This window comes from Bartonella sp. AP19HLJMH (assembly GCF_042196245.1).
Taxonomy (GTDB): domain Bacteria; phylum Pseudomonadota; class Alphaproteobacteria; order Rhizobiales; family Rhizobiaceae; genus Bartonella.
Genome location: NZ_JBHIPX010000010.1, coordinates 1,883 through 59,553, shown reverse-complemented (window position 1 = coordinate 59,553; position 57,671 = coordinate 1,883). Strand labels below are relative to the sequence as shown.

Annotated in this window: 37 protein-coding genes, 1 rRNA gene and 2 pseudogenes (1 of these 40 cut by a window edge); 11 read left to right on the top strand and 29 right to left on the bottom strand. The window is 37.7% G+C overall.

Translation table 11 applies throughout. The features are described from left to right. The 20 genes and pseudogenes from ACFINR_RS06090 to ACFINR_RS05995 form a co-directional block, all read right to left on the bottom strand. Positions 1 to 1,690, bottom strand: the 5' portion of a protein-coding gene (locus tag ACFINR_RS06090) for a BID domain-containing T4SS effector (protein WP_375653255.1). It extends 275 nt beyond the left edge of the window; only the first 1,690 of its 1,965 coding nucleotides appear in the window; its start codon is at positions 1,688 to 1,690; its stop codon lies beyond the left edge, outside the window. A gap of 304 nt (positions 1,691 to 1,994) precedes the next feature. Beyond that, entirely contained in the window at positions 1,995 to 3,281 is a 1,287-nt protein-coding gene (locus ACFINR_RS06085) for a BID domain-containing T4SS effector (protein ID WP_375653249.1), read from the bottom strand. 354 nt (positions 3,282 to 3,635) lie between these two features. After that, positions 3,636 to 4,472: a BID domain-containing T4SS effector gene (locus ACFINR_RS06080; protein WP_375653243.1), complete on the bottom strand. Its 837-nt coding sequence runs from the start codon at positions 4,470 to 4,472 to the stop codon at positions 3,636 to 3,638. A 341-nt stretch (positions 4,473 to 4,813) separates the two neighbouring features. Beyond that, on the bottom strand, positions 4,814 to 6,001 hold the full coding sequence (locus tag ACFINR_RS06075; protein WP_375653238.1) for a BID domain-containing T4SS effector: 1,188 nt from the start codon (positions 5,999 to 6,001) through the stop codon (positions 4,814 to 4,816). 310 nt (positions 6,002 to 6,311) lie between these two features. Next, a complete protein-coding gene (locus tag ACFINR_RS06070; protein WP_375653231.1) occupies positions 6,312 to 7,910 on the bottom strand; it encodes a BID domain-containing T4SS effector in 1,599 nt (532 codons plus the stop codon). Between the two features lie 1,194 nt (positions 7,911 to 9,104). Continuing rightward, a pseudogene (locus tag ACFINR_RS06065) lies at positions 9,105 to 9,287 on the bottom strand (type IV secretory system conjugative DNA transfer family protein); the annotation flags it as partial. Positions 9,288 to 9,535: 248 nt separating this feature from the next. After that, positions 9,536 to 11,164, bottom strand: a complete 1,629-nt coding sequence (locus ACFINR_RS06060) for a BID domain-containing T4SS effector (protein ID WP_375621529.1) — start codon at positions 11,162 to 11,164, stop codon at positions 9,536 to 9,538. Between the two features lie 516 nt (positions 11,165 to 11,680). Then, positions 11,681 to 13,597, bottom strand: a complete 1,917-nt coding sequence (gene traG / locus ACFINR_RS06055; RefSeq protein WP_375632461.1) for a Ti-type conjugative transfer system protein TraG — start codon at positions 13,595 to 13,597, stop codon at positions 11,681 to 11,683. Between the two features lie 156 nt (positions 13,598 to 13,753). Then, complete coding sequence (locus tag ACFINR_RS06050) at positions 13,754 to 15,388, bottom strand: BID domain-containing T4SS effector (protein ID WP_375653226.1); 1,635 nt, start codon at positions 15,386 to 15,388, stop codon at positions 13,754 to 13,756. Positions 15,389 to 15,398: 10 nt separating this feature from the next. Further along, entirely contained in the window at positions 15,399 to 15,614 is a 216-nt protein-coding gene (locus ACFINR_RS06045; protein ID WP_375653220.1) for an antitoxin VbhA family protein, read from the bottom strand. Positions 15,615 to 15,679: 65 nt separating this feature from the next. Further along, positions 15,680 to 16,750 (bottom strand): P-type DNA transfer ATPase VirB11, encoded by a 1,071-nt coding sequence (virB11, locus tag ACFINR_RS06040; RefSeq protein ID WP_375653214.1) that lies wholly within the window; start codon positions 16,748 to 16,750, stop codon positions 15,680 to 15,682. Beyond that, positions 16,747 to 17,907, bottom strand: a complete 1,161-nt coding sequence (gene virB10, locus ACFINR_RS06035) for a type IV secretion system protein VirB10 (protein WP_375632458.1) — start codon at positions 17,905 to 17,907, stop codon at positions 16,747 to 16,749. The genes virB11 and virB10 overlap by 4 nt, the downstream gene beginning before the upstream one ends. Next, entirely contained in the window at positions 17,900 to 18,766 is an 867-nt protein-coding gene (gene virB9 / locus ACFINR_RS06030) for a P-type conjugative transfer protein VirB9 (RefSeq protein WP_375612192.1), read from the bottom strand. Before virB9 ends, virB10 begins: the two co-directional genes overlap by 8 nt. Next, positions 18,763 to 19,467 carry a virB8 family protein gene (locus ACFINR_RS06025; RefSeq protein ID WP_375610599.1) on the bottom strand — a complete coding sequence of 235 codons (705 nt, stop codon included), beginning with the start codon at positions 19,465 to 19,467 and terminating at the stop codon, positions 18,763 to 18,765. Before ACFINR_RS06025 ends, virB9 begins: the two co-directional genes overlap by 4 nt. Next, entirely contained in the window at positions 19,421 to 19,723 is a 303-nt protein-coding gene (locus ACFINR_RS06020) for a type IV secretion system protein VirB7 (protein WP_375610598.1), read from the bottom strand. Before ACFINR_RS06020 ends, ACFINR_RS06025 begins: the two co-directional genes overlap by 47 nt. Before the next feature lie 210 nt (positions 19,724 to 19,933). Next, complete coding sequence (locus ACFINR_RS06015) at positions 19,934 to 20,920, bottom strand: type IV secretion system protein (protein ID WP_375610597.1); 987 nt, start codon at positions 20,918 to 20,920, stop codon at positions 19,934 to 19,936. Beyond that, positions 20,907 to 21,392 (bottom strand): type IV secretion system protein VirB5, encoded by a 486-nt coding sequence (locus tag ACFINR_RS06010; RefSeq protein WP_375653209.1) that lies wholly within the window; start codon positions 21,390 to 21,392, stop codon positions 20,907 to 20,909. The genes ACFINR_RS06015 and ACFINR_RS06010 overlap by 14 nt, the downstream gene beginning before the upstream one ends. After that, positions 21,389 to 23,743, bottom strand: coding sequence for a VirB4 family type IV secretion/conjugal transfer ATPase (locus ACFINR_RS06005; protein WP_375653204.1), 2,355 nt, complete (start codon positions 23,741 to 23,743; stop codon positions 21,389 to 21,391). The genes ACFINR_RS06010 and ACFINR_RS06005 overlap by 4 nt, the downstream gene beginning before the upstream one ends. 22 nt (positions 23,744 to 23,765) lie before the next feature. Then, entirely contained in the window at positions 23,766 to 24,074 is a 309-nt protein-coding gene (locus ACFINR_RS06000) for a type IV secretion system protein VirB3 (RefSeq protein WP_212112790.1), read from the bottom strand. Next, a complete protein-coding gene (locus ACFINR_RS05995) occupies positions 24,075 to 24,398 on the bottom strand; it encodes a TrbC/VirB2 family protein (RefSeq protein ID WP_375653309.1) in 324 nt (107 codons plus the stop codon). Between the two features lie 398 nt (positions 24,399 to 24,796). Between ACFINR_RS05995 and ACFINR_RS05990 the strand changes: the two genes are divergently transcribed. After that, positions 24,797 to 25,522, top strand: coding sequence for a thermonuclease family protein (locus tag ACFINR_RS05990; RefSeq protein WP_375653200.1), 726 nt, complete (start codon positions 24,797 to 24,799; stop codon positions 25,520 to 25,522). Between the two features lie 1,149 nt (positions 25,523 to 26,671). After that, a pseudogene (locus tag ACFINR_RS05985) lies at positions 26,672 to 26,800 on the top strand (hypothetical protein); the annotation flags it as partial. 1,014 nt (positions 26,801 to 27,814) lie between these two features. Here the strand turns inward: ACFINR_RS05985 and ACFINR_RS05980 are convergent. Then, positions 27,815 to 28,174: a helix-turn-helix domain-containing protein gene (locus tag ACFINR_RS05980; RefSeq protein ID WP_375613566.1), complete on the bottom strand. Its 360-nt coding sequence runs from the start codon at positions 28,172 to 28,174 to the stop codon at positions 27,815 to 27,817. Between the two features lie 1,194 nt (positions 28,175 to 29,368). Between ACFINR_RS05980 and ACFINR_RS05975 the strand changes: the two genes are divergently transcribed. After that, positions 29,369 to 30,214, top strand: a complete 846-nt coding sequence (locus tag ACFINR_RS05975; RefSeq protein WP_375612197.1) for a TIGR01459 family HAD-type hydrolase — start codon at positions 29,369 to 29,371, stop codon at positions 30,212 to 30,214. After that, a complete protein-coding gene (locus ACFINR_RS05970; RefSeq protein ID WP_375653193.1) occupies positions 30,214 to 31,215 on the top strand; it encodes a bifunctional riboflavin kinase/FAD synthetase in 1,002 nt (333 codons plus the stop codon). The genes ACFINR_RS05975 and ACFINR_RS05970 overlap by 1 nt, the downstream gene beginning before the upstream one ends. A gap of 2,111 nt (positions 31,216 to 33,326) precedes the next feature. Here ACFINR_RS05970 and ACFINR_RS05965 read toward each other — a convergent pair. After that, positions 33,327 to 33,656 carry a TIGR01244 family sulfur transferase gene (locus ACFINR_RS05965; RefSeq protein WP_375613563.1) on the bottom strand — a complete coding sequence of 110 codons (330 nt, stop codon included), beginning with the start codon at positions 33,654 to 33,656 and terminating at the stop codon, positions 33,327 to 33,329. Positions 33,657 to 34,655: 999 nt separating this feature from the next. Here ACFINR_RS05965 and parA point away from each other — a divergent pair. The 6 genes from parA (at position 34,656) to ACFINR_RS05935 (ending at position 38,473) form a co-directional block, all read left to right on the top strand. Beyond that, on the top strand, positions 34,656 to 35,285 hold the full coding sequence (gene parA, locus ACFINR_RS05960; protein ID WP_375653186.1) for a ParA family partition ATPase: 630 nt from the start codon (positions 34,656 to 34,658) through the stop codon (positions 35,283 to 35,285). After that, positions 35,282 to 35,512 (top strand): plasmid partition protein ParG, encoded by a 231-nt coding sequence (locus ACFINR_RS05955; protein ID WP_273790969.1) that lies wholly within the window; start codon positions 35,282 to 35,284, stop codon positions 35,510 to 35,512. The genes parA and ACFINR_RS05955 overlap by 4 nt, the downstream gene beginning before the upstream one ends. Before the next feature lie 1,186 nt (positions 35,513 to 36,698). Next, complete coding sequence (locus ACFINR_RS05950; protein ID WP_375653181.1) at positions 36,699 to 36,965, top strand: EexN family lipoprotein; 267 nt, start codon at positions 36,699 to 36,701, stop codon at positions 36,963 to 36,965. Between the two features lie 3 nt (positions 36,966 to 36,968). Continuing rightward, the gene (locus ACFINR_RS05945; protein ID WP_375621543.1) at positions 36,969 to 37,181 is read left to right on the top strand and encodes an EexN family lipoprotein; all 213 of its coding nucleotides are present in this window, start codon (positions 36,969 to 36,971) and stop codon (positions 37,179 to 37,181) included. A gap of 44 nt (positions 37,182 to 37,225) precedes the next feature. Continuing rightward, positions 37,226 to 37,444: an EexN family lipoprotein gene (locus tag ACFINR_RS05940; protein WP_375632444.1), complete on the top strand. Its 219-nt coding sequence runs from the start codon at positions 37,226 to 37,228 to the stop codon at positions 37,442 to 37,444. An 882-nt stretch (positions 37,445 to 38,326) separates the two neighbouring features. Next, positions 38,327 to 38,473, top strand: a complete 147-nt coding sequence (locus tag ACFINR_RS05935) for a hypothetical protein (protein WP_375653175.1) — start codon at positions 38,327 to 38,329, stop codon at positions 38,471 to 38,473. 2,362 nt (positions 38,474 to 40,835) lie between these two features. On the opposite strand, the gene ACFINR_RS05930 is transcribed toward ACFINR_RS05935, so the two are convergent. Further along, a complete protein-coding gene (locus ACFINR_RS05930; protein WP_375653168.1) occupies positions 40,836 to 41,252 on the bottom strand; it encodes a hypothetical protein in 417 nt (138 codons plus the stop codon). Positions 41,253 to 41,294: 42 nt separating this feature from the next. On the opposite strand from ACFINR_RS05930, the gene ACFINR_RS05925 reads away from it, so the two are divergent. Further along, entirely contained in the window at positions 41,295 to 41,699 is a 405-nt protein-coding gene (locus ACFINR_RS05925; RefSeq protein ID WP_273790974.1) for a flagellar protein FlgN, read from the top strand. 405 nt (positions 41,700 to 42,104) lie between these two features. On the opposite strand, the gene rrf is transcribed toward ACFINR_RS05925, so the two are convergent. The 6 genes from rrf to ACFINR_RS05895 form a co-directional block, all read right to left on the bottom strand. Next, positions 42,105 to 42,219, bottom strand: a 5S ribosomal RNA gene (rrf, locus tag ACFINR_RS05920). A gap of 1,350 nt (positions 42,220 to 43,569) precedes the next feature. Then, a complete protein-coding gene (locus ACFINR_RS05915) occupies positions 43,570 to 46,710 on the bottom strand; it encodes an autotransporter outer membrane beta-barrel domain-containing protein (RefSeq protein ID WP_375653161.1) in 3,141 nt (1,046 codons plus the stop codon). Positions 46,711 to 46,845: 135 nt separating this feature from the next. Further along, positions 46,846 to 48,819: an autotransporter outer membrane beta-barrel domain-containing protein gene (locus ACFINR_RS05910; RefSeq protein ID WP_375653153.1), complete on the bottom strand. Its 1,974-nt coding sequence runs from the start codon at positions 48,817 to 48,819 to the stop codon at positions 46,846 to 46,848. A 140-nt stretch (positions 48,820 to 48,959) separates the two neighbouring features. Further along, positions 48,960 to 51,308, bottom strand: a complete 2,349-nt coding sequence (locus ACFINR_RS05905; RefSeq protein WP_375653147.1) for an autotransporter outer membrane beta-barrel domain-containing protein — start codon at positions 51,306 to 51,308, stop codon at positions 48,960 to 48,962. A 631-nt stretch (positions 51,309 to 51,939) separates the two neighbouring features. Then, positions 51,940 to 54,462 carry an autotransporter outer membrane beta-barrel domain-containing protein gene (locus tag ACFINR_RS05900; protein WP_375653141.1) on the bottom strand — a complete coding sequence of 841 codons (2,523 nt, stop codon included), beginning with the start codon at positions 54,460 to 54,462 and terminating at the stop codon, positions 51,940 to 51,942. Positions 54,463 to 55,657: 1,195 nt separating this feature from the next. After that, positions 55,658 to 57,671, bottom strand: a 2,014-nt coding sequence (locus ACFINR_RS05895) for an autotransporter outer membrane beta-barrel domain-containing protein (RefSeq protein WP_375653135.1), incomplete at its 5' end; no start/stop codon positions are given.

The following is a 57,671-nucleotide window of genomic DNA, read 5'->3' as shown; positions in this document are numbered from 1 at the left end:
GAGTAGGAAGATGTTCTTCAGCGGCTTTGCGTGCTCCATTTTTTATGCCAAGGACTTGCTTACCAGCAAGTGGAGCAACAGATGCAGAATCCTTTTCAATTTGAAATACAAGCTCTTCTCCCATCTCTGGAATTTTGTGCATATCTTCTATTCTATATTGCAAAATAAATGGATCCTTATAAACAATTTGGCACCAATATTGGATCTCTCTTTGACCATATTGAACCGATGGATCTTTTTGAACTCTGCGGGCAATTTCCTCATTTGAGAGAGGCTTTATTTTCTTTTCTGAATTGAGCGGATTTTGTAAATGTTGATTTGTTAGCTCTTCCTCTTGTGTTTGTCGCTGATGTTGTTGTTCCGTGTGAGAACCTTGTAAAATATTTTCACTTTTTGTATATTTTGAAGTATACACATAACCGTTAATGGCAGCACATAGGGTGGGAAGAGTTTCTTCAGCTTTTCTGCGCGCATGGTTTTTTATGCCAAGAACTTTTCTACCAGCAAGCTTAGAAATAGACTTAGGCCGTTCTGTAACATCCCATAAGAGCTGTTCTCCCATATCGGGGTTTTCTTTGATTGCTTCTATTCTTTCATTTAAAATAAGTCGGTCGCCATAAACCTTTTCGCTCAAAAATCGTATTTCTTCTTGATATGCTACGAGCAATAGCTCTCTTTCCATTGTATTAATAGATGGTTTTTGTTCGTGAGACGGTTTTGGTTGTTCAATTGCTGTGTGTGTAGAGGAAGTTTTTGGGACGACAGTATCGCTTTGTTTTCTGTTTTCCATACGGTGCGTTTTTCTTGAAGGCGGGACGGCATATGTTCCACTGTCTTGTGATGATGAACTGCTTTGCTGCCTGACTTTCATATGTGATGATGTTTTGGGTCTAACACTTGGTTCGTGTGTTTCAGGATTTTGAATTTTTGTGCCGTTTTGTGCTCTTTCTCTCATGCGTGGGGGAAGGGGCGGAGCCACTTTTGTCTGTAGAGAAGGGGATTCTTGAGCAGTTGGTTTGTTTTGTTCTCTATCTTTTGCACGCGGTGGTCTTTGTGGGGCCATTTTTATGCGCGTGGAGGGGCTTTCTTGGGTTTCATGCTTTTGGATTTTTGCGTCGGCTTGTGTTTTTTCTCTCATACGTGGGGGCGGGGGCGGAGCCATTTTTTTTTGCGGGGAAGGGGACTCTTGAACTGTTGGTCTATGTTGTTGCCTCTCTTTTGCACGCGGAGGTTTTTGTGGAGCTGCTTTTGTGTGCGTGGAGGAGCTTTCTTGGTTTTTTGAGTTGGAGATTGTTGTGCCGGTTTGTGTTTTTTCTCTCATGCGTGGAGGAAGGGGCGGAGCCACTTTTGTCTGTAGGGAGGGGGACTCTTGAACTGTTTGTTTATGTTGTTGTCTCTCTTTTACACGCGGAGGTTTTGGTGGAGCTGCTTTTTTTTGTGGGGGAGGCGTCTCTTGGTTTTTGGCGTTAGGAAGCATTGTGCTGGTTTGAGTGTTTGCTCTCATGCGGGGGGGGGGCGGTGGCGCAACCTTTGGGTGGGGGGATAAATTTTCTGGGCGTTTTTCTACAGTTGCTTTTGGCAAACTTTGAGAAACTTGGGAAGGAGGGGTTCTGGTGGGGGATTGTTCAGCCGGTTGTTGAAATTTTTCCATCATTTCGGTGATAAAAGGGGAGGGATTTCTTTTTTTCATGCATGTTCCTTTCAAACTCTTCCAATATTGTTTTTAAATACTATTTAAAAATGTACGTTGGTTTTTATTCTGTTTTATGCTTTTTCATTTGCTTTTATGAGAGAGGATATGAAACTGAATGGTTTTGCATGATTTGACTCTCTTGGCTCAGATCATAATCATTCTCTAAAGATTGTTTTCTCCAGTGTTTGGGTTAAGGGACGGAAAAATAAATTGTGTTTCAATTTTCTCTCTTTCTTGGCGCAAACACCTCTTTCCTGTGTTGCGCCAAGACGTTAGATTCAACGTGAAAACTTATGTCTGTTTAGCTGGCAAAAGCCATCGCTTTTGGGGCGGCAGTTTTGCGAGGACGAATATCTGTTTCTCTTTGTTGCGTAGAGGGTGTTGCTCCTTCATGCGTTACTATTGAAGGCTCAGGGCGTTGAGCAGACTGTGAGACGCTTTGTTGTTGATGCAAATTTTGCGTTCTGTCAGAAGATGCTTCATTGTGTTCTTGTTTTGTCTGCTGAGTTTTTGAAAGGCTCTCTCTTACTTGTGTTACAGCTGTTGCATAATTGTCAACGGCGTCAATGAGGTGAGAAAGACCCGCTTCAGCATGTCTGCGTGCTTTATTTTTAAAGCCACAAAAGTTACGACCAATGTATTTGTTAAAAGACTGAGGATTTCCGGCAAGTTGCTGTGCCAGCTGTTCTATTGTTTCAGGGTTTTGGAAAAGCTCTTCTGTTTGTGATTGCAAAATGTTTGCGTTCCCAAAAACAACAGTGCACCAATATTTGATTTGGGCATGGTGTCTTCTGACTTTTGAATGTTGGTGAATTTTGGTAGAAATTTCTGTCTCTGAAAGCGTTTCTTTTTCGCGATGATCTGGTTTTTGCAGAAGTTTAGCGACGGCTTCCTTCCCCATTAAGCGTTCATAGTTTTTGAGTTCTTGCTCTGGAGATTGTAAGAGGCTCTCTCTTGCCTGTTTTACGGCTTCTGTATAACAATCAACGGTGACACTGAGAGCGGAATAACTCTCTTCCGCTTGTCTACGTGCTCGACTTTTGAAGCCCAGCGCGCTGGTACCGGAAAGTTTAGCGATACTTTCAGGATGGGCTGCCATGCGCCATGAGAGCTCCTCTCCTGCAGCGGGATCTCTTTGAATTTCCTGCATTTTTTCTTGCAAAATGTTTGGGTTACCATAGGCACTTGCGGATAAATGTTGGATTTCTTCTTGATAGGTTCGAACCAATGAATGGTGTGGAAGCAATATAATGATCTCTTCCTCTGAGAGAACTCTTGTTGCCCTTTGTAATGCTGCTTGTGAAGGAATTGTTGCGTGTGTCGTTTCAGCTTCTTGCGGTCTTTTGGTAGAGCCGCCTCTTGTTAACGAAGCTGTTCGATTTGTTGATGCATATACAGTTTCTTCGCTTAAAAGAGATTGTCTTTCCTCATCTTCTTCCGGTATGGATGACAGTCTTTTGCTTTTTGAAGGCGTTTCTTTAGGAAGGGGGGCTGCAGCGCCTGAGACCTCTGCCGCCGCTTGTTCATAGAGCTTTATAAGTTCTTGTATTGAAGAGGATGGAAAAGGATGAGGGTGTTTTTTTTTCATGCATGTTTCCTTTCAAAAATTGTTTTAGAAAACCTCTTTGGTGCATTCTTGCCTTTTATGCTTGGATCGCTTTGAGACAAAAGAAATATCGAGCTGAATGAGCTTCCAAAGATCTGCGCTATTTGCAATCAGCTTAATGGACATTTGTGTCTTTTATACAGTTTTTTTGTGAAATATTATCAATAAGTTATCAATAGTTATCGTGAATTACAGGCGTCATTTTTAGGACTATTTTTTGTAACATTCTAAAACAATTCTTGGCGCAATCGCGATGAAACGATTTGCGCCAAGAAACTCACTGAAAAAAAGATTACATGAAAAACAAAAACCTATCTGTTTTTATGTTTATGCCCCTTACATGGCATAAGCCATTCCTCTTTCTCCTTGTCTTTGAGGGCTGTGCTCTGGACTATTTTGTTCTTGTCCTCTTGCGTGATGATGACGATGATGATGGTGTCTCTCAACTTGCTGAGAATTTTCTTGACGACGTCTTTGTTCTGCCATAGGGGTTTGCGATAGTCTTGTTGTTGCGTCTTGTACAGCTTTTGTATAACCATCAATGGCATCAATGAGCGGTTTAAAACCGTCTTCAGCTGCTTTGCGTGCTTGACTTTTTATGCCAAGTGCGGAATGGCCAGCGAGCTTATGCATAGATTCAGGATTTTCAGCAAGTCGATCTGAAAGCTCTTTTCCTTTACTGGGATCTGTAAGTATTCCTTGCAAGTGTTCTTGGAAAAGCTTGTCATTGCCATAAACAATCTTACCCCAATGCATGATCTCTTCTGCATGTGCTTGGACGTGTGGATTTTTTAAAAGCATGACACTTATTTGCTCCGTTGTGAGGGAAGATGAAGATCTTCCTCTTTGGTGCGGAGCAACCGTTGTATAGTCGGTTTCAGGATCTTCTGTCCTTTGATGTTTACCTCTTGAAGAAGGGGTAACGCTGCTAACTGATGCGTATAGAACATCAGTTTCGTGTCTTGGAGAAGCAACCGTTGTATAGTCGGTTTCAGGATCTTCACTCCTTTGAGCATGATGTCTGTCTCTTGAAAGAGGGGAAGAGGTGCTAACTGATGCGTATAGAACTTCCTCTTCTGGGGTTGGACCGCGCTGGTTTCCTCTGGTTGGTTTATTAACTTTTGCATAGAGGGCTTCTGGATTTGCAGAAGGGCTTGGATGATGTTTTTTCATACATATTTCCTTTCAATATTTTTAGAAAACCTCTTTGGTGCATTCCCCACTTTTAGTTTTGATAACTTTTATATAAGGAAGATATCCAACCGAATGACCTCCAAAGATTTTGCGCTATTCATATTGATATGTAATGAACATTTATGTCTTTTATACAGTTTTTTTATGAAATATTATCAATAAGTTATAATAAATTACAGAATCCATTTTTAGGACTATTTTTTGTAATATTTTAAAACAATTCTTGGTGCAATCACGATAAAATGATTTGCACCAAGAAACTCACTGAAAAAAAATTACATGAAAAACAAAAACCTATCTGTTTTTATGTTTATGTCCACTTACATGGCAAAAGCCATTCCTTTTTCTCCATGTCTTTGTCGTTGTGGGCTGTACTCTGGACTATTTTGTTCTTGTCCTCTTGCGTGATGATGATGGTGGTGGTGGTGTCTGTGTTCTGCTTCTCTTTCTGGATTTTCTTGTTTTTGACCTCTTTCTCTTTCCTGTTCACGTGTAAACTGTTTATGGAGCTTTTGTGCCGTATGTATATGCCTCTCAAGAGCTGAGCAAAGGTGGGTAAACTCATCTTCAGCTTCTCTGCGGCTTGGAGATTTTACACCAAGTATTTTGTGACCTGCAAGCTTACCAGCGCTTTGAGGATTTTCTGCAAGGTCCCATAAGATTTGTTCTGCATTTTGAGGATCGTCAAGGATCTTCGCAAGTGGTCCATTCAAAGCATGTTCTTTTCCATAAACAACTTTGCATCGCTCTTGGATTTCTCTTACACCATATTGAAAGTCTACGTTTTGTAAAAGCTTTGTCGTAACCACATCTTTTGGGGTTCTGGGAGGGGAGATTTTTCTTCCTCCAACGCCTTGATAGATGGGATTTTCTAGTTGTTGGGATTCTTGCCCACCTTCAGCTCCCATGCCAACCGTTGTATAGACAGATTCGAGAGGTCTTTGGGGAGAGTGCTCACCACGTTCACTAAAGTCAAGCTCTGCATAGAGATGTTCTGGTTCTTGGGGATGTCGTCCACCCTGTGCACCTCCACCAACTGTGTCGTAGGGTGTTTGCCAACCTTGCGCCGCCAGATCCGTTATTGAATAGGGGTTTACGAGTCTGTCGGTGCGTCGCCCATCACTCGGTCTTCCACCAAGTCTGTCATAGGGATTTCCTAGTGGCTTTTGGGGAGCAAAGATCGTTTCTGCTGGTTGTTGAAGTGTATAGTGTTGTGGGTTGCGTTGTTCTTTGGGTGGTTTGTTAACCTTTGCGTAGAGGTCTCCTACATTAGAAGCTCCTAGATTTTGTTGTTCAAGTGGCTTTTGGGGAGCATAGATCGTTTCTGCTGGTTGTTGAAGTGTATAGTGTTGTGGGTTGCGTTGTTCTTTGGATGGTTTGTTAACCTTTGCGTAGAGGTCTCCTACATTAGAAGCTCCTAGATTTTGTTGTTCAAGTGGCTTTTGGGGAGCATAGATCGTTTTTGGTGGTTGTTGAAGTGTATATTGTTGTGGGTGACTTTTTTTCATGGCTGTTTCCTTTCAATATTTTTAGAAAACCTCTTTGGCGCATTCCCCACTTTTTTGATATTTTTTAGGACAAAAGAAGAATATCAAACTGAATGGTCTCCAAAGACTTCGCGCTATTCATATTGATATGTAATGGACATTTATGTCTTTTATACAGTTTTTTTATGAAATATTATCAATAAGTTATAGGAGATTACAGGATTCATTTTTAGGACTATCTTTTGTAACATTTTAAAACAATTGGTGGGCGTAATGGAGATAAAATGATTGGTATAAAGAGTTCTGTTGGAAGGCAAAAGTTCACGCGTTTTTAGCCGGTAAGAGCCAGCGATGAGGAACGACTAACTTTCAAGCTGCGAGCTTGGCATTGTGCTTCTTGGGTGTTCTTTACAGTATTCGCAATTTCTTTTGCTTTGCTTTCCGATGTCCCAAGGAGGCAAGCTAGTCTGGTATAATCTTTTTCTTGTATGGCTTTACGATCTTCTGAGGATAGACGATTGTGTAGTTGTCGTGAAAAGGTATGGAGTTCTTGTCGCAGTGAACGAGAATGGAATAAAGCTTCCCTTTGTTGTTCTTCTGGTAAGGCAAAAAGGTTTTGTAAATTTTTTCCAGGTTTTTCGACAGTGTGGTTCAGGCGATTTTGTTCTCTTTGGTGTTGCTCTAGAATTGCATCTTTTGTTTGTTGTGTTATTGCGCCATAATTTTTAAGGGCTTGGCTGAGTTGTGGAACAGCCTGTTCGGCTTGTCTGCGATTTGAACTTTTCATGCCAAGTATTTTACTCCCAGCAAATTTAGAAATTGATTGAGGGTTTTGTAAAGTTTCATCGGCAAACTGATTTCCTAAGTTTGGAGCTGCCGTTATGATATCTAATGTTGTCTTTAAGGTGTGGGTTTTACCATAAACAGTCTTTGATAAATTTTCGATTTCTTTTCGGCTCCCTTCAACATAAGCGTCATTTGAAATCCTTTCAAATAACTCTTCATGGGTAAGAGGGGCTAAAGTTTCTTTTGGGATCAGTGTTTCTTTTAAGCTTTGAACGTTGGTTTTTTGAAAGCAGAGGCGGGCACCGTTTTGTAATGTTTTGACGAGTTCTGGGGTGAGATCATCTTTGTGTCCGACGACGAAAGCCCCTTCTATTTCCATGACAAAACCTTCTGCTGAAAAACCTCTAAAGACGCCTTCATAGGTTACATCTTCCTTTGCTGCAACAACAACACGATCGTTAATTTCATCCAGTCCAGCGTTTCTCATTTGGGAGATGAATTCTTTTAAAACAAGGGATTTTTGTGGATGGGTGATATCTTCAAAAAGATCTTTCATCGGTTGGGAATTGCCATATTGCATGGCTTCAATACAAGCTGTTGTCATGCGTCCTTTTGTGATGAAAGAAAAGTCAATGGTATGTCCTGCGGCTTGTCCAAGTTTTTCCATAAACATTCGATTTACGCGCCCATTGCCTTTTCTAAAAGGATGTGCGTGCTCTAGCACCATAAAAACATCAGCGGCACTTTCAGCAAATTCTTGGCGCGATAAACCTTTTAAATTGTTCTTTTCATTAAGTGTTTTTTCGAGTTGTGTGAGTTCTTTTTTAATCTGTGGACCGATAGCAAAAGGAACTTCATAACCTTTGGGACGCATCGCCGGCATATGGGCAGTGGTGCCGTCTTCAAATGTAAAGGATGTATCGCGAGTGTGGCCCGCCCATTCAAAAGTTTTGTAGAAGAGGCTCCAGTGGATTAGTTTTAGATAGGAAGCATCAAATTTTCGTGGGGGTGGTTCATGGCGAAAATTGACGGCTGCTTTAGTGACGTCATGAGTACTGCGTTGATACAGTTTTTTAGGGTCTTTGATGCCATATTTATTTTTGAGTGTTTTGGTTCCTTTATATAGATAATTTTGCTCTAACATGTAATCTCTCCTAAGTAGGTAGGGTGGTGGTTGATGAGCGTCTTAAACGCTGCATGTGAAAAATTCCCCTTCGCGTATTCTTTTGAGATTTTGGTTGTTATGAGAGGGAGCACTTTTCCCTCCAGTGTATGGGATGTATCAATCGTTTTGTGATGCTTTTGAAAAGCTTTTCTGATGTTTCCTTTGTTTATTATCTTGTACTGTAAAATGCTGGTATTTAGGACGCTGATATGAATCCCATAAGTAGTCAGAAAATGGATTTTCTATAAATTGACTCTGGGTAAAATCTTCGTTTTTTGAGGTGTAAGGAAGAGGTCAAAAAGAAAAATGTTGCTTAAAATTGTTTTTTTCCTTTAACAAAGTTGTTTGCAAGAGCGCTTTGATGAGGAGCGTGGATATAGCGGGTGTAATCGCTCTTGGTTAGCGGATGGTGCTGGTACTTTTCATACACAGCTCTCAGATTGGTGAATCTATGGGCAAAAGCAGTCATCAAAAATTTTTCTCCATTATGTTTTTCTTATTGTTCCATATGAATATCTTGCCATACGAACATCTCTTTTGTGTATTTTTGCAACAAAATGTTTTTTATTTTTGTATTGTTGCTCTTATTATATTGCGCTGCTTTAAGATCCATAAGAGAGGAAACCCTTTCTTTGGTTGGGGAGAAAAGCCTTTTTCAGCGCTTTATCATTAAAATAGAACACTTTATGATATCGTAAAGGGGGAAAAGCTTGTATAAGAATGATTTATTCATTTTGATGTATATCTTAAATATTTTTTGGGAAAAAATCGATGTTCTTGAGTGTAGGTGTTTTGAGAGTTGTTGTCTCAAAGATCAACCGTTTTTTTAAGTCTTGATATTGGTGATTAGCGTTGTGAAATGTTTTTGCTTGTTTGTAGGGGATAAATTATAAACAAAAAGCTTTGGAGGAATGTATTTGCAGGACGTTCTCAAGTGGAAATGTTGGTTTGATTATAGGTGATTTGAGGGGGGGTGGACTTTCTTGTAAAGACGATGGGTACTGGTAAAACGATACACAAAATACAAAAAGGAAAAAACACGGATTTTTTATCATGTTTTCCTTATGTGTGAAGAAGCGGTCAAAAACTTTTTGTTAACGGGTTTTTAAAAAATAGAAATGTATGTTGTTTTTGTGGTTGGACTTTTCATAGTCAAGATCTCATAATAGGAAGTTAGTTTTTCTTTTGTGGAGCAAAGCGGTTTTTTGCAGCTGCGGCTAACATTTCTTTCCTTCTGAAATAGATGGCGCAACCACATCGCGAAGGGGAGCCTTGCATCAGAATAATTTGTTCATTTTGACGCATTTCTCGGATAACTTCGTGGGGTAAAATGAGTGCTCTTTTTAAAATATTCATATAACCACGAAAATCGACTCCATCTAAGACAAATAAAATAGGCTTTTGTAGCTTTCGTCAGTAGTAATCATGACGTTTAAAAGGAATTAACAATTATCCTGTCCAATTGCTTTGGATATGGTGTATATGCTATGTGCAAAATTGGTGGTAGGGCGCTTAAGTAGTCTGTTTTTTGCATGTATGATAAGAATATTAAAATATCTCTTCCACATAGGTGTTTAAATCAAAAAAACAAAGTTTCATATTTTTTAGTTGGCCATAGCAAGTGTATTTGAACGATTTTGTGTGCGTGTGTAGAATTGGCTATGAGTGTTCCTTGCTTTTTGAACAATGTCGGTAATTTCTCGTGCTTTCTGTTCTGATATACCAATACTTTGTGCAAGTGTTTCATAATCTTTGTTTGTGATCGCACTACATTCGTTTGATGAGAGACGATGTTCTAAACTGTTTATAAAAGTACGGAGCTCTTGGTGTAATTGAGGAGATTGAGACAAGATTTCTCTTTGTTTTTCCGGTGATAAAGCAAAAATATTTTGCAAGTTTTGACTGGGATTCTCTACCGCTTTTCCAAGGCGTTCTTGTTTAATTTTATGGTCTCGAGTGACTATATTATAGGTAGCTTCTACAGTATACACATAATTCTCAATTGCAAGAGAGAGCACATCAAGATAATTTCGAGCGTGTACACGTGCCGGATTTTGTAGACCGCATATACTAAAACCTGCAAGAGGAGAAACAGAGTGCGGTGCCTGTTTAATCTGATTAGCAAACTGTCTGCCTAATTCTGGATTTTTAATAATCTCTTCTATCTGTTCGTTTAATACGTTTGCGTCACCATAAACAGTTTTTGCGTAAGCTCGGACTTGCTTTTGAGCTTTGAGAACGTAACTATCTAGCGCAACTGTTTTGGCACATTCACTTTTTGTGAGAGGCGCTAATGTTTCTTTTGGAATAAGCGTGTTTTCAAGCTCTTTGCTGTTGGGGGCGGTAAAGGTAATGATATCACCAGGTTTTAGTGTTTTTAATCGTTCTGGTGTGAGATCATCTTTGCTACCAATGATGTAAGTTCCTTGCACATCGAGTATAAAACCTTCTGAATAACAACCTTTATAAGTTCCTATATAGGTTTCTCCTGCCTTTGTTGCTATAACAAGGCGATCATCCACGTTGCGTCCCGTATTGTTTATGTGGTCCATAAATTCTTTTAAAAGACGTATTTTGGGGGGATTGGAGATATCCTCAAAAAGATCTTTCAACAGTTGTGTATTGCTATATTGCATTGCTTCGCTACAGGCAGCCATCATACGTTTTTGTGTGACAAGCGAAAAGTCAAGCTGATGTCCTGCAGCTTTGGCAAGATTTTCAAAAAAGACTTGTTCTGTGTGCTCATTGCCATCTATGAATGGGTGGATTTTGTGAAGAGAATAAAATAGACTCGTTGCTTCCTTGACAAATTCTTCGCGTGTTAAGCCTTGCAAATTGTCTTTTTCGGCAAGCGTTTGATCTAATTTTTGTAAGAGTTCAGGGATTTCTTCACCGGTTGCAAAATTATTGCCCCATTCCATTCTTTTCATTTCTGGCATGGCGGCAATGCTATCGTCTGTAAATGCGAAGGGGATATGGCGCAGATGTCCAGCCCATACAAAGGTATTTTTAAACAATTGTTGGTGGATATGGCATAGATAAGTTGAATTAAAATATTCTGGCAGGGGTTCTGCACGCAGATTGATCATGGCTTTTTGCCTATCATGTGAGCATTTTTCCAGAAAGCGTTTTAAATCTGTTTCTCCATATCTATTTTTGAGAATTTGGGTACCAAGATAGATATAATTATGGGGTGAGGGAATTCCTTTTGTTTTTTCTTTTGCTTTGGGCATTGTTACATTCCTTATAATGTTACATTGTCTATGAGAGTGTGTTAAACTTTTTGTTTGAAAATCCCCCACGCATATTGTTTTGAGATGTTGAGACTTGGGTGAGGAAAAAATCCCTCAAATTCGTAGGTGTTTTTGAGTGTATCAATCTTTATCTTGGCACTTTTTTCTTTTACTGAGAGAGAATGGTTCATTTGGGTTGTTTTCATGCATATTGTCTTTTAATTTTTTTGTAGAAAAATTTCCCTATAAAAGCGGTGCCTTCAAAAGTTTCCTGATAGGATTCTCAAGGCATAGATATGATTGGTATTTATTATTTGGAGATGAGGAGAGTGCTTTATAAAGAAAGTTGGCATTGGTAAGCACAGGCATAATACCATCATTTAAAGACTTTTCCCCATATTTTTCTTGTTGTATCAAGCGGGAATTCCTTCTTTATAGGCTTTTATGAGATAGAATCTCTGCTTTTATCCTTTGATGTTTTTGTTTTGATGCATGGCCTCCATTAGAGGGTGTTTTTTAGTTTTTCTTTTGTGGAGCAAAGCGGTTTTTTGCAGCTGCGGCTAACATTTCTTTTCTTCTGAAATAGATGGCGCGTCCACATCGCAAAGGGGGTTGTCCTTGCATCAGAATAATTTGTTCATCTTGACGCATTTCTTGAATAACCTCATGGGGTAAAATCAGGGCTCTTTGTTGGTAATTGACGTTGTATGAACTCTTTCCTAAAGATAAGCCTCTTGATTTGTTCGTTCCGGTTACTTCAACGGTCATTTGACCACAGCGTTCTGAAATGTCTTTGGCAGTTTGGAGATCTTTAATGGCAGCATAGCTGACAAAAGAGCAGCTTTCAAACCATGAGCGTGCTCCGGCTTCTCCAAAGTGATTGACCAACTGACCAGAGGATTGATAAAAAAGCATTAAGGATGTACCGTATTTACGTCCACGATCGCGTGCTTCTTCTAAAATATTCATATAGCCTAGAAGATCAACTTCATCTAAGACAAATAAAACACGCTTTTTATAGTTACCGTCTGCTGTAACCATGGCATTGAGAAAGGCGCCAATAATCACACGTCCAATAGCTGGATAACTGTTTAAAATGCTTGCGGGGAGATTGAGAAAAACATCTGTATTGCCATTTGCAATATCTGAGGAAAAAAAATCATCTCCGCAGACAAGATCTGCGTAATTGGACAAAGAAAGCCATTGGGTATCTTTTGAGGCGGTTGTATAGACTCCTGAAAAGGTTTGTTCTGCCATTTCTGTAAAAATACCAACCATTTCACGAATAAAAGGAGAAGGTGTTGTTTCTTGAATCATGCGTAATTGATTAACAACGGCTGTTTCTGATTGAGAGAGAATGCCACGCAACGTTTTTAAATTGCGCTCGCTATCTTCATATTCATCAGAAAATACAACATGAGCAAGAAGAGCTGTTAATAAATTATGGGCTTGTGTCGAGAAATATTCTGCTGAAGAATTGTCTGATTTTTTATCTGTAAGGAGCAACTTGGAAAAGCTTACAATATTCGCTTCGCGTTGTGTGCGTGGTACGCTGTCGTCTAAAAGCCAATCGATGACATTAAAATTTTTTGTTAAAAATGAATTGGGATCGAGAACAATGACATTTCTATTCCCCATCTTTTGACGCGCAAATTTGACCATTGGGGCAACTTCTGTTGAAGGATCAAGACAAACAATAGATCCTGGATAGGTTAAACACGTAGGAACTACTGTACTTGTGGTTTTATAGCCACCAGAACCAGCAAAAAAGATCATATGAGTTGAACCAAAATCAAGATTAAAGGTTAGCAAAGGGGCTGTTCCACCCTTTCCCCATGTTGTTTTATTACCAGGTGCAAAGGGAATTTTGCACACATTATCTTGATCAACACGGTATCTTTCACCCACAACAATTTGCCCATTGGCAGGAAAGATTTTTGCTGCATCTCTTAAATTCATCCAAGCGGCCTCACCAAAAATACCTTTTTTTGCACGCTTGACCTTACTTTTAGGGGGAAGGGTTGTTACGAATTGAATGATGGAAAAAAAAACACCAATGATGATGCCAAAAACAACCATGGGGTCCATGAATTGAAGAGCATAGCCCCATGTTATTCCTTGTTGGCCAACATAGGGACTTAAACGTTTTATTTCACCACCAATATAGTAAAGAGCGGTTGTTCCAAAAAAGACAACGGAGACAAAAGTGATCATTTTACGCAGGTGCAGTTTTTGCGAGAGACTATACAACAATGAAACAGCAGCCGTTAGTGCTAAGACTAATAAAGGCTCAGAACGAAGTGTCCAATAAATTTGATCGCTTTTTAGTCCATTTGTTATAAACAATAAAAAATGAGGGACAAGGAATATCGTTAAAGCACCTAAAGCGATAGGGGTTAAAATGAGTACCATTTGTGTTTTGGTATATTTCATTATATTTTACTTTCAATTCTATCAGAATATGCTGCGAAATGTTCTTTTTAGGTGTGTGATATTAACACTCTTTCTTTTTTGCAAAGGTGCAGATAACGCTCCAAACAGTTTTCGTTTATGAGCTCTTCTCATGAAGAAGGAAGGTTTTATCTATTCTTAGCAGGCCATAGCAAATGCTTGGGAACGATGCATTGTGCATATTTGTGCTCGTTGATGTACTTCTTTGGTTTGCTTAATAATTTCTGTAATTTGCCTAGCTTTACTTTCTGATACACCAATGCTTTGAGCTAGTGTTTCATACTCATTATTTTGGACTGCTTTATGTTCATTTTGTGAGAGACGGGTATTGATGTTTTTTACAAAGTCGGTAAGCTCTTTTTGCAGTGAAGGATTTTTTGCTAAAGCTTCTTGCTGTAATTCTTTTGGCAAGGTGAAGAGGTCTTGCAAGCTTTGACTTGGCATTTCTACTGTGGTTGCAAGGCGCTTCTGTTCTGTTGCATGTTCTTGCATAATTTCCTTCCCAGCATGTCTCACTGCATGGGCAAAATTTGCAACGGCAGTGCAGAGCATCTCAAGATGATTTTTAGCGTTTGCGCGTGCCTGATTTTGTAGTCCACATAAACTGAAACCTGCAAGATGAGAAATAGAGTACGGTGCTCTTTCAATCTGGTTGGCGAGCTGCTGGCCTAAGCTTGGATTTTTGATGATCTCTACCATCTGTTTGTCTAATATTTTTTCGTTACCATAAACAATTTTTGCCAATTTCTGGATCTGTTTTAAGCTTGTGTGTACGCAAGAATCTTCAGCAATCATTTCGGCTTTTTCATTTTCTGTCAAAGGAGCTAATCTTTCTTGTGGAATGAGAATGCTTTCAAGCTCTTTTGTTTTTGGGACTGTAAAGGTAAATTTGTCACCGGGTTTTAATGTTTTGAGTTGTTCTTGTGTGAGATGCTCTTTATTACCGATGATATAAGCCCCTTTAACATTGAATGCAAAGCTATCATAACCAGCACCTCTATACATCCCTGTGTAGGTTTCACCCTCTTTTGCAACCATAACGGGACGATCATTAACATTGCGCCCAAGTTCTTTCATGTTGCTCATGAATTCCTTTAAAAGAAGTATTTTATTGGGATTAGAGATATCTTCAAACAGATGTTGCATTGGTTCTAGATCACCATTTTCTGCTACAGCAACACTGGCGAGCATCATGCGTTCTTTTGTAACAAGTGAAAAGTCAAGCTGATGCCCTGCTGCTTGAGCAAGCTTTTCAAAAAAGACCCGTTGTGTACGTCCATTGCCTTCTCTAAAAGGACGAAGTTGGTTAAGGGCGTTAAATAAGCTTATTGCTTCAGCGTTAAATTTCTCACGCGTTAAGTCTTGCAAATTATCTTTTTCGGCAAGCGTTTGATCTAATTTTTGTAAACCGTCTTGGATTTCATCGCCGAGTGCAAAAGGATTTTCCCAGCCTGTTCTTTTCATTTCGGGCATGGCGGCTGTAGTGCCATCTTCAAATGTAAAGGGGAGATGGCGAAGATGACCAGCCCATTCAAAGGTATTTTTAAATAGATGTTGATGAATAGAACATAGATAGGAGGTATCAAATTTTTCTGGTAAGGGGGCTTCACGCAGATTAACCATTGCTTCTGCTGTATCATGCGAGCATTTCTCCAGAAAGGATTTTAAGTCTTTTATTCCATATTTATTTTTGAGTGTTGTGGTGTTTGGGTAGACATAATGATGAGGAGAAACTGTCTGTATATTTTTTGTCTTTGCTTTTGCTTTTGGCATTGTAGCCTCCTTATAATGTCGTGTTGTCCATAAGAGTATTAAATTCCTCGAGTGAAATATTCCCCTTTGCATATTCTTCTAAAATTTTGAGTGTTGTAGGATGAAGCGCTATTCCCTCTATTTCATGGGTGCTGATGGCTGCTTCAACGGCTTCACGGCGTTTTTTCAATTCTTCTTCTGTCATCGATAAAAGATTTTCTCTGTTTTCTGTTTCTTTGGTTTTCATGCATTTTTTCTTTTATTTGCAATCGTTTCTTTAAAAGAGCCTTTGGCAGCCGGTGTGATCTTCCTTTAGTCCCCTCCAAAGATGTTTCGTTGTTTGAAGGGATCGTAATAAATTTCTGTGACTTTAAATTTTCCTTCAATCCGTTTGCATTGGATGATGATATCAATCATTGAAATCAACAGTCCTCGAATATCATCACGCTCTAAATCACCACCGCCTTCACTTTCTTTGACCAAAAGGGTCATCTGCTCAAAGGCTGCAAGGGCTGTTGAGGCATGAACCGTTGTAATGGAGCCTGGATGACCTGAATTGACATTGCGGATATAATAAAAGGCTGTACCATCTCGAAGTTCTTGCAACAGAATACGATCAGGACGCATCCGTAAAGATGATTCAAGCAACTCTTTGGGGCCAACGGAGGCTAAGCCTTGTCCATCTTTTGAATAGAACATTGAGACATGGTTAGGGTGTGGTATCACCAATTCTTGTGTGTCTTCGATGGTGATAATACGCTCTTCTTGAGGGATTTTTGCGATTAATGCTTTTGATAATGTTGTTTTACCCGAACCGGTTTTTCCCGCAATTAAAATATTTTTCTGGCATTCTACAGCTTGATTTAAAAAAGAGACAAAGTCTTTATTACAGTAGGCACTGGCTAATTTATGCTCGATGATTTTGAGTTCGTTAAAACGAGAATGATAGTCATGCAAGGGCGTGAAAGATACCCGTTCACAGAGCGAGAAGAGGCCTTTCTTGGCGAGCTCTTCGAGAGAAAAACTCTGCGATGACGGTTTACGAATTGTCATACTAATCGTGTCTTTTTCGACAGCGGGCGGAATGACAATTTGAATGCGCTCATTGCCTGGTAGCGTTGCAGATAATATTGGGTTTTTGTCCGATATGTTTTGCTTGGAATAGGATGCTACAACTTTCGCAATCCCCATAAGCTCATTAAAAGAGAGCCCCGGTGCTTCTATTGTTTTCCATCCATCAAATCCTTCAGTCATGACTTGATAGGGACGATTGATAACAATTTCAAAGAGTCTATCATCTTTCAAAAAAGCACTGATGGGTTCAAGTTTTGTGAGAACAATCGCAACGGTTTCATCGCTCATGGTATGTAAGTTTGAGTTCATTCTAAAGTTACCGCCGAATTTTTGTAAAAGTTTCTTGAAACAGCTCGATTGATAATCTGTTTTTTGTTTTCGATGACTTTCAATTTATAAACGCTGGAAAAATCTAAATCGCGGGCAACAAAGATATTCACCATTTCCCCTTGGTTTTTGGATAATGTTGGAGGAATATTGGCGTAATTTTCTACGAGAATGTTTGCGATGTTTTGTCCTGAAGAGATTGTTTCAGTTTCTTCTTTTTCCTGTTTTTTTGATAAACGTTTATTGGCATAGTGTGTTGCATCTTTTATTAGTGAGACAAGAAGCGCAGACCCAATCCTCTCGAGCCAATGGTTATCAATATCTCCATCCATACCAGAACGCCCTAAAGCATCCGTTGCCGGTGAAGCTAAAGATATAATGATACCATTGGGGGTTTTTGCTCTATTCCATAGTACAAAGAGACGTGTTTGGCCTTTTTTCAATCCGGCGCGATATTCACCAACAATTTGGGTGCCTTTATCAAGAAGCACAACACGACCATTGTCTGATAAGATATCTCTGGAGATGATACAACTGGCAAAACCTTGTTGATCACTGTTGATGGCTGTTTCTAAAATACAAGGAATAGAAGTTCCCATCGCGATGATGTAGTTTCGATTGCCAAGGGTTGAAGCACGAATACCTTCAAGCACTGTGGGTTTGAGAAGATGATTAAAACGTTGTGTCGTTTCATCAGGTTTGCTTTCAAGTTGGTGAGGCAAAGCACCATTATTTGTTTGTGAATCTATTTTGCCTTGTTGTGTACTTGCATAAGCTAATACAGGAGCACGTTGTGCTGCTTCCAGCAGTGAGTTATCAGAATTTAATTGATTGATGTTTGGTGTTGGTAGCTCGACTTTTGGTAATAGAGCGTTATTTCGTTGAGGCTGTTCAAAGGGGGGAGGGGTAGGCTTTGCAGGACGAAAAAGCTCTGTTTGTTTTATAACTTTTCCTTCTTTTGAAGATTCAATTGGTTGCTTTTTGTCTGTAACAAGTGTTGAATAGGTTAAATAAAGACAGACACTGAAAAGAATAATAAGAGCAATAGCTTTCCCCACATTGTTCTGTTGACTTTTCCCTTGAGCATTTTTTATTGTATCGCGATCATTAATGCTTTTTTCATCCACGGTGTTATTCATGGCTGCTTCCTAGGTTCACTTTACGTTGTACAGATGGTGATGTCGTACCTGTTTCAGGATTAATTCCTTTTGGTACGAACCTTTTGTTAAAGATGCACAATACTTCATTCCCACGTCGTAGCGTGAATTGTGCAGCTGTTGCATGAACAATAACCTTGTTGCCTTTAATCGATTTGGGAATAAGCGCTTCTTGCCCATCAGGCGATACAATGTAAATGGCAGGGATTTCAATGTTGCCTAAAAAGGTAAAGGTTGTTGTTTTCCCATTATCATAGACAGAAGCAGGTTCAATAAGAGATGAGCCTTGAGCTTCATAAGCCCAATTGCGTGGTCCAAAATCTTCATGGATATTTAAAATATCATTGACAAAGTTTTCTTCACGTTGTTTTTCTTTTTCTGCTTCGGCTAATTTCTTACGTAAGGCTTCATCTTCTGGATAACGAAACTTTACCAAGAAATACGTCTCATTGCCGGCTGAAACATCGCCTTCACGGACTTGTAGCTCGAATTGATAAGAGCGTTGTGTTCCATCTTGGCGGCTTGTGACAATTTGTAAATTTGTCACAGGCTGAACTTCACGTGGTTTGAGAAAAACAAAGTGTCCAGCCGGTGCAACTTGCCAAGCAACCGAATTTCCAATTCCTACATAGGTTACTTCTTCATCAACGGCAAATTCTAGTTGAACCGAAGAGCGAATGGAGCCAATGATTTGTACGACGTTGTAGGGGTCATAATTGACAAATCTGATGCGGTTATCTTTACGTGCACTGACAGGCGCTGTTTCCGCAAGTGAGAGAGCTGTGTGAAAGCTGACAGTGATCGTAAAAATTAAAGAGATTGTTTGTAAAAGTCTGATCATTTTATCACCTCTGGATCAGATCTATATTCCGATACTTGAAAACCAAGAGGGTTGATAAGACGATCAGACGTTGAAATGTGTGCGTTCACGTAGGAAAAATTTAAGATTGAAATCCAATGGGAAATATTTTCTTTTTCATTCAAGTCTCTGATCGTTTTATAGTAACGAACTTGGATAAGATCTTTACTTATAAAAGAGATTGATTTGATTGTGATCGTAGCAATCATGTTATGATAAATATTTTGCGGACTTTCTGGATTATTGCCCGCGTACCATTTTGCAAAACGGTTTTGTTCTTTTGGAGAAGATAAAAGAGAGACTAAGCGAAAATTGTTTTCTGCTTCTGATGCTTGAAAACCTTCACGAGCGCGAACATATTGGCTGGCAAAATAACGCGTTATCGCTTCATCATAGTCGTTAGGGGATTCTTTTAGGGCGCTTACAGTATCAATAATGCCTGTTGAGTTATCAACGCGGATAACAAAAGGCTCTACCGTTTTCAAAGGTGTCAAAGCTGCGACAGCTAAAGCCAGCGCAATTGTCATCAATCCAAAAAGCACTGTTAAAGCCATGGAGATTTTCATCCGCACGCGCATGCTATGCATGCGATCAATGTCAAATGAGCGCGCTTCTTTTATATATTCTTCAAGGGCATCACTTTTCACGCATAACCTCCACAGTTTTATCAGATCGTGCTTCATGAATAACCGGCTTTAATAAAGCTGAATTGGCTGTTACTTTTTCACTTTCCAAAGTATTGAGAATGATGGGAGTGGTAACAGGCTTTACACTCTTTTCTGGGTAGACAATGTTTTTATTGTCCCAATTCCACTTATCTTTATTTAAAGCGCGTGTATGTTTGCCATTACAGCGTGGTGGTTTTTTAGGGCCACTCAAAGAGGCACAACCAGTAAGAGCGATTGTTAGGACCATAACAAAAGTTATTTTTCGTTTCATTTTTTGAACTCACAAATATCTTGGAATACAATGCATGAGAGCCTTTGTTCTGAACATTTTTACAAGTTTATGTGATGCAAGGTTTTGATTGGTTTTATTGTTAGACCCAAGATGTTAGATCTTATCTGGAACAGGATCATGGCGTGTGCGCCAAAGGGCGCACACAAGGCAAAAACAAAAATGCTTATTCTTTTAAAGAGGTGCTTTATCTTAAAATCGACCACGACCGCCTCCAGATTTACCTGCTTTTGCTGCCGCCCCTGCCGCACTTCTAACAGCGTTACCGGCAGCTCCTGAGATTTGTGAAGTGGCACTTTTTACTGCATTGCCACTCGCTCTTGCACCATTGGAAAGCATTGTAAAAATCTGTCCTCCTGAAGAGACACCAGCGTTAAAGTATGGTCCGCCAGAGGCCAGCGCTGTTGCAATACCAGGAAGCGCACGGAAGATAATAACTCCTATGATCGAAATGACGATGACAGGGGGAAAAAGAACGTAAATTGATTCATATGAAACTTTGAGAACCTGTAGGATAACTTGACATATAATGGTTCCAAGCATGATTACGAGAACTTGTAAAATGGTAAAATTGATCAAAGTTGTAATCCATGCATCGGAGTATTTTCGCGTTGCATTGAACAAATACAAACTAATGAATAGAGGCCCAAGACCTATAATCATGACGAGTGCAACTTGTGCAAACATTTGCACAATAAAACCACCTATACAAAAAAGAATAACCGCGAGAAGCATGATAGAACCAAGAAGACCCACAATGATCTTTTCAAAAAACCAAGCATTGTATAAGACTTCTTGATAACGCGAACTTGCCTTTAACAAAATATAATCAAAAACATTGGAGCTTGCAGGATTACTGTTAAGCGCATTCCCAATAGCATTGGATAAATCATTGAAGAAAATATCCTTGACATAAGTATTAAATGTATCCGCATTCGTTGCCATTGTTGTAACAACAACGATTTTAACAACATTATTGAGAAGACTATGCATGGAAAGCGCAACGCGACCTGTCATAACATTATAGCCATAAAGAAAGATAAAAATGATTGCGGCGAGATTTAAGGGCGCTGAAATAGCAGAAGACAGCCCACTCACCGTCGTGTCCATCACATTATCAAGGGGTTTTAAAATATACCCAGAAACGCTTTCAAAGGGAGAAAAACTAAAGTCTGACATTTGTACTCGTACTTTCAAGTTTTTCTTTTAATTGTTTTTCTTTTTCTTTTAATTGTGCCTCAAGATATTTATGCTTTTGTTGCTCTTTTTCTTCACGCAATTCGTCTTTTGTTTTCGTATCTTTTGCTTGAATCATATCAAGAGACTGAAGTTTTAAAGAATTCACTTGAAGACCGGCTTGAAGAAGAGAAAGTTTTATTTGAAGCTCTTGTCGAAGGGCTTGCAATTCTTCAGGCTTAGTGTCTTTTTTTGATTGAATATTTTCAAGTTGATGATTTATTTCTTTGATTTTATTTGCAGTTTCAGTTGCTGTTTTATAAATAGTTTCAGCTGTTTCTGATTTTGCAGTATTTAATTTTTGTGTGTTCTCGAGTGCTTGTTTATAATATTCATCTACATCGGGTGTTGTTTGTGATATTGCATGAGAAATAAAAGAAAAAGATAACAGTGTAATTAAGCCATATTTTTTCATTGATTTTTTCTCCTTTGATAAAATATGGGCAGCCATTTGTCAGGGTCAGCTCCATATTCGTTGATAATTTCATTCATGAGTTCAATGTTTTTTGTTGTGCCGCTTAAAACGGCGATCTCATCATTCATTCCACGTAAGTTAAGTTCTGCAACGACGGAACTTTGTCCTTGTTTGATGAGAAAACGACGGGATTCTCTGCTTAACTCTGACTGTATCAGTTCAAATTCACGCTCAGTAAGTTTGAAAGCTTCGACATAATCATTGTAATTTGCTTTTTGATTTGGAAAAAATATTTGGGTGGGGCATTGCTCAATGATTGTGTGCGCGATTGTTGAGTTCAAAGCATCTTTAGGGCTTTGTGTTGCAAAGAGCATCATGCCATTTTGTTTACGAATTGTTTTTAGCCGATCTTGCGCAAAAGCTTTAAATGAATCATCTTCTAAAGCTTTCCAGAATTCATCAACGACGATAATGATGCGCCGCCCATCAATCAGATCAAGAATGCGGTGAAAGAGATACATCATTAAGGGGCGCCGAATTTCTTCATTATCTAAGAAATCGGTCATGTCATAGCCAATGAACTGCGCATTTAAATTGAGATCATCTTGGTCATTATCAAAAACCCATCCTAAATCATTGCCTCTAATCCAGCGTTGCAGCCGTATGGCAATTCCTTCTTTGGATGTGTTGTCAAAAAACAGTTGAAGGGCACCAAGAGAGCGCTGGGTTGGGGGTAAGTTTTCCAAGGAATCAATGGCTTTGGCGATATCTTGTCGCTCTTCTTCTGTTACGATTTGCCCTTCAGCGGTCACCAGCTTTAAGATCCAATTACGAAGAAAGATTTTATTTTTTTCGGTGTATTCCATGCCCTTTAAGGGAGCAATACCCGTGGGCTGCCCATTTTTTAAAGGTTTGTATTTCCCTCCTCCAGCCCGTACAAAAATCTCTGCTCCTTGATCTTTATCAAAAAAAACCATTGTTGGATTGTGTTTTTGTAATTGTGCAAGAAGAAAATTAACAATCACTGTTTTACCAGATCCTGATGGACCACAAACAAATGTGTTTCCAAGATCGCCATAATGAAAATTAAAATAGTAAGGTGAACCAGCCTGTGTTTTTAGCAATGCGACAGCAGCTCCCCAAACATTATCGTTCAGTTTGCCAACAGGGAAAGAATGGAAGGGCGATAAAGCGGCAAAATTTCTGCTGGTAATGGCGCCTGAACGCGCACGATAGCTAAAGTTTCCAGGAAGCTGTGCCCACCATGCTGCTTCCAATCCTAAATCTTCTCTGGCAATCACGGCTCCTCCATTGGTTAAATGGGAACGTGCTTTTGATAAGTTTTCAGACAATATTTTAGGATGATCAGCAAAAACAGCTAAAGAAATGTGGTGTTCTCCCAAAACAAAACGGTTTGATTCTAAATCATCTAGCGCTTCATCCAGTGCATCGATTTGTGAGCTAGCACGGTCAGCTGCATTGATCATTTGATTTTGTTTGCGGCTCATAATCGCACTGGCGGCTGCCTTACTTTTAAAGACAAAGGATTGTGTTAAGATGAATTCAAATGGCACCGTAAGCAGACCATCAGTCATACCTGGGCGTGTTTTAGAAGGATACTCTTTCCATCCAAACATGCCCACAAAGCGTTCATTGCTTTCATGGCGAATTTCGATAATTTCTTTCCCAAAAATAACACGATCCGAGTAAATTGTTGAAGCAATAGTTCCAAATGTGAGAGGAATACGCTCACGTCTTCCCCCTACTAGCTGGTGGAGAAATTCACTTTGTTCGGCAAATAAAAGTCCTTCATGTTCATAGATGGATAGCAGACGGACTTCATACTCTTCCAAACCTTGCATAAGATCTTGACTTAACTCTTCGAGTTTACGAATAGCTTCCTCGTCGGGCTCAGATTGTGTTTTCTTGGCTTTGCTCAAGCGCTGAAAAAATGAAACCAGCTTTTCTGTTTTATCCGCGGCCGGATTCCAAAGCAGTGAAATAAATAGATCATTTCTATACAGTTCTTGCGAAACCATTTTCTTTTTATATTTTTCATCTAATGTTGTTGCAAAAGATGAAAGAAAATGACCCTCTGGGTATATCGTTTCACGGCGGCGGATGATGTGAGAATATAAAGCAAGCCGCTCATCTGCGATATTTTTTAAAAGGGTGTTTAATTGGTTGTGTAAAGAATTTAATTGATCAATATCCGCAGTGTCGAAATTTATACCTTCAACAGCCATCACAACCATTAAACAGCGTGAATTTAAAGCAACGACATGTTGGTTGATGTAGCGTATATAGGGAATATATTCTTCAGGCAAAGTTTCCCGTTTCATTATTGACATCTGTTTCACCAGTTTCGTTCCTTCAGCTTAGTTCCTTATACGTGCGGATAAGGCGTAAAGGGGAGGTAGAACCTCCTCCCCATCTGTTGAGGTTTTTTTGTTTTCCTCGGGTATTGAGCCATGCAAATAATACGCGAAATTGATTGTGATCGTACTTTGTCACTTCTCGCAAAATAAAGTGCATCCCAATACCAAGACCAAACATGGTAAAATCACTGGTCAAAATGAAAAGAATGGATGTCGCCATGACATTGAGCGCCATCGCTTCCATTGTAACACCAGCAAACATGGCCGGGCGCGTACAGGCAAGGAAAAGAGTATCTTCATTCATTTATGTTGTGCCCGCTAATTTAGTGACGAGAGCAGGGGCACCAAAAACAATAGCAATCCCCAGAACACAGTAAGCTGCTTTGCGTAAATCAATAAAGCCGTACATCCAGCCAATCCCCACAGCAGCAACACATATAATTGCAATGAGCCTTGCCGTTGGACCCGTCATCATTGTGACAATGTTGCCTAAAACACCATCAAGATTTCCCAGACCACCTCCACCAGTAGTAGAAGAAGCAGCATAAGAAAGATCAGATACAAAAACTGCCGTAAAAAGCAGCATGGTCACGATAAAAATGATGTTTTGGAATCTATTATCTGTCATTTTACCTCTCTTTAACAAATAATATTTGTTCATATGTCGACCTTCCATTGCCTCTAACAAACTGGAGAGTGCTGTCATTTGATGACAGTTTAATTCTTCTCGTTTGTTTGTTTTAAAAGCCTTGATCGTGGATCTGTTCACTCTCAAGCTCTTCTTCGTAAAGAGACAGAAGTCTTTTCAAATTGAGATTGTGTTATATGAAAATGGCAATTTTAAGTTGTGTATATTGGTAAAAATAACAATATTAAAATAATGAAAGAAAGAATATCATTCTTTACAAAATGTAGTTAATCTGCAACACTTATATTTGGATTTTTTCTTTAAAAACAAGGGGATTGCTGATCAATAATCTGACATGATAGGAAAAAAACGATTTTTTTGAGCGAGCGTGTTAAGAGATGCTATTTAAATTGATTGTTATTATTTACATTATGGGGGCTACGGTGTGGGGATTAAGCCAATATAAAGATAAAATGGATTTCAGCATTCTTAAAACATTTGAGATGCAAGATATCCAAGGTATTGTCGATCTCTATCGAGAAGAAAAAAAGTTAGGTAAATCTATCACCAAACAGCAATTAGAAAAAAATGAAACAGCTCTCGATGTGCAGAAGAGTGTTTCATTAAATGATGTTGCAAATAATGCTGTTGTTTTTCATGGTAAGGCTTCTGTTACAAGTGGGGTTACATTTAAATTACTGACGCCTGCTGCACAATCTTGGCGCTCACATATCTCCCGTGATATTCATCTTTATGGTGTGGATACATGTGCACCCCGTCAAAAAGCAAGATTAAATGATCAAGAATGGCCCTGTGGTGCGGTTACAACGGCTTGGCTTGTCACCAAAACACTTGGGCAGGATTTATCCTGTAAACAGGCTTTGATGCACAATGGTGTTTATTATGCGCAATGTTTTGTTCAAGGGGTTGATTTAGCTGAGGAAGGTCTTAAAGAAGGTATGTTGGTACTCTCAAAAGAGGAGAAAAATCCTATTCCAGCCCAGTATCATCATGCGGAAGAAAAAGCACGTGGCAATAAGATTGGTCTTTGGTCGAGTGATTTCACTGAACCTTTAAAATGGCGGCGAGATAATGGATCCTATAACCCCTTTGCTAGTCTATGATTGGTTTTAACGAACATATTTACTTAAATTTTTATAGAGAAAACTTTATCAATAAAATTGTACCAAATCGTAGAGCAAATTTGAATAAACGGTGAGATTATTTTCGTTTAGGAAGTAAATGGATGGTACTTCCCTTTTCAAGGGAGGGTTGCTTTCAAAATCGCTTCTCTATTTTTACTTATGTGTTTTATAAAAGCAGGAAAATGTCATTGTTGGTGGCAAAGCATTTTTGAGTATTTGTGTTTGAAGGAGAAAGTGAGGCGATAAAAAACGCTCAAGAAACGGATTTCTAGAGCGGTGTTGATAAAAGTAAAAAATAAACAGACCCCAAAATGGTGTAACGTTTGATATAACGGATAAAATCTTTCACAATGCCTTAAAAGAATTCATAGCAAAAGTTTTTTCATCAGAATTTTTGTCTTCAGGATTGGATCACGTTTTTTACTTCTTTAAAAGTGATCAATCTGTTGCATTCCTTGAAAAGCTTTCATAATTATCTGCTTTTAAATTCAGACTTCCAAATGATGGATGGATTTCAAATAGACTCTACACGAAGAAATCTTCGTAAAATGATTTGCATTGCTGATTGTTTTCTATATATCACAAAACGTTTCTATTTAGTCCTCGATGGAGGAACAATAATCAACATACAAATAGGTAAAAAGAGCTCATACTTTTTTGTTATGGCTGCATAGTCCATTGATCGTGAGACTTAAGTATTATAATGCTCATAGGCTTTCTATAGGGTTAGGGGCGATGCCTATTGCAATGTAACTATTTGAAATCAGTTGGACAAAAGCATTAATGCGTCTTCTGATTTCATCATTTGTATTCAGTTTGGGCTCTTTCCCTTCTCATTGTATTTTATGACAAACTCATACGATGGCTATTGTGAGCTCTTCTTGCGTTATTTTACTCAGAGTATTCACTTTGAAAGCAAGCAAGTGATAGTGAGGCTGTATTCTCATACAGTGTGAAAATTCAACCCTCATTTGGGGGGATGATATTAACAGATAAGGTATTTAAAGAGGAGTAAAATGAAAAAAATTATTTATTATGCATGACTCTATTATTCGTCGTGGGGTGTGAAAAACCTATAGCGTAGAAGATTTAAAAAAAGATGCAAAATTAAGAGAAGAATGGGGAACGAAGTGTTCTCTTTCAGGACAAGCTGTTAAGGAATCTAAAAACTGTCAAAATGTTTTACAAGCAGATACTGAAATGTTTTTCTCGCCAAAGCTTGATGTTACAGACCGTGGTCATGCATCTCAACAGTAAAGTGTGATATAAAAATTCTAAAATAAAGAAGTTACGGCTCAACGAATGCTCGCTTCTTCAATTGTTATAGCGGAATTTTTTTATCATTTTTTATCTTTCAGATGAGCTCCCCAAATCATATTCGCAATCCTATTGTTTGTTTCATCTTTGTTAGATTGAGGATTATGATCATGAGAAAACAGGATAGCATTGTCTTATAGAAACATCTCTTAAGGTATCCAAGCCTATTTTGCGACGCTGTTCGTAAAGGGGTATAAGGGTAAATCCATTGAGCCCCCCATCTTTACGCTTCATAACGGAATAAGCCGGCACCATCATTATATTTGCCAGCCCCCAATGTTGCGACAGATCTTGCATTAAGACGGTTCGTTTGAGGCATTTTTAATTCTTACTTAATAGTTTTTATCCATACGCCTCTTCCCACTTGTAACCTGCAAGAGATATAGTTTTGGTTGATTCAACATGGAACAAGTCTGAAATGAAAGAATCTTACGATATTCTGGATTCTCATTCAACATGTAAAACAATAAATTTTCTTTATAAATCAATGTTTTGCCTTATGATAGAGTTGGTGTAGCATTGAGATTTTAGAGGGAAAATATGCCTTTAAGACTTTATAACAGATACTAAGTCTTTAATAGCAGGTATATTAAATGTACATCATTTAAAATAAATAGAGCGTCCATAGCGAAAAGGGGGCCACTCTTTAAATACAGATAAATACTTATTCTGTTGTGCTGTAAAACGCTATTGTTTGCGGGTGTGGTGATATAAGACATAAAACTTTATACATGGGGTGTTTTGATAAGAGAGTGTGATGAATATTCAAGGGAGGGCTTGTTTATATAATTTTGTGAAAGGAACCATATGAAATGGGAAGCTGAGAAGGAGCTATTTTTGAAAAGGCGGATCGTTTATCAACCGGTTTGAGGAGGGGGGGGCATCCTTTTGGGGTGTGGGGAGAAAGACAAGAATAGGGTGTGTAGCACTTTATAGCTATGCTTTTAAAGCGTTTTAATTTTGATCACAAATTAAGTTTAAAATCGCTTTCTGCTTGACAGATGTGAGGACTCTAAAACTTTTTAAAAGCAAATATTCCTCTTTGCTCGAGGCGATTTCATCATAATGGTACGGGGTGTTGTCTTTTTTGATGATATCAGTGTAAAAAAAGGCAAGTGGAACATTCAAAATATCGGAAATTTCCTTTAAACGTCCTGCGCTCACGCGATTTAAGCCTTTTTCATACTTTTGGATTTGTTGAAAAGTGACACCTAAATGATGCCCTAATGTTTTTTGAGACATTTTTAGCACTTTTCGCCTAAAGCGAATTTTTTTGCCTACAAAAAGATCAATATTAAGATTTTGAGCTTGCATTTCCCCCCTCCAGGTGCGAGCGCCCTCGCATTGGTATTCCGGGAGCTTGAAAACACTGAACCCTAGTCAGCATTTTGCTTTTAGTGCTTGGAGCACCTGGACATAGCAAAATCTCCCGGAATTCCGGGATACCCACATAGTGGGTTTATTTTTACGCTAGGGTTTCGGGTTTTCAAGACCCCTTTTGATCGTTGCGTATGCGATCAAAACATTTTTCGATTCATAAAGTAATTTTAGGAGATTGGCAATAAAAATAGTTTTTCTTGAGACGGATAGATTTTTTTAAATAGGAGGTTGTTTGCCTTTCAAAGTTTTAAGGTTTGCTTACTCAACTCATGACATCAGATATGCATTTTACGAAGGTAAAGCTTGGTTTTTAAGCTCAAGTCACCGCTTACGGTGCTGTCCTTAACCAATAATCAAAATGACTTGTTTTGATGCGTCTGAGATATCATGATGATAGGGGAAAGCTTTTATGAGTAAAGAGCCCTCATGCAAAATAAACTCAAAACATTATAGATCTTATTGTTGTATATTCACATGTTTGTTTTAGAAGATATTTCTCAATGTTAGCGCCTATTTTACAATGGTGCTTCGTAAAGTATATAGCGTAAAAGCCTCTATGAATGGGATAAAAGCTATATTGCTATCTTTACTGAAAAAAAGATGCTCGGACGGCACATACTCTCTGCCAGTTCAAAATATTACGACAGTTTTTGCCTTTGAAAGGGAGCCTAAGAGCTATTTTTTCTTTCTTCACGTGTTTTTATCTGTACGCTCTCTGCTTATAATATGTAAGCGAATAGGTTTTGATTGATTCAATATAAACAAATTTGAAATGAGAAAATATATTGGGCTTTCTCATGATGCATGTTTTTAAGAGGGGGATACGTTTATTTTCTCAGTGAAGAATTTGAGTATTTTAGATAAAAAACTCTATCAACGTCGTTGTTGTTAGAATTAAAATTTTTATGAGAAAAATAGCATTGGGGAATGATAAGCTTTTGCTATCAAGCATTTTAGAATTTTGCACAACTTAATGATAACTTAGTTATTTTATCATTTCTTATGATCTCTATAGACGATAAAAAGTTGGGATATGGTTTGAGAAAGCAGATGACACAAGTATTATCTTTCGGTAAGTAGTTTTGAAGTAAAAGACAGCTTTAAATGACAAATAGAGATAGGTGCTCCATGAATGAACTTACCCATATTGAGACTATTATAGCGCATTATGATGCTGTTTTTTGTGATGTGTGGGGTGTTGTGCATAACGGTGTACATGCATTTGAACCAGCGTTGAAGGCGTTGTATAAAATCCGACAAATGGGAAAAACTGTCATTTTATTAACTAATTCTCCTCGGCTACGGGAAGATGTTGCTGCTCAATTACAAAGCATGAATGTTCATAGCGACTATTATGATGCCATTATCACTTCAGGGGATGTAACGCGCGATCTCATTCAGACTGCTCCACGTAAAGTTTTTTTCATTGGTTCACAACGTGATTTGGTGCTGTTTGAAGGGTTAGAGTGTGAATTTGTTGAAGAATGGGAGGCTTCTGTTGTCGTCTGTAGCGGTTTTCTTGAAGATTTTGACGAAGAACCCTCTGCTTATGAGGAGATGTTTCGTCGCATGCGGTCGCGGAATTTACCTTTTATTTGTGCGAACCCAGATGTGATTGTCCATTATGGAAATAAAGAATTTTGGTGCGCTGGTGCATTGGCTCGTCTTTATCAACAATTAGGGGGGGAAGTGCGCATTGCTGGAAAACCTCACGCGCCTATTTATGAATGTGCCTTTGAAAAACTTCAAAAAATACGGGGAACAGTAGAAAAAAGTCAAGTTTTAGCTATTGGTGATGGTCTTTTAACGGATATTAAGGGGGCGGCTCACTTTGGTCTTGATGCCCTTTATATTATGGGGGGGATTCATCATTATGATTATACGCAAAAGGGTGTGGTTGATAAGCAAGCTTTGCATTCTTTTCTTGAACATCATGGTTATAAACCACAAGCAATCATGTGGGCACTTCAGTAATGACTAATTTTTTGCGTCTTCAGGGAATTCATATGTTTCCCTCGGCTTGGCGGGGAGCAGTGTTGGCACTTGGAAATTTTGATGGTGTTCATTGTGGGCATCAGGTGGTGTTGCAAAAAGCACTTGATTTCGCGCGTATAAAAAAGAAACCATCTGTTGTTTTAACGTTTGAACCCCATCCAAGAAGTTTTTTTCAACATTCAGCTCCTGTCTATCGTTTGACAGAGGCAGCTGAAAAAGCTGAAATTTTTAAAACCCTTGGTTTTGACGGCGTGATTGAACAGCCCTTTGATGCACAGTTTGCCGCTCTTTCAGCGGACGAATTTATTAAGTCGTTTTTAAAGGAAGTTTTTGATGTTTCAGTTGTGGTGACAGGCGAAAATTTTCAATTTGGTCATCAGAAAAGTGGAAATGTACATCTTCTTTGCCAAAGGGGAGAGAAATATGGATTTGAGGTTGTGCAAGTTCCTTGCGTTGCTCGTCCTCAAGAGTCACAATCTTTGATCATTTCCTCGAGTTTTATTCGGCAACTTCTCTCACAAGGGGAAGTGGACAAAGCAGCCCATTTGTTAGGGTATCACTATCGGATACGCTCCAATATTATTCAAGGTGAAAAACTTGGACGTCTTTTGGGATTTCCTACCGCTAATCAAATGTTGCCTCCCCAAGTTCGTTTGGCTCATGGTGTTTATGCGGTACGTTTGCGTCGTGCGAACGGTGTTTTGTATGATGGTGTTGCAAGCTTTGGTTGTCGTCCAACGGTTGTTAAGGATGGGGCGCCCCTTTTGGAAACCTATTTGTTTGACTTTAACGACGACCTTTATGGGGAAAGCTGTATCGTTTCTTTTTTCCAGTTTTTGCGAGGACAAGAAAAATTTGATGGGCTTGAACCTTTGATTGCGCAAATGCATCGTGATGAAAAAAAAGCAAAAGAAATTTTAAAGACAGTACAACCATTATCAACGTTGGATAGGCTGCTTACTTTTAAAAATATGTCCTAAACTGATCTGAAAAAGAGAGAAGAGCTGTAAAAATAGCACTTAAAGTGATTATAATCACAAAGATATATTCCAAAACATCGTGGAATATATGTTTTTTCCGTTGTTGAGAGGGAGAATCGAATATCTGAAGATCTGATTTTGGCATCATTTTTTTCAAAGTTAACTTTATGGTTTTTGTTGTCATTCAAAACTTTACTGCTTGTTTCTTTCTGATCCGTTAAAACTCGTCATAAAAGATGCAGTAAAGAATAAGCAACCAGCCTATTTAGCAATAATAGACGTGAAGAAGGAGAAAGGCTGTTTTTAAAATTTCTTGCGATTTTAAGCTTATAGTTTGATAAAATTTAATTGATGACTTTTTTTATTTTAAAAGATTATTGTTTCTTTTTTCTAATTTGGCTTATTATGTCATTTATGCCGTATCATCGTTTATGATGAGAGTTGGTTCGTGTAACCTTACGCATGTGATATTTTGTATTATGTAATGAATATTTTTACAAAAGTTTTGTTTGTCGAGTCTTGTGAAGAAGATTAGTGGTCAGCAGCAGTTTTCGTGCTAACCAATCACGTAAACGAGAATGAAGCTGCTGGAAAATGCTTTAAGTTTCGTTTCTCTTGTATATTGTGATGGGGAATGCATATTAAGGAGACTGCGATTGATTGTAGATAAAAGAAATCATTGCGAGAAAGCAGGTGTATTGTTTCAAAATTTCTAATGCTTTTGATGGATAAAGGCACAATTTTGTTGTCGTAACACGTCAATCTTTCAGATTTTCAAGTTAAAAACTATCCATATATTTCCTTTGTCTTTCACAAATGTAACGCCTATAATGCAAAGGAAAGACAGTCTTGTAAGGATATGAAAACACAAAGCCAATAATGTTTTGTTGTTTTTTGATAGAAATATTGGATAAAAGTTAGAACATCTTTCCAATCTATGTTCGGTCTATTCATGACTTTATGGTGTTGTTTTTCTCATAAAACTTTTTGTTTAGCGATTCTCAACGCGAGCAGTATGTTTGAGATAAGGATTAAGGCGCTTTAGTGCTCTCTCTACTGTTACAGCTTTTGTATACCAGATGGGGAGAGTCTATTGCTATATTCATTTGGATAATCTCTGAAATCAATCTACAGCCTTATTGGGGAAAAATATGAAGTTATCAAGGGGAAAATCAGTCCAGATGACAGTCTTTTTTACATTCGGGTTTGCCACTTTCAAAAGGGTCCAGAGCAATATCTCTTAAATCATGAAAATAACAGCTTCAGGCTTTTGTTGTTCTTTGAATAGGATATCACGTCCCACAGGTAAAATAAAATGCTGGAATATCCTTGTTTTGCTAATTTATGCACTTCTTTTAAAGAAATATCTCTCAACGCTTCTCATATTCATTTTCATGATGGCTCTCATGAATGGTATCATACAAGTTTCGTTGAGCGCTATCATCTTTATGCCTAATAAAAGAGCAATCCGACACCATCCGTTATATTGACAAGCCTTTAGTGTTGTACAGTCTAGGCTATTTGAGAGCGCTTATGAGAGTTTTTTCTTAACTCGTTTTATTTCACACGAACACTTCCTGCTTGTGACATGCAAGAAACACGCTTTTGATTGCTTCAATATAAATAGGCTTGAGAGAATCTTACGGTATTAGGATTTATCATTCAACGTGCAAAATAATTAATTGTTATAAATCAATATGTTGTAGTTAACCATAGATTATGGCTTACGGCTTTTTTTATAAAATACTCTGCATGCCTTTTATTCGGAATATAGGGTTTTCTTAGTGGTTTTACTGTCGTTTTAGGTGTCTGTGGCGTACGAATGAGTTCGTATTGGTAAAGGAAGAGAAAAAGAAGGTGGAGCAGTGATAAAAGGTGAGGTGAAAATAATTTTCTTCGATCATCATATGAATTTTCACGCATTTTTATGGCTTCGGGTGTGTATGCTTGTTGTATATTGAGGAGCAAAGCTTGCTTGTAGAGTTTTATGAAGTGGCAAGCCAAGGGAAAGGCGCAAGACAAAGATTATTGACAGATTGTTTTTTACAAATCGATGCGTATTTAAGAATCTTCGTCTTTTAAGGTGCGGAGGAAATGTGCGAACCCTCTGTTTAAAGACGCGCTAAACGATAAAGATGCAGCGAGCGTGATCCGTGATGACAATAGGCAAGAAGAGGCAGAGAGGCTGTTTTTAAAATTGTTTGCATGGCTTCAACAGCTGACTTTTCTATAGTTGGAGGAGAAATGGGAATGTGATAGGCTTTTATGCCATATTCATTTGCGACCGTTTTAATGCTAGAAAAGTCAGGTTGATGGAGCTCTTCGTGATCGGGGCGGTTACAGATAATTGTTTTAAAACCAGCTTGTGCCAATGTTTTGATATTTTCTATGCTAATTTGGGCGCTGATAAAAATATCAGGTTCAATTTGTTGTAAATTCATTTTTGTTTATTCCCAATTGCACGATCTTCACGATACCCTCTGGTCTGGTATATAGAAAGAACATAATGAAGGTAAGTTTTTCAGTGGCATCTTAACAAAAATATTCTTTTTGTCGAGAAAATCTATTTGGGAAAAATGAGCTGTAAGATGCAAAATATCTCACTCCGCAACATGTTCGTTATGCGATCTTATGAAAGACGGATGTTTGGTCTTTATGGATAATCTATAGTGTTTACTCAGCATAGACATTTCATTGTGTTGTTTGTTTACGCGTTTGCTAGAGGTACCCTTATTTCTCTTAAGCCCATTTTACTCTGTCGAGCGTCAAAGAGTATAAAATTCATGGATCACCACCCTTTTTATGCTTATGAAGAAGGAAGTCGGTACCATTGTTATATTTGCCAACCTCCAATATTGTAATAGTTCTTGGTACTTGAGATTCTGCATAAGAAGCATTTTAAATCCTTTCTTGTACAGTTTTTACCCACACGCCAGCCCTGATTGTACGTACAAGAGATATGATTTTGATTAATTTAATATAAGAGGCATGAAATGAGAGAATCTTCCTGATTTCGGCTCTCTCATTCAACGTGCAAAACAATGAATTCTCCTTATAGTTTGTTGTATATTCAGAGTGGAGCTTGTTTGTAGAGTTGCATTAAGTGGATTGCATGAAGGGAGAATCCCAAAAGGCCAGTGCAAAATAAGAAGCTGGATCATTTACAGCGCATTGTTTACAGATCGACATGGATTTAAGAATCTTCGTTTTAGGGTGGGGGGGGGGAAGAAGAGCATGCCTCTTTTAAATTTATTTTGTTATTTTCAAGAATATCATCTTCATAATGTTTTGCTCATGTTAAAGAATATTATAAAAAATTGCGGGCTATTATTATTTATCCTGAAAATGGGAGAAATGATTATTTTGCACGTATTGGATGCTTGTTTCTTTTATTACTTTCAGTATAATCGTAAAAACGATAATACTGAAAGGCGTAATGGATGATCATTGGACTTTTGAATCAAAAGGGAGGTGTCGGAAAAACGACGTTGAGTGTTAATCTTGCTGCCAGTTTTGCACGTACTGGTACACGGGTATTGCTTATTGATGTTGACCCACAGGGAAGCGCATTGGATTGGGCTGCTGCGCGTGAAGATGCACCTTTGTTTTCGGTTATTGGTTTACCGCGTGCAACGGTTCACAAAGAGATTACACAGATTGGTCATGGTTATGATCATATTATTATCGATGGTCCTCCGCGTGTAACTGATCTTGCTCGTAGTGCTCTTATGGCTTCGGATTTGGTGCTTATCCCTGTTTTGCCTAGTCCCTATGATATTTGGGCAGCGGATGGAATTGTAAAGCTGATTGACGAAGCACGTGTTTATAAAGAAAATCTCAAATCTGCTTTTGTTATTAATCGTAAAATCGTCAATACAGCGATAGGGCGTGATGTGAACGAAGCTCTTGGCATATACCCCGTACATGTTCTTTCTTCTAGCGTTGCGCAGCGTGTGATTTTTGCAGAAGCAGCAGCACAGGGGAAGGCGGTTTATGAAGTTGATAAGCAAGGACCAGCAGCAGCAGAGATTGAAGCGGTTGCAGCGGAAATCAAGGAGTTAGCACGATGAATAAAAAAATTAAAATCGGCACAAAACCAACGAATAAATCAATCCCTTTAACAGCGGATGCATGGGTAGGAAGCCACAAAGGGAGCATGAGTGGAGGTATGAAGCGCCTCACGATTGATATACCAGAAAGTTTGCATCGGTTGATTAAGGTCAGTTGTGCAAGTCGTGGAACTAAAATAGCTGATGAGGTCCGCGAATTGCTTTCACAAAAATACGGAAAAGTGTAAAAAATGATACGATAATTTCGTTGCTTTGAATGCTTTTTCTAGAGATGATATTGATTGTTTTTATACGAAGTTAATAATAAAAGCGCTCTTCCTTTTTCACGATGGTTGCTTCATTCAAGTTTTTTTTCATAAGGTTCTGTATTATCTCATGAAAGAGCTATGAGTTTGCGAAAAATTCTCCGTTTCAAACTTTTCCCTATAAATGTGATAATCATCATACTACTTGTGACCTTATCCGCTAGATGAATAGATAAGTTTCTTCTTCCATAAAAATTATCTTGATAATGATTTAAAACATCAGGTTATTTTTTTGTTTATTTTACTTAATACATGCGTAAATAATGTAATTAAGAGTAGCGTTGATTATTTTTTTCTGTTATGCAGCAATCCGTTTTATTAAATTATATTCATGTTTATAAAGGGGGGGGATAAAAATAAGTAAAATTTACTGATATTGACGCGCTATAATTTTTCCTAATAAACAAAAGAAGTCATTGAGTATATTATAGAAAATATTTCTTACATTTATATGATTTTATAGTCTTAAATAGTTAATGCCAGTTGTAATGGTACGCAAGGCAATAGGCTTTTTTCTTCAATTGGAATGTATAAGATCGCTTTTTTAGCATTTCTATTGGCTTTTAAAAAGTACAGGGGGACTTAAAGCTTTCTTTCTTTTCCGGTGGTTTAGAAATGATAAGAGCGCAATTAGTTGATTAAAAGCTGTATTCTTTCGTTTGCAGAGAATTTGCAATGGATATAGGCATGACGAATTTTGGGTAAGATATCGTGCTGCTTCTCGTTACCAAAAGGTTCTTGAAGGAAAAGAAATGATTAAAAAGCTTTTTGAGAATGTCAAGATATCAGAATTTTTGCTGAAGTTTTAACACTTCAAATACAAAGAGCTGCCGTGCAGATAATGTTACAAATGCAAGTCTGATAAATGAAAGGCAGTTTTCATGATTTAACATGTTTGCGTTGGAAGTGTACGTATTTGCAAAGGAAAGTAGACGCAAGGTCACAATATAGGAGGGGATGTGAACCCAAAGATATTGTTAATAAAATATTCGCGTACAGAAGTGGATTTTAAAATTTTTGAAAATGCACAATGAACCGAATGTACAATTTTAATCGGGTGCTAAATTGTGTCCTAAACTTTGTAAATTTGAAAAAGGGGAATTTATTGATGAATAAAGCCATTATTACAGCATTGCTGGTTTGTACTGGACTTGTCGTTTCTGGTTGTGAAAAAACTTATAGCGTAGCGGAATTTAAGAAAGATCCCAAATTACTCAATCAGTGGTTAGAGAAATGTTTTATTGCAGGAAGTTTTGATTCAAAAAATTGTAAAAACGCAGAACAAGCTGAATTAGAAACTCGTAAAAAATGGGGAATTTTTGGCTCTGGAAAGGACGACCAAGAAAAAACTGAAGATAAAAAGGAAGGGAATTAAATTATGAATAAAGTCATTATTACAGCATTGCTGCTTTGTACTGGACTTGCCGTTACTGGTTGTGAAAAAACTTATAGTGTAAAAGAATTTAAAACAAATGAAAAATTATACGAGGAATGGGCAAAGAAATGTGAGAACGATGATTCACCGCTCAAATCCTCTCAAAATTGTAAAAACCTTCGACAAGCATATGTAGAACTTTTTTTAAGGCCCTAAATTGTGTCCTAAACTTTGTAAATTTGAAAAAGGGGAATTTATTGATGAATAAAGCCATTATTACAGCATTGCTGGTTTGTACTGGACTTGTCGTTTCTGGTTGTGAAAAAACTTATAGCGTAGCGGAATTTAAGAAAGATAAAACATTACTCGAAGAGTGGGCAAAAAAATGTGAAAAGCTGGATCAATCTTCTATGGAGAAATCTAAAAATTGCCAACATGCCAGACAAGCATATATGGAACTTATGTTTGGCATTCATTAAAAACATACAGTTCAATAAATAAGGAATTTTTAAGTTCTTGATTCTATTACATTTTTAGGCTCTCTCTAACTTTTAGAGAGTCTTTTTATGGCTTCAAGAATTAGTCGTTTACGATCAGTACTCTTTGTGTAAACGGATGCTATACTGTCATTTGTTCAGCCCAAAAGTGCTTTCAATTGTAGATAGTATTGCCTCCCAATGAGTTGTTATGTGTTACTGCTAATTTTTTTATGTTTTGGTTACATGTATTTAAAATATGAGATTAATCTATCTTTGGGGTGTTTTTTTTTGCGTTTATCACAAATAAATGTTTCATCACACTAAGATCGTCTTTAAGTGTTGCGGCTAATTTCGGAAAAATTAGGAGGAAACATTTGTTTGGAAATTACGTTCTCTGTTTTAATAAAGAGAAAAACATTCTGAATAGAATTATTATCGTTTCATACTCAAATGTTTTTCTCAAACTATTTTTAAAAAATTTCTTTTGATTTGAGAATATTATAACATTCGTTAAGTTGTGAGACAGTTTTGCTAGGATGGTTTTGCCGGATGTATGAGGAATTGAGCGTCCTCCACACCTTTTCATTTTTCCCCTTCTCTTTTCTGAGTTTGCAAGGTTTTCCCTTGTTATGTTTTATCTTAATTGTGTCGTAATATTATCATGTTGAGCGGTGGAGCTCATATAAAACTTTACGTATGAGGTGTTTTTTGTTCTCGAGTGTGTGATGAATGTTTTTTGAATAACACTTTGATTTATAAAAATAATTTAATTATTTTATACTGAATAAAGATCTCGAATATAGTAAGATTCTCTTATTCCAAATCTGTTCTAGGTTGAATCAATTAAAACCATCTGCTTGCACGTTACAAGCATGGAGAGCCGTGTGGATAAAAACTGTTGAAGAAAGAAGTAAAAATGCCTCTTATGAACGATCTCAAGTGCTAAAGATTGTTGCAACATTTGGGGCTGGAAAAGTGTGTGATGCTGCTGGTTTATTTTCTCATAAGGGTAAAGATGGTGTTCAATAGATTTATTATAAGCTTCATGAAATATTATCCTTTAGAATTGTGATATGCCCTGAAGGGGAAATTTACTCAATAAAGAGACAAATTATTTACAGATCATATCTGATAGAAAATTTCGTTTTTTAAGGTGGGAGTGAAGTTAAGATTCAAGATAGCGTGAAAAGACGGACACTGATGGTTAAAAATGCATACAAAAAGCAGAGTTTATACTCAAATAGTTGCAAGCGATGTTTGAAATTGGGTGTGTGGTTTATCTGTAGAATTAAAATTCTGCTTTGCTCTTATGTGAAATTAAGATGCTCATTTGCACAGATTATAAAAAGCCAAAAGAGTATGCTTAGTATATTTCTATTACGAGAACTAAAATAACAACAAAAGCATTGATGGTGATAATCAAGGTTGAATAAAGCATAGCGGCTTTTACGAGATCAGCCATAAAAACCTCTTTCTGTTCTTTTTGAGGTGATTTTATGAATAACAATATGTTACAATCTGTAATATATGCTGATACAACATATTCGGCAAGCTTAAAATCGTTCCTTTTTTTATAAAAGCTTAAGGAGTTGGAGTATTGTGAATCCTAAAAAAGAAAGCTTTAAAAGGACTATTGATTGATTTTGTAAGTTTTGTGTTGCTGGAAACTTTTTTATCCTGTTATGCTATAAAGCACTGTCATTTATAACGGTAATATAAGACATATAAGTTTTCTTGGAACGTTTAAGTATTTTTTAGTGTACGATGAATATTCGTAGGTTTATTTGTTGAGTCTTTCGTTTAAGTGAATCAGATGAGGGGAAAGTCAGGAGAAGATCGTTTGACAAAAATTCGGACTGCGTACAGAGCCGATTGAGTTAAGATCTTAGTCCTTTAAGGTGAGCGGCGGAAGATAAAAATGTTTTCTGATCGTTTATCTCATAGCAAGATTGGTTAATGCTGCTCTAATGGGGCATGTTTTGCACAAAAGTAAAGAACGCTCCAAAAGAAATATACTTATGTTGTATATTAGTATATTTGTATTGCATATTTATGTACTTGTTTTAAAGAAATATCTCTTAACGCACACGAAAGACATTTTACGATGACATTCGTAAATGGTATAACGGTAAATGTGAATAGTATAACAGTAAAGCTCTCGTGAAATAATATAAACTTTGAATAATATAAAAATCTATAAAATGCTATCATCTTTATACTTATGAAAGAGCAAGTCACAATCATCGTACGTTTGCTTCCAATGTTTATTATAGTTCTTGGCATTTGCTAAGGTTCATAAGAAGTCTTTTTCTTTCAGCGTATTTTATCAACACATCAGGGCGTTGTTTGTGATGTGCAAGCAAGTGATTTTAATTTATTCAACATGGAATAGATTTGAAATGTGATGATTATGAAAGAGAAGAGCTGCATTTAAAAGGTTGAAAACGAGAGAAAGATCGTAAACAAAAATTGTACCTTGATTATAAAATGATTGTTTCTCTGTTTTTATACCAGTAGCACATGTAAAGTCGCGATATTAAGAGCAAACTGTGTTATGGAATGAAATAATCTGTAAGAAGATGCTGTGAAAATTCTGAAAATATCAATGGGGGAGCGTTAAGCATTATGCATTGGATAATATTTTGATTTATAGATGATAATCTATCGTTATTCAACTTGAATTAGATTCCTTAATACTGGAAATTTTTTCATTCCAAATCTGTTTCGTGGTGAATTAACCAAAACAACGTCTTTTGCAGTTACAAGCAGGGAGCTCCCATGCGCAGAGAAATTGTACAAGAAAGGCCATGCTTTATGAACCGTCTCAAGTGCCAAGGGTATCAGAACATAAGGGGTTAGAAAAATATGTGATGGTGCTGGCTTGCTTCTTTTATTAAGCGTAAAGATGGAAAGTGCTCAATGGATTTTATACATGTCATGGAAGATTTATCATTATACCATTGATGGGCCGCGGTGCGAAATAGGCTTGGGTGCACTTAAGAGATATTTCTTTAAAACAAGCGCGTAAATATGCGATTGAAGACGTATCGAACTGATTGGCTAAGAAACTCTTGAAAAGGTTCAAAAAATCTTATATAGTCATTCATTGCAAAGAAAAGCGAATGATAATTTAAAAAAGGAAGATTGATGGCTGTTTAGCTATTTGAAGATGTCTTTTTTTATATTGCTGTATGGCTGATCTGTTCAAAAGAACATTCTTTTTGTGTTTTATGCAAAATACTGCATGTGTGCAGAACGAGCATGGGAGAGGGGGTGTCCTTTTGAATGGGTGCAAACTGATCTTGTCGGGCGCCATCTTATGGGGCGCAGGAAGGTATACAAGTTTAAGTGCAGAGAGAGCCATAAGGTTATGGAGGGTAAAGTGCTTCTATCAGTAAAATGCTGAAATTTTTAATGGGCTTACGTCCTTATATGCTGCAAGATAGGCTGCGGTTTTTTGTCGGCAGATATTTTTTGTGGCTGAAGTTGTCGTGAAAGCATTGTTATTTTCTGTTGAAGATGAGCTCGTGATAAAATCGGCAAAGATAAAATCGGCAAGGCGAAATAGACAGAGCAAATATGGAAATTTCGATATTGCTGTAAGGTTTAAGTCTATAGCGTTTTTATGGATTAGTATAGCCGCAATGATGGTTTTGGAGCAAAGCAAGAAAAATATTTGAGAGAACTCGTTGAAAGTTGAAGTGGTATACGCTTTGAAGGATTGTCGTGCTGTTGTTTGAGCAATGTTTGCACCACGAGCTTGGTTGAGTGTATCAGCATTGAAGAGAACCTGTTTAGTCTCCCTCATTTGAAAGTAAGATTGAACAATAGTGTTGAAGGGGAAGTAAAAATGTCTGTAGTGCAATATGGTGATGATAGTTTTGCGGCAAAAGCAAAAGTTCTTGATAACAACCTTATTGATCGTGATTGGGCGATGACAAAATTTGTTGCTGCTGTTAAAGGATTAGCTCAAGTTGTTGATTATGAAAGCAATATGCTAGAGAGTAGTGGTGTTCCAGATTACGAAGAAATAAATTTGCGTAAAATACGTGGTTTGCGTGATCTTAATAAATCCATGAGTGATGTGAAGCGCTATATGAATCAAGATATTGAGCATGAGGTTGAAAGTTTGTTGTCTGATTTACAAGAAAAATTACAGCGTAATAGTGAATTACTTCAAACACATTTAAATGCAGTTAATGATCTTTCTAGAGCTATACAACTATCTGGACGTGCAAAAGAAATAGAGGAATGATCAAATCTGCTTAATACGGGCTGTTCTAAGTCATGACAATGATTAGGTAGGGCAGTTGATTTGGATAAATAGTGCGTTTAGTGAGTAGACGTGTTTTAAGCGCATTTTGGTATTTAAATTATTATCCTGATGTACTGTAAAACGCTGTTCTTAAAACAATGTCTTTTAAGCTGTCGTGATGTGAACCGCATGCGGTGAGAAGCTGGCTAGAAGAGAATTCAGAGAAGGCGGATTATTTACAGAGAATTGTTTGCAGACTAAGTCAGTAGGGAGCTTCATTTTTTAGTTTAGGGAGAGGCGCGATCAAGAGAATATTTAGACCAGCCTGTGATGCCTTAAAAACAGCTTCCTTGGGGTGTGGTAATGTAAGGTTTATACATTGAGTCTTTTGCTTGCATTTAGCAGATCTGGCAGCGACTTACTCTTCCTTGCTTTAAGGCAAAGTACTATCAGCGCTGGAGTGTTTCACGGCCGAGTTCGGGATGGGATCTGGTGCGTTCACTCCGCCATAACCACCAAGTCAGCAAAAAGCATGAATGATGAAGAGTATGTGATGAATATTGCCTATAAGCTTCATGGAATATTGTCCTTTAAAGTGTGGTGATATGACGCGGTTCGTTGTTTAAATCTATATGCTTGAGATAAAAATTAAAGCGGTTTATTATTTCCTTCTGCTGTTTTTAGTTTTTGTATGTCAGATTGGAGAGAGCATCCAGATCTGAGTGGATATAGTGCGTATATCTTTGTTGGCGTAATATTTGAAATGGGGAGGCAATCTCATTGGGAAAGAATAAAGAGGTAGAAATCAGCTTCCCTCTGTTCCGCCGTTCTTTAATTTAGCTTTATGTCTTTCAAAAGTATCTAAAGCACTATCTGTTAAATAATGAAGATTCCGCATTGTTTCACGCTTTTTTTATTGTGTTTTTTACTGCGGGCATGTCCTTCATGCACGACAAAATACTCAAAATAGAATGGATTTGTTATTCCTAATTCACGGCCTTGTTTTAAAGAGATATCTAAGCTCTCAAGTCTATTTCGTGATGGTGTTTGTGGGGCGGCGCAACGACATCTTTGATGCAACGGTGCTTGTGAATGGTATAATAAGAAAGTTCCCATCGAAATAATATAAAATCTATAGTGCGCGACCATCTTTATGCTTAATAAAAGAGCAAGTTGATATTGTTATATTTTTCAACACTGTCATATTCTTTGTTTGATCCCAATGTTGCTACAGCCCTTGGCACTTGAGATAGTTCATTAGAGGCATTTTTAATCCTTTCTTAATAGTTTTTTATCCCTATGGCTCTTCCCCCTTGTCACTTGTAAGAGATATGGTTTTTGTTGATTCAACATGGAACAGGTCTAAAATGAAAGAATCTGACGATATTCTGGATTCTTATTTAACATGGAAAACAATTAATTGTCTTTATAAATCAATATCTTGTCTTATAATGGAGCTGCTGTAGCATTGAGATTTTAGAGGAAAAACTTGCCTTTAAGAATTTATACCAGATACTAGTCTTTATAGCAGGTATATTAAATGTACATCATCTAAAATAAATGGAGCGTCCACAGCGAAGAAGGGGCTGACTTTTTTTAAATCGGCATAAATGCTTATTCTGTTGTGCTGTAAAAACATCATCGCTTGAGTTGTGGTGATAATATAAGACATAAAATTTTATGCATGGGGTATTTTGATGAGAGAATGTTATGGTATTTAGTTTTTTATTCAATATGCAAAAGAAATATTATAAGTCAAAATCTTCTTTGATGTGATAATGATTTTTGAGAATTAAAAAAATATATAAATTTAAATAAAAAAGCAGCACTTTGTGCTGCTTTTTTATTTAAGTTAAAATTAACTTCTGCTTTAGAAACGATAACGTATTCCGCCAGACAAATTGGTGCCAGATACACCGGCTTTTTGCAGTTTTTGCCGATAGCTGATATCGGCGTTTAGTACGATATTTTGAGAAAGATATGCATTCACCCCCATGCCTCCCTCAACTGAAGAGCCGGTAGGATCAACATGAAAGGTATCAGCAATTTTTATTGTTTTACCATCGCCAAAAGTTCTGATAACATTCATTTTACCATAGAAGGAAACAGCTTTGTTTTCTTCAACAGCCATTATCGTTTTTGTTAAACGTCCACCAAAACGGATCAACCATTGATGTGGATTGCCCATGTCTACTTTTAAGCCATTGGTATCTGAGAAAATATCAAACATGAGATTTTGATAAATGAATTGAGCTTGTGGTTCAAAGACAAGCCCTTTTGTATCGGTTGCTAATTTCTGACCAATGGTTGCAGATATATTAAGCATCTCGGTACCATCCAATTTTGCGGCATTCCCAACAAGAGCTGTGGTAATATTTCCTTTTAAGGTTCCGTAAGAAAGAAGAGCGTTGACATATATACCATTGCTATGCTGGATGCCGCTATAAGCGGTAAGTGACCATTTATCAAGCGTTGTCTTTTCAGAATCTTGCATCTCTTTTGGCGTAAAGGCAAGCTTTCCGTACGTTCCTAAAAGACCAAAATGTGCGCTTATGTCTTTGCTTTCTAAGGCGGCTAATATGCCCCCTAATTGTAAGGCAGTATAGTTTACATCAGCACCATAACCATAGTGCAGTGGATCGCGGTTGGAAGATAGGGTGACCTTCTCGCCGTAGGAAGAGAAAAAGATACCATTCTTTTTATTGTCTTTTGCCCCAAATACTGTTGTTTGCATATTGTCTAACAACGTGTTTTGATTGTTTACATCAGTAAATCCAGCAGAAAATAAAGTATTAGATATGGTTAAATAGTTTGCTACCTGTGGTAAAAGGGCTCGAACTTTTTTGTCTTTATCAATGTAGGCATTCTGTAAGCGGAAATCCCAGAAATCACTATTCTTCTTGCCAAAAAGATTTTGGCTCTCATGAGATGTTCCAGGCTTATAGCCTGTGAGTACATATTTATAAGGTTGTTTCCCTATTGTCATATAGTTTTCTGCTAACGTGAAGGAATTTTCGTTTGCTTGTCCGGAAACTTGAATGATTGAAATCCCATGTGTCCCTAAAGGAAGTGAAGCCATCGTCTCTTCCCAAACAGCAGAGCTATCGGTTTGGAGATTGATGTGAACAACAGTACTTCCTGAGACATCACCATTAATCACAATGCGATCAGTTTGTTGTTCCGTGATAGGAGAATGTTTATCCCATTGAGTGTTTACATAAATCTCTGCAAGACCCGCTGTACTATAAACCGCTGCTGTGTGAGTTGTTTCGTCTTCTTGCGAAAGATTAGGTCCTATAAACAGAGTTTGATAATGTCCCTCAATGGGCTTGTCAAACATAATGGCGCTGTTTGTAAGGTGCAATTCAGAAAGATTAGAGTATGATTTTTCATCAACACCAAACTGTCTATAGTCATTTAAAATATTATCATTATTTGTGGCATTTTTATTCGCCTTTAAAAGCCATTTCGTCCCCTCTTTTAGATCAAAAACTGTTCTATTATCTTTAGAAGTTCTTACCCGACCTTCTAAAGAAGAGTGGTCTGAAACTAATGTAATAGTGTTTGTGGAGGCACTTTCGTTCTTGATATTTTTTAATAAAATATCGGCATGGACTTCTGAATTTTTAAGGTTGACTTCTCCGTCTACGCCTGTTCCATAAAGGTTGATACCGCTACCATGTTCAACAAAAAGCTTTGTATTCTCTAGGATTACTTTATCAGCAATATTGGCTACATCTTGTTCTTGAACGGCATTGGTGTTCCTTTCAGCATTGCGTGTATATCGTTTTCTAGGGGCATTATACGGATTGTTGCGGAAAATAATACCGTCTGCTTCATAATTTCCCGTGACGTGTACGCTTGAATCCTTAAGTTTGATTGTGCCCCTCATGTTTAGCAAACCAGCTGTTTCTGCTGTTGCAGTAATACCTGTAGCATCAATTTCTCCACCATCTGATACGCTTAGTGCAACAAAACGTGCATCAACTGTTCCTCCTATCATGTTGACTTTTGAATTATTTCCATCTGCATGTACAGCAAAACCATTGTCTTGAATTTTTTTGTTATGTAGCGTTATGGTCTTACCGTTTGTAGCCTCAACTCCAGAGCTTATATCCTCAATTTGTGTAGACTTTTCAGGTTGTTTTATTGGTGATATTGGTTTTTCAATCTCTGATTTTTCAGATATTTTTTGTGCAGATGAAGATGGCACTGGCGCTGGTTTTGCAGATTTTGGTGGTACCAGTAATGCTGGTTTTTCAGTTTCTACTCTTAAAGATATTGGCTGTGCGAGTTCTGGTTCATTAGATGTTGGTATTTGCTCTGTTGTTGGTTTTGTAGGTTCCGTTCTTGTAGGTTCAGACTTTGTAAGTGCTGGTTGTAAATTCGGTGAAGGTTGTGTAGGTTCTGGCTGTGAAGACACAGCAGAATTCGATAGTGTTTTTTCGCTGGAAGAGTCTGCAGAAGAGGAGGGCGCCCCTGAACGTCTTCTAGATTTTGCTTCCATTCCTGTTGTTGAAGATTGTATAATAGGAGTGTTTTGTGTTGTAGGGTTAGATTGTACACCTTCTGTAACTTTAGTCTTTGGTGTTTGTGTACTTCCTTGACTAAGATCAGAGTTTTGTTTTGAAGAAGAAATTATATTTCCAGCTGAATTTCCTTCAAGTTGTGTTTTGGGAGGTAGAGTGCTTGTAGAAGTAGGCGTTGTAAGTTCACTTCCTGTAGAAATAGGGCTTGCGCTCGTTCTTGTGGAGCTAGGTGCTGTAGGGGGAAGGAGGCCATTAGGGGTTGAAGATGGATATGATGGCATAACTTGTCCGATTCCATCATATAGATCTTTATACGGATCAAAAACTCCGGATAGATTTATTTGTGACTTGACACGAGCAGGTTGTAGAGAAGAAGAATCTATCGTTGTTGATGGATTTGTACTATGAATAGCATAAGACATACTGGTGAAAGAACAAAACAGAACTCCAGAAACTGTGTATAGTAAGAAGCTTTTTTTCATATGGATGTATTCCTAAAATATTTCTCCCCTCTCTCATAAAAAATAAAACTTTGGCCTCATTATGTCTCTTTTGTAAGAGACAAAACGAAACATAATGAGAGCGCGTTATATTTCAAGATAGGAATACAAGTATTTTTAAAAGTGATAGCGCATTCCAGCGGCAATATTTATTGCAGAGATGCCAGCTTTTTTGAATTTATGTTGATAGCTGATATCACTATGAAGCTCTATATTTTGCGATAAGTGCGCCTGAATACCAAAACCACCTTCAATTAAAGATTCCATAGCAGCAAGCGAAAAGTTTTCACTAAAAGTTTTGATCATGTTCAGTTTTCCGTAGAAGGAAAGGGCATGGCCTTTGTTTTGTGTCAAACGTCCACCAATACGGAGCAACCATTGATGAGGTTTGCTTATGTCTATTTTAGAGTTATCGTCATCTGAGAAAGAGCTCTTATCTGATAAAGAACCAAGCATGAGACGTTGATAAACAAGTTGTGCTTGCGGTTCTAGGATTACACCTTCAAAACTGGTTGACAGTTTTTGACCAACAGTTGCAGCGGCTCCTAATGTTTTACTATTCTTCACTTTTGAGGTATGTTTGATGAGAGCTGTAGCGTGATTTTCTTTGAAAATTCCATAAGAGAGAAATGCACTTGCATAGATGCCACTGTCATGCTGAATATTTCCATATGCGGTGAGTGACCATTTATCAAACATATTTTTTTGAAAGCTCTCCTTGTTTTTAGGAGTAAAAGATAATTTCCCATATGTTCCGAAAAGACCAAAGTTGCTGCTGATATTTTGATCTTTTAGCGCTATTAGTGTTGCTCCTGCTTGCAATGCAGCATAGCGAATATCTGCTTGGATACCATCTTGTTTTGCTTGAACCTTAGAAGAAAAGGTGCTTTTATTGCCATAAGAGGATAAGAAAACGCCTCTCTCTGGATGATCTTTGGGTTCAAACATTGTTATTTGCATATTGTCTAACAAGATATTTTGATTGTTGACATCACTAAACCCAACAGCAAACATCGCAATAGGCATGGTTAAAGAACTTTCTCCTTGTGGTGTAAGAGTTGTGCTTTTTTCTGTTCCATCAAGAGAAGTAGAAGCTGCGGTTGCTTTATCGTCATCTGTAAGTTTAGAGGTGCTCTCTGTAGCCGCGGTAGCGGTATTCTCAACCTTTGGGAGCAATTTCATATGCGCTTTTTCTGATGTATTAAGAGTCGTTTTTGATTCCGAGGAAGTGGTGTTTGTTTGGGGATCAATATCAGATTGCGAATTTTCATTTATTGTAGGCCGTGTAATTCCATGCTTTGTTCTTGTGGATGAAGTGCTCTTTGGAGGAGGGGATGTTTTTTCTTTTCTCTCCACGTTGGTTATTCCATCCGCGTTCAAAGTCTCTAATACTGCTTTGCGTAAAGCATCAGAAAGTTCTTTGTTTTGTCCTTGTAAGGCAGTATCCACTTGTGCCGCCTTATGTAATATTTCTGCTGTATTTTGCAGTTTGTGCCAATCACGATTGTCTTGGCTTACCCATTGTTGGTGTGCAGCATTAACACGCTGTTGGTTATCAGCTTCAAGGATTGCTGCCGCCTTTACGGCATCGGAAACTGCTTTGTCGTAGCCACGTAATAAATCTTCTCTTGTTTTTAATCGATTCTGACGTAATTGTCCAAGTTTTGCTCTGGCTTGCATCATGATTTGCATATCTTGATGGTGTTTGTTTGCCATGGCTTGGGCACGTATATTATCCATTTCACGGTTCACCACGTTTATATGAGCACCAGAACCATAACGACCTGCACCTGCAAAAGAGCTGTTAATCGTATCTCTTACACGATCCATATGATTTTCAAGTGCTTGGTTGAAGTGCGCATTATCTTCCATCATGGCGCCAGAGGCTATCTTTTCAAGATTTTTTTCTGCTTGTGTTGGTGTGTTTATTAAATCAATGGCATGGCGATATTGTTCAGGTAATTTCATAATCCCTTCAATGGCATGGCGTTCCTGGGGGCTTAGACCAGAGGCGGTGCTGGTAGATGTGAAGTTAAAAGAAGAAAAAAATAAAGCACAAGCGGCTGTACATAACAAAAGATTCTTATGCATAGAGATGTTCCTTAAGATATTTTCTTTATTTTGCTAAAAATGAACCACTTTTTGACACATTACGGTTTTTTGTAATGTAGTTAAGCAGCACTGTTTTCATCTCAGCGCTGCTTATGCGTCAAAATAGAGAGCTAAGATTTCTAAAAGCGATAACGCATTCCTCCGGAAAAATTAATTCCAGAGAACCCAGCTTTTTGAAGTTTATGTTGGTAATTAACGTCAGCATGAAGTGCGATATTTTTAGAAAGCTGCGCGTTAATGCCAAGCCCACCTTCAAGGGAAGAGCCCATAGAATCGAGATGGAAAGATTCCATAACATCGATAGCGCGCTTCTCACCAAAAGCTTTGATGACATTCAATTTACCATAAAAAGAAAGAACACGATCTTTTTCAATAGGAAGCATTGTTTTTGTTAAACGCCCTCCAATACGGACCAACCATTGATAAGGGGGCTTTATATTAACTTGGAAGCCATCAATATCTGAAAGAGTGCCAAAGGCAATATGTTGATAAATAAGTTGTGCTTGTGGTTCAAAAGACAGCCCTTCAACACCAGTTGCTAGTTTTTGTCCAACGGTAGCTGATATATTTAATGTATCCGTATTGTTTAATTCTGTGGTGTTGCCGATAAGGGCTGTTGTAATATGTCCGTTTAAAATGCCGTAGGAGAAAAGTGCATTAATATAGAGACCATTGTCATGGTGGAGATTCCCATATACCGTAAAGGACCATTTATCCAGTATGCTTTTGTCAGAACCTTCCATGTCCTTTGGCGTAAAAGCGAGCTTTCCATATGTGCCTAAAAGACCAAGATTCGCGGTTATATTTTGATTTTCTAACGTTGTTAATGTCATGCCTGCTTGTATAGCAGCATAGTGAACATTAGCACCATAACCATATTCCAATGGACTACGGCTGGAAGATAACGTCATCTTGTTGCCATAAGTCGATAAAAATATCCCTTTTTGTTTATGGCCTTCTAATCCAAAAACTGTTGAGTGCATATTATCTAACAGTGTATTTTGATTGTTTATATCAGCCAAGCCAGAGGAGAATATTGCATTATGCATAACCAAATAGCTTGCCATTTGAGGAACAAGAGCTTTGATTTTTCCTTCATCATCAAGAGTCGCATTTTGTAGACGGAAATCCCAAAACTCTTCACTTTCTTGCAAGAGACTTTGCTGTTTGTCAGCTCTCCCACGGCTGGATGTTGGTCCATAGCCATTTAATACATATTTATAGGGCAATCCACCCATTGTAGTGTAGCCATTTGCCAGCGTGAAGGCGGCTTCCTCTGCTTTTCCAGACACCTGAACAAGTGAGAGACCACGCGCATTCAAAGGAATTGAAACTTCATCATCATCGAATGGTTCTGCACGCTTTGAAAGATTGTTGAAATAGATCGTTGTGGTGCCTGAGACATTACCATGAACGAGAACACGGTCAGTTTTTTGTTGTTCTTTTATAAGACCATTACTCCATTCGGTATTAAAGTAAATCCTTGCGTTGCCCAATGCATTGTAAACCGTTGTTGCATCGAAGCTTCTGTTTTGCTCTGCTTTTGCAGCTTCAGCTGTTGGCTGTTTTCCCACATGCAAGGTTTGATATTGATTGTCTGCTAGTTTATGCGGCGCATTAAATATAATAGAGCTATTATTAAGGTTCAATACTGAGACAATAGACTGTGCACGTTGTTTAATATCAGTGAGCAAGTATCCTTTAGAGCTGTCAAATTCTTTGTCTACTTCAAATTGACTAATCTTTAGGGACCACTTGCTGTTATTGTTGAGAGTAAAAATCGTTGTATTTTGAGGTAAAGTCTTTGCTCGTCCTTCTATAATCGAATTGTCAGCGCTTAATATAAAAGTGCGAGGATCGATATCTTTTGAGTTTTCTGGGATTTTATTTTTTAATAATATATCAGAACGAATTTCTGAACTTTTAAGTTCTACCTCAGCAACAGATTTTGCATAATCTGGTCCTAGAATACCAATACCATTTTCAACAAGAAGTTTTGTGTTGGTAAGAATTGCTTTATTGATAACTTTTTCGCCCTCTTTTACTTGGGAACTTGGGATGTAATCAAAAAGGATACCACGACTTTTGTGATGTCCGGAAACATTTATGATTGAATCTTCAATATGGATGATGCCGTTTGAAATTTCTAAACCACGGGAATTTGATTTTCCTACAGTTTTTTTAGCATGAATACGTCCACCTGTTGTTGCGGTAAATAAATTTGAGTCTGAACGCATTGTTGAATTTGTAATGGTGATAAAGGCTTTGTCATCAGCAACCACTGTTGTATATGCGCTGCGGATAAAAACGTTATTAAAGGTTTTTTCTTCTCCTGCTTTATCCGCACGAGCCATAACCATTGTAGGAGCTGATGTATTTGCATAAGTTGAACCGAAATGAGAAAAAATCAAAGTTCCAGCAATTGTACATAACAAAAAATTTTTCTTATAAATATATTTCTTACACATAGATATGCCTTTAGTATTTGGTATGCTTTGATGCTTACTTCATTCCCCTGATGGCGCAAGTACCCAGACAGTTTCTATATCATTATGTTTTTATTGTAAACAACAAAACGAAACATTGCGTCGTGTTCTTTATCGTTTAAAAAATGATTTTAGAAGAGCTTTTAAAATAGAGATTGCAGTTAGAAACTATGAATTGCAGAAAAGCTAGATTGATCAGTATTCCGTTTAAAAGTGTTAAGAAACAAAATATTTTGCAAGGATGTTTGTTGCTTAAGGCTGTTGTTATGGAAACTCTACAAAGTTTTTGGAGAAGCTGTTGTTGTGTGCTTACAAAAAGCTTTTAATTGATTTTCTTACACAGAGAATTATTTATTACGTGTTTTAAAATACAAAAAAATTTATTAAAAGCATTTGATTTTTATAAATCAAAAAGGCAGCTCTCTTGAGAATTCAGTATTCATTTAGAGATAACAGATTTTATTACATTTGGTTTGAGTGAGATTAATTGGCTCAAGAAAGGTGGTAGAAAGAATAGTTGTTAACGGTTCTTTCCGATAGATTGTAAAAAGGCAGCACATTTGCACTGCCTTTTATTAAAATGAATAGAATATAAATTGTTTTTTGCGTTTTCTTAAAACTGATAGCGTATTCCACCTGAAAAGCTTGCTCCAGATATACCAGTTTTTTGAAGCTTATATTGATAGTTAACATCAGCATGAAGGGCGATATTTTGTGATAATTGCGCATTTACACCAAATCCACCTTCAAGGGCAGCTCCTATAGAATCAAGGTGGAATGGTTCACCAATCTGTATCGTACCATTGTTAGAAAAAGCTTTAACAACGTTTAGTTTACCATAGAAAGAAAGAATACCGCCGTTTTCAATAGAAAGCTTCGTTTGCGTTAAGCGTCCACCCACACGCACTAAGTATTGAGAAGGATTTCCCATATCCACATCAAAGCCATCGACATCTGAGAGTGTGCCAAGCATGAGGCGTTGATAAACAAGTTGTGCTTGTGGTTCAAAGACCAATCCTTTCTTACTGGTTTCGAATTTTTGTCCAATGGTTGCTGATGCACTGAATGTATCAGCATTTTTCAATTCTGCAGTCTTTCCTATGAGAGCTGTGGTGATATCTCCCTTGAGCATTCCATAGGAGAAGAGCGCATGGATGTATATCCCATTATTATGGCGCAGCCCACTATATGCAGTAATTGACCATTTATTGAGTGTACTCTTGTCAGCACCTTCCATGTCTTTAGGGGTGAAAGCTAATTTCCCATATGTCCCCAAAAGACCGAAATTGGCGGTCATATTTTGATCTTCTAGAGCTGCTAATGTAATGCCTGCCTGTAAAGCTGCATAGTGAATATCGGCACCATAGCCATATTGTAATGGCGTACGGTGAGAGGATAATGTCATCTTATTTCCATAAGTTGAGAAGAAGACTCCTTTGTTTTTATGATCTTTTGTCTCAAAGGTGTTTTCCTGCATCGAGTTGAGTAAAGTGTTTTGATTGTTTATATCAGCCAGTCCAGCTGAGAATAGTGCGTTAGGCATGGACAAATAGCTTGCCACTTGAGGAACGAGAGCTCTGATCTTTCCTTCATTATCGAGAGTCGCATTTTGCAAGCGAAAATCCCAGAAATTCTGATTTTTTTCCAAGATGTTTTGTGCGTTGTTTGCTTGTCCAAGGGATGATGAACCGGTATTTTGCGCTTCTTTCTCTTTTGGTGAAACACCTTCAATCATTGTTCCTGATGCTGATATCGTGTAGATTGTGTAGTCTTTGAGGGTATTTTCTTTTGATTCTTGTGATATTCCGCTAAAATGACTTTGTGTGCTATCGGCTGTCCCATGGCTGGATGTTGGACCATAGGCTTTGAGTATATATTTATAGGGCAATCCCCCCATTGTGGTGTAGCCGTGTGCAAGTTTGAAGGAATCTTCATTTGCATTTCCAGAAACTTGAATGAGTGAAAGACCACGCATATTCGAAGACACAGAATCTTCAGCTTTTAATATCTCACCTTTCGCAAGGTTCTTGATATGGACTGTTGTGCTGCCTGATACATCACCATGTATAAGGAGGCGGTCAGCTTTTTGCTGTTCTTTTACTAGACCATCACTCCATTCAATATTAAAATAAATTTTTGCATCGCCTGTGGCATTGTAAACTGTATTATAAGTGCTTTCTATATCGGGGATTGTACTTCCCTGAGGTCTACGAACCTCAGCTGTTCGCCCTACATACAAGGTATGATAATGATCTTTTTCCCGCCCTTGTGGTGTCTTAAATATGATAGAACTATTATTAAGATTCAGTACTGAAACGGTAGAAAGGGCTCGTTGTTTAATATCACTGAGCTCATAGTTAAACACATTAAAGTCAGTATCGACTTCCTCTTGAGAGGTCTTTAAGTACCATTTGCTTTTGTTATTCAGAGTCAAAACCGTTGTATTGACTTTTAAAGTTCTTGCTCGTCCCTCTATTGTTGAATTATCAGCGGTTAATGCTAAAGTTACAGGAAGAGTATCGTTGTCATAATATTTACGTTTCGTTTTATTTCTCAATAATACGTCAGATCGAATTTCTGAGTCTTTAAGTTGAACTTCAGCAACGGCTCTTGAGCAGTAGGGACCAAGAATACCGGTACCGTTTTTCACAAGAAGTTTTGTATTGCTAAGAACAACCTTATTGACAACTTTTTCTCCACTTTTCAGTGAAGAATCTTTTGTTTCATAAAAAATGATACCACCGGCACCTCCTCGTTGGACGGTTATGGTTGAATCTTCAACGTTGATTATACCATTCTTTGTTTCTAAACCTTTGTATACTGTATTTGCTTTAATTTCTTTAGCATGAATGCGTCCACCTTCTGATACAGAAAGTGCAGACATTTCCGTGTGTATTGTTGATTTTACAATTGTGATAGCTGCTTTATCATGCGCTAATATTCCAGGTCCTTTATCGCGGACAAGAACATTATTTAAAGTCTTTTCTTCTCCCTTATTTAATTCAATTTTCCCCAAAATTTCAGGAGTTTCAGGAGCCGATGTATTTGCATAAGTTGAACCGAAATGAGAAAAAATCAAAGTTCCAGCAATTGTACATAACAAAAAATTTTTCTTATAAATATATTTCTTACACATAGATATGCCTTTAGTATTTGGTATGCTTTGATGCTTACTTCATTCCCCTGATGGCGCAAGTACCCAGACAACTTCTATATCATTATGTTTTTATTGTAAATAACAAAACGAATTATATTGGTGGTCTACTCTATGATTTGAAGTTTTGCTTCAGAAAAACTTTTTTCATGATCATAAAAAGTCGAGAAAAGTAGATTTCATAAAACCTAGCTTGGTTAAGCTTATGCTAAAAGCACTATGAAGTATGATATTTAAAAATTGTCTATTAAAGATAATCGCTATAAAAAGCTCTATAGCGTTGAGATGTATTATTTGATGCACTCACCAAAATGATCAGCAAATTTTCTCTGCTATAAGAAGAAGAGATGAGGGGGCTATTCACAGGCTTTCTTTAAAGAGGCTAAGGGTACCAAAGTCCATTTTTCTAAGGAAGCACAGCCCATTTCGCGATGGTGTTCATGAATGCTATAACGCTAAAGCCATAGAGTTCCATCATCTTTACGCTTACGAAGGAGCAAGCCGATAACCTTTACGCTTAATAAAAGAGCAAGCCCATCACACACTTTGCCAGCTCCCAATGTTTGTGACAAGCCCTTGGCACTTGAGGCAGTTCATGAGAGGAATTCTCAGGCTTTTCTTATATAACTTTTCTCCACACGCCAGCCCTGCTTGTAACGTGCAAGAAAATTTTTAATTGTTTCAACATAAAACAAGTTTGAAATGAGAGAATCCTACGATATTAGGGACTCTCATTCAACATGGAAAACAAAGAATTATCTTTATAAATCAATATACTGTATGGAATTAGAGGGATAAGCATTGTCAAAATGGTTTGCCTAAAAACGGTACATGGACATATAAATGAATCCTTACAGGGTGGTGTTAAGCTAATGGATTGAAGAAACAGGAGGATAAACATAGAAAAGGTATGAAGAGAGAGTTTCTTTTATCATTATCTTTTCCAATGTAGTCTTCTTTTTATTATCTAAAAATACACTTTGCTTAGCTTTATAGACAAATTCGATAATGAATATGCCGCGTGACTCGTGTAAATAGGAGGGAAGGAGATCATTGAGGAGAAAAGAAAAAAGTTTCAGGGGATAAGAATAGTAGCTTACATAGATTAAAAAGGCAGTATGTATACTGCCTTTTTTGTTAAATTGAATAGAATGAATAGGCTATTTACAGACTTTCCTTAAAACTGATAGCGTATCCCTCCTGAAAAGTTTGTTCCGGATATACCAGTTTTTTGCAGCTTTTTTCGATAGTTTATATCACCATGGAGGGCTAAACTGCGAGACAATTTTGCATTGATGCCAAGCCCTCCTTCAATAGAAGATCCTGTAGGATCAAGGGGAAAGGTGTCGCCAATCTGTACTTTACCATCATCACCAAAAGTTTTGAGAAAGTTCACTTTTCCATACAGAGAAATGACACGGTTCTTTTCTGTGGAGGTAGTAGTTTTTGTCAAACGTCCACCAATGCGTACTAACCATTGATAAGGTTCACCGATATCAACTTTAAGATTATCAGCATCAGAAAAGGCATTAAAGATTAGACGCTGGTAAACAAGTTGTGCCTGGGGTTCAAACGTGAGGGCTTTAATACCCGTTGTGAATTTTTGACCTATTGTTGTTGAGGCAATTAACATTTTTATATCATCGACTTTAGTGGTACTGTTAGCGATGGCTGTAGAGATATTTCCTTTCCAGATCCCATAAGAGAAGAGTGTATCCATATAGAAACCGCTATTATGCTCTATACCGCTGTAGGCTGTGACTGCCCATTTGTTAAGCGTACTCTTGTCTGCATCTTCTATATTTTGGGGGGTGAGGGATAATTGAGCATAGGTTCCGGTAAGACCCCAATATAGGATTGTATTTTGGCTCTTTTGTGCAGAAGCTGTAAAACCTGCTTGTGTAGCAGCATAGCGAATGTTTGTGTTATAGCCATATTGTTGTGACGATAGGGTTGCGATACTTCCATAGGAAGAGAGAAAGAATCCATTTTTTTTGACGTTATCTTCGATCCCTATAGCTGTTGTTCTCAGATCAGCTAACAGAGTACTTTGTTGAGCCATATCGATAAAACCAGCGTAGAAGAGAGCATTAGGTACGGCCAAATAGCTCGCTACTTGTGGTAAAATAAATTTCTGCAAACGGAAATCCCAGAAATTATCATTTTCTCCCAACAGGTTTAGTGTTTCATTTGCAGCACCATAGCTGGATGTTGGTCCATAAGCGGTAAGCCTATATTTATAAGGTGAACCAGTTGCTTGGATATAACCATTGGCTAATTTGAAGGAATTTTCATCTGCTTTCCCGGAAACTTGAATGAGCGAAACTCCACTGGTATTAGAAGAAGGGTGAAAAGCTTCTGTTATATTATTGCTATCTTTGAAATCACTCATAACATAAACTGTTGTTGTACCTAAGACATCCCCTTGGATCAGAAGTCGATCATTTTTTTGATCGATTATATCAGAGCTCTCAACAGATCCAACATTAAAAGAAATCTTTGCGTCACCAGAAGCATTGTAGACTGCTTGCGTGTCTGGTTTCCCAGAACCTATATGCAATGTATGATAATGGTTTTCTGTCGGCTGTTGAAAAACAATGGAACTATTGTCGAGATTAAGTATAGAAACATCAGAATGAGATCTTTGGGCAATATCAAGTAACTTGCCCGCATCATCTTTTTCTTTTGTGCTAGTGTTTACGAACCATGTTGTATCGTTTTTGAGATCGAAAGTTGTTCTGCTGTTTCCGTCATTTCTTACTCCCCCCTGTAAGAGAGAGTTTTCTGCGGTGAGTGTAAAGATTTGATCAGGTTTTGGCGTATCATGAGTTATACCCACGAATAACCTGTCGGCACTGATTTTTGAATCTTTGAGGTTGAGTTTACCATTTGATGAATTGTTGGCAACAATACCCGTTCCATCTTCGACAAAAAGGTTTGTATTGGTCAGGTTGATTCTTGAAGTCTGATCGTTTTTGGAGTCATCAATGCTTATCCCATTGCACTGTGCTTTCGCAGAAATATCTGTGACATCAATATATCCGCCATCTTTTAAGACAAATGCAGCTTCTTTTGCTTTTACAGTTCCTCCAGTCATTGTGATTTTAGATTGTTCACCATCTGCATGAAGCCCATTATTTTCAGATGTTACTATAACATTATCATTTAAAGTAATTGTGCTGCCTTGCTTG

Coding starts and splice junctions, on each gene's coding strand:
- ACFINR_RS06085 (WP_375653249.1), bottom strand. CDS start 3,281: ATGAAAAAAAAACACCCTCATCCTTTTCCATCCTCTTCAATACAAGAA.
- ACFINR_RS06080 (WP_375653243.1), bottom strand. CDS start 4,472: ATGAAAAAACATCATCCAAGCCCTTCTGCAAATCCAGAAGCCCTCTAT.
- ACFINR_RS06075 (WP_375653238.1), bottom strand. CDS start 6,001: ATGAAAAAAAGTCACCCACAACAATATACACTTCAACAACCACCAAAA.
- ACFINR_RS06070 (WP_375653231.1), bottom strand. CDS start 7,910: ATGTTAGAGCAAAATTATCTATATAAAGGAACCAAAACACTCAAAAAT.
- ACFINR_RS06060 (WP_375621529.1), bottom strand. CDS start 11,164: ATGCCCAAAGCAAAAGAAAAAACAAAAGGAATTCCCTCACCCCATAAT.
- traG (WP_375632461.1), bottom strand. CDS start 13,597: ATGAAATATACCAAAACACAAATGGTACTCATTTTAACCCCTATCGCT.
- ACFINR_RS06050 (WP_375653226.1), bottom strand. CDS start 15,388: ATGCCAAAAGCAAAAGCAAAGACAAAAAATATACAGACAGTTTCTCCT.
- ACFINR_RS06045 (WP_375653220.1), bottom strand. CDS start 15,614: ATGAAAACCAAAGAAACAGAAAACAGAGAAAATCTTTTATCGATGACA.
- virB11 (WP_375653214.1), bottom strand. CDS start 16,750: ATGAACTCAAACTTACATACCATGAGCGATGAAACCGTTGCGATTGTT.
- virB10 (WP_375632458.1), bottom strand. CDS start 17,907: ATGAATAACACCGTGGATGAAAAAAGCATTAATGATCGCGATACAATA.
- virB9 (WP_375612192.1), bottom strand. CDS start 18,766: ATGATCAGACTTTTACAAACAATCTCTTTAATTTTTACGATCACTGTC.
- ACFINR_RS06025 (WP_375610599.1), bottom strand. CDS start 19,467: ATGAAGCACGATCTGATAAAACTGTGGAGGTTATGCGTGAAAAGTGAT.
- ACFINR_RS06020 (WP_375610598.1), bottom strand. CDS start 19,723: ATGAAACGAAAAATAACTTTTGTTATGGTCCTAACAATCGCTCTTACT.
- ACFINR_RS06015 (WP_375610597.1), bottom strand. CDS start 20,920: ATGTCAGACTTTAGTTTTTCTCCCTTTGAAAGCGTTTCTGGGTATATT.
- ACFINR_RS06010 (WP_375653209.1), bottom strand. CDS start 21,392: ATGAAAAAATATGGCTTAATTACACTGTTATCTTTTTCTTTTATTTCT.
- ACFINR_RS06005 (WP_375653204.1), bottom strand. CDS start 23,743: ATGTCAATAATGAAACGGGAAACTTTGCCTGAAGAATATATTCCCTAT.
- ACFINR_RS06000 (WP_212112790.1), bottom strand. CDS start 24,074: ATGAATGAAGATACTCTTTTCCTTGCCTGTACGCGCCCGGCCATGTTT.
- ACFINR_RS05995 (WP_375653309.1), bottom strand. CDS start 24,398: ATGACAGATAATAGATTCCAAAACATCATTTTTATCGTGACCATGCTG.
- ACFINR_RS05990 (WP_375653200.1), top strand. CDS start 24,797: ATGCTATTTAAATTGATTGTTATTATTTACATTATGGGGGCTACGGTG.
- ACFINR_RS05980 (WP_375613566.1), bottom strand. CDS start 28,174: ATGCAAGCTCAAAATCTTAATATTGATCTTTTTGTAGGCAAAAAAATT.
- ACFINR_RS05975 (WP_375612197.1), top strand. CDS start 29,369: ATGAATGAACTTACCCATATTGAGACTATTATAGCGCATTATGATGCT.
- ACFINR_RS05970 (WP_375653193.1), top strand. CDS start 30,214: ATGACTAATTTTTTGCGTCTTCAGGGAATTCATATGTTTCCCTCGGCT.
- ACFINR_RS05965 (WP_375613563.1), bottom strand. CDS start 33,656: ATGAATTTACAACAAATTGAACCTGATATTTTTATCAGCGCCCAAATT.
- parA (WP_375653186.1), top strand. CDS start 34,656: ATGATCATTGGACTTTTGAATCAAAAGGGAGGTGTCGGAAAAACGACG.
- ACFINR_RS05955 (WP_273790969.1), top strand. CDS start 35,282: ATGAATAAAAAAATTAAAATCGGCACAAAACCAACGAATAAATCAATC.
- ACFINR_RS05950 (WP_375653181.1), top strand. CDS start 36,699: ATGAATAAAGCCATTATTACAGCATTGCTGGTTTGTACTGGACTTGTC.
- ACFINR_RS05945 (WP_375621543.1), top strand. CDS start 36,969: ATGAATAAAGTCATTATTACAGCATTGCTGCTTTGTACTGGACTTGCC.
- ACFINR_RS05940 (WP_375632444.1), top strand. CDS start 37,226: ATGAATAAAGCCATTATTACAGCATTGCTGGTTTGTACTGGACTTGTC.
- ACFINR_RS05930 (WP_375653168.1), bottom strand. CDS start 41,252: ATGAGGGAGACTAAACAGGTTCTCTTCAATGCTGATACACTCAACCAA.
- ACFINR_RS05925 (WP_273790974.1), top strand. CDS start 41,295: ATGTCTGTAGTGCAATATGGTGATGATAGTTTTGCGGCAAAAGCAAAA.
- ACFINR_RS05915 (WP_375653161.1), bottom strand. CDS start 46,710: ATGAAAAAAAGCTTCTTACTATACACAGTTTCTGGAGTTCTGTTTTGT.
- ACFINR_RS05910 (WP_375653153.1), bottom strand. CDS start 48,819: ATGCATAAGAATCTTTTGTTATGTACAGCCGCTTGTGCTTTATTTTTT.
- ACFINR_RS05905 (WP_375653147.1), bottom strand. CDS start 51,308: ATGTGTAAGAAATATATTTATAAGAAAAATTTTTTGTTATGTACAATT.
- ACFINR_RS05900 (WP_375653141.1), bottom strand. CDS start 54,462: ATGTGTAAGAAATATATTTATAAGAAAAATTTTTTGTTATGTACAATT.